The sequence below is a fragment of the Bifidobacterium sp. UTCIF-39 genome, assembly GCF_006408715.1.
Lineage (GTDB): Bacteria > Actinomycetota > Actinomycetes > Actinomycetales > Bifidobacteriaceae > Galliscardovia > Galliscardovia tissieri.
The window spans coordinates 1-57,671 of sequence record NZ_JEOG01000011.1; the positions used below are offsets into that span (position 1 = coordinate 1).

Annotated in this window: 36 protein-coding genes, 2 tRNA genes and 1 riboswitch (1 of these 39 running past the window's edge); of the genes, 24 read left to right on the forward strand and 14 right to left on the reverse strand. The window is 62.6% G+C overall.

All coding sequences use genetic code 11. The features are described 5' to 3' along the window. Positions 1-98 precede the first annotated feature (98 nt). Positions 99-1,193, forward strand: a complete 1,095-nt coding sequence (locus EP30_RS06155; RefSeq protein WP_140557044.1) for a LacI family DNA-binding transcriptional regulator — start codon at positions 99-101, stop codon at positions 1,191-1,193. A gap of 173 nt (positions 1,194-1,366) precedes the next feature. Here EP30_RS06155 and dcd read toward each other — a convergent pair whose 3' ends face one another. Beyond that, on the reverse strand, positions 1,367-1,969 hold the full coding sequence (gene dcd, locus EP30_RS06160) for a dCTP deaminase (RefSeq protein WP_094664175.1): 603 nt from the start codon (positions 1,967-1,969) through the stop codon (positions 1,367-1,369). A 216-nt stretch (positions 1,970-2,185) separates the two neighbouring features. Then, positions 2,186-2,626, reverse strand: coding sequence for a GntR family transcriptional regulator (locus tag EP30_RS06165; RefSeq protein WP_140557046.1), 441 nt, complete (start codon positions 2,624-2,626; stop codon positions 2,186-2,188). Between the two features lie 375 nt (positions 2,627-3,001). Between EP30_RS06165 and EP30_RS06170 the strand changes: the two genes are divergently transcribed. Then, positions 3,002-3,553: an NADPH-dependent FMN reductase gene (locus EP30_RS06170; RefSeq protein WP_140557049.1), complete on the forward strand. Its 552-nt coding sequence runs from the start codon at positions 3,002-3,004 to the stop codon at positions 3,551-3,553. Between the two features lie 232 nt (positions 3,554-3,785). Here EP30_RS06170 and msrA read toward each other — a convergent pair whose 3' ends face one another. After that, positions 3,786-4,790, reverse strand: a complete 1,005-nt coding sequence (gene msrA / locus EP30_RS06175; RefSeq protein WP_140557051.1) for a peptide-methionine (S)-S-oxide reductase MsrA — start codon at positions 4,788-4,790, stop codon at positions 3,786-3,788. Positions 4,791-4,953: 163 nt separating this feature from the next. On the opposite strand from msrA, the gene EP30_RS06180 reads away from it, so the two are divergent. Next, entirely contained in the window at positions 4,954-7,002 is a 2,049-nt protein-coding gene (locus EP30_RS06180) for a KUP/HAK/KT family potassium transporter (protein ID WP_181160822.1), read from the forward strand. Positions 7,003-7,620: 618 nt separating this feature from the next. Here EP30_RS06180 and EP30_RS06185 read toward each other — a convergent pair. The 3 genes from EP30_RS06185 to tgt form a co-directional block, all read right to left on the reverse strand. After that, positions 7,621-7,703, reverse strand: a tRNA-Leu gene (locus tag EP30_RS06185). Positions 7,704-7,794: 91 nt separating this feature from the next. Beyond that, positions 7,795-8,592: a nitroreductase family protein gene (locus EP30_RS06190; protein ID WP_181160823.1), complete on the reverse strand. Its 798-nt coding sequence runs from the start codon at positions 8,590-8,592 to the stop codon at positions 7,795-7,797. A 165-nt stretch (positions 8,593-8,757) separates the two neighbouring features. Next, on the reverse strand, positions 8,758-10,086 hold the full coding sequence (gene tgt, locus EP30_RS06195) for a tRNA guanosine(34) transglycosylase Tgt (RefSeq protein WP_140557059.1): 1,329 nt from the start codon (positions 10,084-10,086) through the stop codon (positions 8,758-8,760). Positions 10,087-10,263: 177 nt separating this feature from the next. Here tgt and EP30_RS06200 point away from each other — a divergent pair, with 177 nt between their 5' ends. Together EP30_RS06200 and EP30_RS11125 are read left to right on the forward strand one after the other, a co-directional pair. Further along, on the forward strand, positions 10,264-12,240 hold the full coding sequence (locus EP30_RS06200) for a S1C family serine protease (RefSeq protein WP_140557061.1): 1,977 nt from the start codon (positions 10,264-10,266) through the stop codon (positions 12,238-12,240). A 360-nt stretch (positions 12,241-12,600) separates the two neighbouring features. After that, the gene (locus EP30_RS11125; protein WP_258185395.1) at positions 12,601-15,411 is read left to right on the forward strand and encodes an HAD-IC family P-type ATPase; all 2,811 of its coding nucleotides are present in this window, start codon (positions 12,601-12,603) and stop codon (positions 15,409-15,411) included. A gap of 589 nt (positions 15,412-16,000) precedes the next feature. Here the strand turns inward: EP30_RS11125 and EP30_RS06215 are convergent. Together EP30_RS06215 and EP30_RS06220 are read right to left on the reverse strand one after the other, a co-directional pair. After that, entirely contained in the window at positions 16,001-16,996 is a 996-nt protein-coding gene (locus EP30_RS06215) for an asparaginase (RefSeq protein ID WP_094664151.1), read from the reverse strand. 9 nt (positions 16,997-17,005) lie between these two features. After that, positions 17,006-18,526 (reverse strand): amino acid permease, encoded by a 1,521-nt coding sequence (locus tag EP30_RS06220; RefSeq protein ID WP_140557063.1) that lies wholly within the window; start codon positions 18,524-18,526, stop codon positions 17,006-17,008. Between the two features lie 666 nt (positions 18,527-19,192). Here EP30_RS06220 and EP30_RS06225 point away from each other — a divergent pair. The 6 genes from EP30_RS06225 (at position 19,193) to EP30_RS06250 (ending at position 25,413) form a co-directional block, all read left to right on the forward strand. Beyond that, on the forward strand, positions 19,193-20,647 hold the full coding sequence (locus tag EP30_RS06225) for an FAD-dependent oxidoreductase (protein WP_140557065.1): 1,455 nt from the start codon (positions 19,193-19,195) through the stop codon (positions 20,645-20,647). A gap of 326 nt (positions 20,648-20,973) precedes the next feature. Beyond that, positions 20,974-22,050, forward strand: coding sequence for a LysR family transcriptional regulator (locus EP30_RS06230; protein WP_258185396.1), 1,077 nt, complete (start codon positions 20,974-20,976; stop codon positions 22,048-22,050). Positions 22,051-22,179: 129 nt separating this feature from the next. Beyond that, positions 22,180-23,109 (forward strand): zinc metalloprotease HtpX, encoded by a 930-nt coding sequence (gene htpX / locus EP30_RS06235; protein ID WP_094664145.1) that lies wholly within the window; start codon positions 22,180-22,182, stop codon positions 23,107-23,109. A gap of 101 nt (positions 23,110-23,210) precedes the next feature. Next, a tRNA-Gly gene (locus EP30_RS06240) sits at positions 23,211-23,284 on the forward strand. A 136-nt stretch (positions 23,285-23,420) separates the two neighbouring features. Next, complete coding sequence (locus EP30_RS06245) at positions 23,421-24,284, forward strand: cutinase family protein (protein ID WP_181160824.1); 864 nt, start codon at positions 23,421-23,423, stop codon at positions 24,282-24,284. A 358-nt stretch (positions 24,285-24,642) separates the two neighbouring features. Then, entirely contained in the window at positions 24,643-25,413 is a 771-nt protein-coding gene (locus tag EP30_RS06250) for an inositol monophosphatase (protein WP_181160825.1), read from the forward strand. Between the two features lie 102 nt (positions 25,414-25,515). Here EP30_RS06250 and EP30_RS06255 read toward each other — a convergent pair whose 3' ends face one another. Next, complete coding sequence (locus EP30_RS06255; RefSeq protein ID WP_140557073.1) at positions 25,516-27,267, reverse strand: polysaccharide deacetylase family protein; 1,752 nt, start codon at positions 27,265-27,267, stop codon at positions 25,516-25,518. Positions 27,268-27,563: 296 nt separating this feature from the next. Here EP30_RS06255 and EP30_RS06260 point away from each other — a divergent pair, with 296 nt between their 5' ends. From EP30_RS06260 to EP30_RS06270, 3 genes are all read left to right on the forward strand, one after another. After that, the gene (locus tag EP30_RS06260) at positions 27,564-28,865 is read left to right on the forward strand and encodes an adenylosuccinate synthase (protein ID WP_094664137.1); all 1,302 of its coding nucleotides are present in this window, start codon (positions 27,564-27,566) and stop codon (positions 28,863-28,865) included. A 158-nt stretch (positions 28,866-29,023) separates the two neighbouring features. After that, a riboswitch (Fluoride riboswitch) is annotated at positions 29,024-29,160 on the forward strand. Between the two features lie 370 nt (positions 29,161-29,530). Continuing rightward, on the forward strand, positions 29,531-30,190 hold the full coding sequence (locus EP30_RS06265; protein WP_094664135.1) for a CrcB family protein: 660 nt from the start codon (positions 29,531-29,533) through the stop codon (positions 30,188-30,190). Then, positions 30,187-30,579: a CrcB family protein gene (locus EP30_RS06270; RefSeq protein ID WP_258185397.1), complete on the forward strand. Its 393-nt coding sequence runs from the start codon at positions 30,187-30,189 to the stop codon at positions 30,577-30,579. Before EP30_RS06265 ends, EP30_RS06270 begins: the two co-directional genes overlap by 4 nt. Positions 30,580-30,685: 106 nt before the next feature. On the opposite strand, the gene EP30_RS06275 is transcribed toward EP30_RS06270, so the two are convergent. Continuing rightward, a complete protein-coding gene (locus EP30_RS06275) occupies positions 30,686-32,224 on the reverse strand; it encodes a ClC family H(+)/Cl(-) exchange transporter (protein WP_258185398.1) in 1,539 nt (512 codons plus the stop codon). 549 nt (positions 32,225-32,773) lie between these two features. Here EP30_RS06275 and pdxS point away from each other — a divergent pair. The 4 genes from pdxS (at position 32,774) to EP30_RS06295 (ending at position 38,777) form a co-directional block, all read left to right on the forward strand. Continuing rightward, positions 32,774-33,649, forward strand: a complete 876-nt coding sequence (gene pdxS / locus EP30_RS06280; RefSeq protein ID WP_094664131.1) for a pyridoxal 5'-phosphate synthase lyase subunit PdxS — start codon at positions 32,774-32,776, stop codon at positions 33,647-33,649. A 320-nt stretch (positions 33,650-33,969) separates the two neighbouring features. Continuing rightward, complete coding sequence (gene pdxT, locus EP30_RS06285; RefSeq protein ID WP_094664129.1) at positions 33,970-34,590, forward strand: pyridoxal 5'-phosphate synthase glutaminase subunit PdxT; 621 nt, start codon at positions 33,970-33,972, stop codon at positions 34,588-34,590. Between the two features lie 763 nt (positions 34,591-35,353). Then, on the forward strand, positions 35,354-37,489 hold the full coding sequence (locus EP30_RS06290) for a beta-galactosidase (RefSeq protein WP_140557113.1): 2,136 nt from the start codon (positions 35,354-35,356) through the stop codon (positions 37,487-37,489). Positions 37,490-37,700: 211 nt separating this feature from the next. After that, on the forward strand, positions 37,701-38,777 hold the full coding sequence (locus tag EP30_RS06295; RefSeq protein ID WP_140557075.1) for a LacI family DNA-binding transcriptional regulator: 1,077 nt from the start codon (positions 37,701-37,703) through the stop codon (positions 38,775-38,777). Between the two features lie 79 nt (positions 38,778-38,856). Here EP30_RS06295 and EP30_RS06300 read toward each other — a convergent pair whose 3' ends face one another. Next, positions 38,857-40,251, reverse strand: coding sequence for an NAD-dependent succinate-semialdehyde dehydrogenase (locus EP30_RS06300; protein ID WP_094664125.1), 1,395 nt, complete (start codon positions 40,249-40,251; stop codon positions 38,857-38,859). A gap of 552 nt (positions 40,252-40,803) precedes the next feature. On the opposite strand from EP30_RS06300, the gene EP30_RS06305 reads away from it, so the two are divergent. Then, positions 40,804-41,577, forward strand: a complete 774-nt coding sequence (locus tag EP30_RS06305; protein WP_338024204.1) for a sulfite exporter TauE/SafE family protein — start codon at positions 40,804-40,806, stop codon at positions 41,575-41,577. Between the two features lie 386 nt (positions 41,578-41,963). On the opposite strand, the gene EP30_RS06310 is transcribed toward EP30_RS06305, so the two are convergent. Next, entirely contained in the window at positions 41,964-43,631 is a 1,668-nt protein-coding gene (locus EP30_RS06310; RefSeq protein WP_140557077.1) for a hypothetical protein, read from the reverse strand. Between the two features lie 303 nt (positions 43,632-43,934). Here EP30_RS06310 and EP30_RS06315 point away from each other — a divergent pair, with 303 nt between their 5' ends. Together EP30_RS06315 and EP30_RS06320 are read left to right on the forward strand one after the other, a co-directional pair. After that, positions 43,935-45,812, forward strand: coding sequence for an alpha-glucosidase (locus EP30_RS06315; protein WP_140557079.1), 1,878 nt, complete (start codon positions 43,935-43,937; stop codon positions 45,810-45,812). Positions 45,813-45,972: 160 nt separating this feature from the next. Next, positions 45,973-47,169: a LacI family DNA-binding transcriptional regulator gene (locus EP30_RS06320; RefSeq protein WP_140557081.1), complete on the forward strand. Its 1,197-nt coding sequence runs from the start codon at positions 45,973-45,975 to the stop codon at positions 47,167-47,169. A 43-nt stretch (positions 47,170-47,212) separates the two neighbouring features. Here EP30_RS06320 and EP30_RS06325 read toward each other — a convergent pair whose 3' ends face one another. Beyond that, on the reverse strand, positions 47,213-47,407 hold the full coding sequence (locus tag EP30_RS06325) for a hypothetical protein (protein WP_140557084.1): 195 nt from the start codon (positions 47,405-47,407) through the stop codon (positions 47,213-47,215). A gap of 471 nt (positions 47,408-47,878) precedes the next feature. Between EP30_RS06325 and EP30_RS06330 the strand changes: the two genes are divergently transcribed. Then, a complete protein-coding gene (locus EP30_RS06330) occupies positions 47,879-49,474 on the forward strand; it encodes an MFS transporter (RefSeq protein ID WP_181160826.1) in 1,596 nt (531 codons plus the stop codon). Positions 49,475-49,504: 30 nt separating this feature from the next. Here the strand turns inward: EP30_RS06330 and EP30_RS06335 are convergent, their stop codons facing one another. After that, entirely contained in the window at positions 49,505-51,022 is a 1,518-nt protein-coding gene (locus EP30_RS06335) for a glycoside hydrolase family 88 protein (protein WP_219846798.1), read from the reverse strand. A 496-nt stretch (positions 51,023-51,518) separates the two neighbouring features. Between EP30_RS06335 and EP30_RS06340 the strand changes: the two genes are divergently transcribed. Both EP30_RS06340 and EP30_RS06345 read left to right on the forward strand, forming a co-directional pair. Next, positions 51,519-56,087, forward strand: a complete 4,569-nt coding sequence (locus EP30_RS06340) for a family 16 glycoside hydrolase (protein ID WP_140557089.1) — start codon at positions 51,519-51,521, stop codon at positions 56,085-56,087. 208 nt (positions 56,088-56,295) lie between these two features. Continuing rightward, on the forward strand, positions 56,296-57,671 hold the 5' portion of the coding sequence (locus EP30_RS06345; protein ID WP_140557091.1) for a SpaA isopeptide-forming pilin-related protein. The gene runs 268 nt beyond the window's last position; the window shows 1,376 of its 1,644 coding nt (coding positions 1-1,376); the start codon lies at positions 56,296-56,298; its stop codon lies off the right edge, out of view.

The following is a 57,671-nucleotide window of genomic DNA, read 5'->3' on the forward strand; positions in this document are numbered from 1 at the left end:
GCACGTCATGGCGACGTACCCGCCGTTCGCCACGTGAATGCCAAATGTGACGTTGATACAACACCCTCCGCAGTGGTGGGTGCAAAAGGGGTGCGGGAATGGTCAGTATTCGTGATGTGGCGCGCAAGGCGGGGGTGTCGCACCAGACGGTCTCCAACGCGATCAATTCGCCCGGCATTGTTTCACCGGCCACGCGCGAGAAGATCGCGCAGGCCATCAAGGAACTCGGATACAAGCCCAACGCATCGGCCAGACGTCTGCGCTCCGGTCGATCCGACGTGGTGGCGGTGGGCATCGCCGCGGGTGAGAACCGTGCGCCGTCGCCCATCTTCGACGAATTCCTGCACCTGCTTGCCGCCGAGGCGAACAACGACGGCAAGCAGATCATGCTGTATCCGCGCATCGATGAGCCGAGCGAGCTTCACCATATTCAGAGCCTGATGGAACAGTCCGACGTTGACGCGATCGTGCTCAACGAACTCGAGGTGAACGACGGCCGTCCACGCTGGCTCATCGATCATGATCAGCCGTTCGTGCTGTTCGGCCGTCCGTGGAATCTCAGCAAGGAGGATGCCGACCGCATTCCGTGGGTGGATGTGGACGGCTACAGCGCGATCAAGGAGATGGTCGGCCGACTGGTCGCCGCCGGACGTCGTCATATCGGCTACATCGGATGGAACACCGGAACCGGTACGGCGCTCAATCGCTATCAGGGCTGGTACGACGGATTGGAAGAGGCCGGGCTCCTCGTCGACGGCATGTATGACGGCCGTCCGATCGACACCTGGGCGATCGGCACGATCGAGGCCATGCGGGCAGGCGAAGCTGCGGCGGCGGACCTGTACCAGCGTCATCCGGATCTGGACGCCATCGTCTGCCCGTCCGACAATCTCGCCGTGGGCGCGCTCTCCAGCATCAGCCACATCGTGAAACATGCGGTGATCGACGGCGATCCGAACGTGAATATGCTATCCCGACCCGTGTGGGTGACCGGATTCGACGATTCCGCGCTCGCGCACGCGTTCTCGTTCCCGTCGATCCGTCAGCCGCTCGACGTGGTGGCGAAGGAACTGCTGCGCATGACGCGCGAGATGCTCGCCGGGAAGCCGATCACCGACGAGCCGCATTGGCATGAGCTGCTGCAGCCGGAGTTGGTGTGGCGTCAGTCGCCGTACGCTGACGTGGAGCGGTAGGCGAACGTCCGGCAGCGGGCAGCTGGCGGGCAACTGGGAATCACAACGGGTGGGTCCGGCTTAGCCGCGCCCACCCGTTCTCAGTATCTGCCAGTTTGTTTGACGGTTTGATGGTCTGACGGTCTGAGTGCCTGACAAACTGCCGGACGATCCGTCGTCCAACGGTTATTCGGTCACTCGGCGTCGATGCCGGTGTTGTCGTTCACGTCGGCGCAGTAGAAGTTCACGTAGGAGCGGCTCGGCGTCGGACCGCGCTGGCCCTGATAGTGCGAGCCGAGCTTGCCGGAACCGTACGGGTTGTCGGCGGGGGAGCTCAGCGAGAAGAAGCACATCTGACCGATCTTCATGCCCGGCCACAGCTTCACGGGCAGCGTGCTCACGTTCGACAGCTCCAGCGTGATGTGTCCCTCGAAGCCGGGGTCGATGAAGCCGGCGGTCGAATGCGTGAGAATGCCCAGACGGCCCAGGGAGCTCTTGCCCTCAAGGCGTGCGGCGATCGACGAATCCAGCTTCACGTACTCCCACGTGGAACCGAGGATGAACTCGCCCGGATGCAGGATCCACGGGTCGCCGGGGGCCACCTCGAACTGCTCGGTCAGATCGCCCTGATTCTCGGCCGGATCCACATACGTGTACTTGTGGCTGTTGAAGACGCGGAAGAAGCGGTCCAGTCGCACATCCACCGACGCCGGCTGCACCATCTCCGGGGTCCAGGGGGTGAGCGAGATGTTCCCGCTCGCCTGTGCGGCCAGAATATCGTGATCGCTGAGCAGCATGTGATGTTCTCCTTCGCATGGGTTGCGTCGTCTGCGCCGGGCCCCGCCGTCGTTCGTCGTGGTGATCATGATGATCGGTGATCATGATGATCGTCGCGGGGCGGCATTATACGTCTAACCTGTTCAGTCTAGCCGCGGGCATGGCCCTAGCACGGGCTCGGTCTGATGTCTGATGGACTGGCCCGACGTCTGACGGCCGGCTTGTGTGGCAGTCGTTCAGCGTTTCATCTGCCACATCGCGCCCAGCACGTTCTGGGTGTCGTGCAGATCCACGTTTTTCTGATGTGCGGCCACGGCCAGACACTCGATCGCGGCGAGCACGTCGCACGGCATCCGCTTGCCCTCGGCCACGCGGGCCGGCCGACCGGGTGAGGTGATGATCAGACCGCTGGCCTCTAATTCCTCGTAGGCGTGCTGCACGGTGCCGAGCGAGACACCGAACTGCTTAGCCAGTCCGCGCATCGGCGGCATGCTGGCCCCAGCCTCGAGCAGACCGACGCGGATCAGTCCGTCGAGCTGCGAACGGATCTGTTCGAACGCGGGCGTGGCGCTGTTCAGATCGATTGTGATCAGAAAATCATCATCATTGCCGATATCGTCGATGAGGGCATCATCAACGGCGATCGGCGCTTCCAGAATCTCGGCTTCGCTGCTCATAACGACGTAACAACCTTTCCGAACACTGATCCGTGCATATTTGTGCCATCCGTGCAATCCACGAACGTCGTATCGCCGGGTCTCGCAGGCCCGCGCGAATCCGCGCGTCCGGCATATGCCGTCCAGTGGATCTGATGTATATCGTCCAACTGTACTACTTGATTAGTACGCTGCCGATCTCCATTTTGTCGATATTGCAACGGTTTCCGAGCATGATTCTCTGCTGGCTAAGGATGTCGTCACTCCGGCGGGACAATAGAGCTGAGATGTGGGTTGCGTCGCGGCCGATTGACGGCGGTGGCGTAACGATGGAAACAACAACGAACGACGACAATGGTCGATTCCTTCGGATCATTGCCAGAGTGAGGAGGCAACATGGCCAAGATTCTGTTCATCGTGGGTTCCCTGCACAAGGACGGCTTCAACAAGCAGCTCGCCGACGAAGCCAAGGCCCTGATCGGCGACCGCGCCGAAGTGGAATTCCTCGACTACACCAACGTGCCGTTCTTCAGCCAGGACATCGAATACCCGGCTCCCGACGCCGTGTCCGCCGTGCGCCGTGACGTGGTGCTTGCCGATGGCGTGTGGATCTTCTCCCCGGAGTACAACTACAGCTACCCGGGCGTGCTGAAGAACCTGCTCGACTGGCTGTCCCGTCCGCTGGAGCCGTTCCCTGCCGAGTCCTCCTCCGTGCTGCCGGGCAAGAAGGTGGCCCTGAGCTCCGTGGCCGGCCAGTCCGCCGGTGCCGGCACCCGTGCCAAGCTCACCGAGGTGCTGAACTTCGGCAAGGTCGACCTGCTGGGCGACCAGCTGGGCGTGACCCTGGCCCCCGAGGCCTGGGGCACCGGCAAGCTCGGACTGAGCGAGGACGACCGCAAGGCTCTGGCGGCTCAGGTGGATGCCTTCCTCAAGTTCATCGCCGAGTGAATGGCTGAATGAATCGCCGGGCGGATGGCTGAGTAGCCGCCCACTGCTATCGTCATTGACGGCGGTGGCGTCGGTAGTGCACGGCCGGCCCGCCGCGAATCGTTAGGAGGCACGCTCCCATGACTCATGGTCATGCGGAACGCGCCTCTTGTCGTATACGTGTACGTGTCTTCTGTCGTATACGGCATTCGGAATCGCTGCAGGCGTTCGTTGTCTTCGTTTTCCCGTCTGCCTACTTCTGCAGCAGCGGAATGTAGTCGCCGTAGCCCTCCTCGGCCATACGGGCCAGTGGCACGAACCGCAATGATGCGGAGTTCATGCAGTAGCGATGCCCGCCCAGTTCCGCCGGGCCGTCGTCGAATACGTGTCCGAGGTGGATCTGCGTATCCGCGGTGCGAATCTCGATGCGCGGACGTCCGGGTACGCGATCGTCGTCGTGTTCGGTGACCAGATCGGCGCTGATCGGCTTCGAGAACGCCGGCCAGCCGCAGCCGGAATCGAACTTGTCGGTCGACAGGAACAGCGGCTGTCCGCTGACGATGTCGACATAGATACCGGGATCGAACGTCTCATCGTATTCATTGACGAACGGGCGTTCGGTGGCCGCGTGCTGTGTGACCGCGAACTGTTCGAGCGTCAGATCCCAGATACGATCGACGTACTTCTGACGATTGCGCACATTGTGGATCTTGGCGATGTCGATGTGGCAGTAGCCACCGGGATTCTTCTCCAGATAATCCTGATGATGCTCTTCGGCGGGGTAGAAGTTGTGCAGCGGCTCGATGAGCACGGCCGGTCGGCGTGGCTCGCGATCGATCAGCTGCTCGATCGCGGCGATGAACACGCTTTTCTGCGCATCGTCGGTGAAGAACATGCCGGTGCGGTACTGACGGCCGGAATCGTTGCCCTGGCGATCCACGGAGAACGGGTCGATGACCTCAAGGAACAGCAGACTCAGCGTACGCAACGTCACACGGTCTGGATCGAATTCGACGCGCACGGTCTCGGCGGCGTCGGTCGTGCCGGAACAGACCTGCTCGTAGGTGGGGTTCTCGGTGTTCGACTGTGCGTACCCGACCGTGGTGGTCGTCACGCCGTCCACGTTGCGGAAGTACTGCTCCAGTCCCCAGAAGCATCCGCCCGCGAAGTAGGCGGTCTGGGTCTGAGATGGGGGCTGGGCTGGGGTCTGAGTCGCGTTCGGGGATTCCTGCTGCGGTTCGCTGATCGTGTTTGTCATGCCGCCCAGTCTATGGCGGACATACGATGACGGCGCGTACTCGGTTCCAGCGGTGGCAAGTACAATGTGACGTGGTGCAGCGCGATCGTTGTGTGAGTTTGTCCGGTCGCGATGACGCATGACTGTTCGTGACTGTTTATGCGGCGGAGGGGGACCGTCAATCATGTCCGCATTGCTTCAGAAATTACGGCCGCAGAATGGCCGAACCAAGCGAAAACGTGACCGGGGATCGGCGTTGAATCGTGCCACGCCGGCCGGTATGCTCATCGCCGTCGGCATCGTGTACGGCGATCTGGGCACCAGCCCGATCTACGCACCCAAGGCGCTCATGCTCGCGCAGGGCGGGCAGATGAATCGATTCCAGACGCTGGGCTCGCTGTCACTCGTGTTCTGGTTCATGATGCTGGTGGTCACCATCAAATACGTCTGTACGGCCATGCGCGCCGACAACCAAGGCGAAGGCGGCGTGTTCGCACTGTTCGCCGCCGTGCGCAAGTATTGGAAACCGGCCGGGGTGATCGCCATGATCGGCGCCGCCGCGTTCCTGGCCGACAGCGTGTTCACGCCCGCGGTGAGCATCACATCGTCGGTGGAGGGTCTGGCATCGATCCCGTTCATCGGCGACAGCGGCTACTGGTCACAGGAACTGTCGATGATGATCGCCATCGCAATTATTCTGGGTCTGTTTCTGATACAGCATGCAGACACCAATCGTCTGGGATCGCTGTTCGGGCCGATCATGACGGTCTGGTTCACGTTCATCGCCGTGATCGGCGTCATGCAGATCACGCGCGACTGGAGTGTGCTGCAGGCGCTCGATCCGACGATCGGGCTGCGATTCCTGCTCTCCGACGAAAACAAGTCCGGCGTGGCGATCATGGGCAGCGTGTTCCTGGCGCTCACCGGTGCGGAGGCGCTGTATTCCGACATGGGCCATGTGGGCCGCGGTAACATCTGGGCCAGCTGGCCGCTGGTCAACATCGCATTGATGTGCTCGTACTTCGGGCAGGGCGTCTGGATGCTTGACGGGCATCTTATCAACGCCCACGGTGTGGCGCCGTTCTTCCAGATCATTCCCGAGCAGATTCGCCCGTTCGGCGTGGTCATGTCGCTGATGGCCGGTGTGATCGCCTCGCAGGCGTTGATTTCCGGTGCGTTCACGCTGACGGCCGCCGCCGACGGTCTGGGATGGCTGCCGAGACTAAATATGCGGTATCCGGGAGTGACCAAGGGACAGATCTACATTCCGTCCGTATGCGCCACGCTGGCCGTGCTGACGGTGCTGGTCGTGCTGTACTTCCAGTCGTCGGCGGCCATGGAGGCCGCCTACGGTCTTGCGCTGGTGATCGCCATGATCATGGACAGCGTACTGCTATTCGAGTTTCTGCGGAATGTGCGCGGCAAGCGGGCGAGCGCGGTGGTGATGTGCACGGTGTTCGTGCTGGTCGAGCTGCTGTTCCTGTCCGCCAGCGTCAGCAAGTTCCTGGAGGGCGGTTACATCACCGTCGTCATTTGGGGGCTGGTGTACGGGCTATTCCACATCTGCTCGCGTGGCAGCATGCTGGAGAATTCCGAACGCGGGCACGTGCACGCCGACGATCTGTCGCATATTCTCGCCGTGAGCATGGCGGAGAAGCGGCGTGATCTGGTGGCCGATCATCTGGTCTATCTGACGCCGGACCCGAACATGAGGGACGTGGAGAAGGATATTGCGGTGAGCATGATCCATCGCCGTGCGCACACCTACTGGGTGGTGACGGTGGTGCAGCTCGGGCGGCCGTACGGTCAGGATTGGAAGGTCACATCATACGGGCGGAATCTGCACCGGGTGACCATCAATCTTGGGTACAAGGTGCCGCAGTTCTATCTGCCGCAGTTCATGCAGGCCATCATGGAGGACATGCTGGCGAATGGTGAGATCAACCGTATTAATCCGCAGTGGCCCAAGCTGGCCACCAGAAGCGAGCGGCTTGGCATCGGCAGTGTGCGGTATGTGCTGATGCATCGCGTGATCAGTCCGGAGTCCGCGCTGCCGGATTCCGATCGCACGTTGCTGCGCACCTATCAGTGGGTCAAGCGGCTGATCAGCAAGCCGGTGGAATGGTTCGGTCTGGAGACCAACGATCCGATCATCGACACCGTGTCGGTGTGGAACGGCGAGGAGTGTCCGATGCAGATGCACCGCATCGGCGAAGTGAAGAAGAAGCCGTAGCCTAGATGGTCGATAGCCGGTTTTGCGCTGGTGAGGTTGCTATCTCCGAGTTCTGTGCGGTTTTTCCGTTGTTGCGGACATCAATCTTCGAGTTCTGTGCGTGCCCAGGCGAAAACACAAAGTATGAGCATTGGAATTCCAACGCCCATACTCGGGATCGGCCGTCGCACACGCACAGAACTCGGAGATAGGTGTCTGCACAGAGGCCGAATCCGCACAGAACTCGGAGATAGGTGCTTGCTCAGGTGGGCGTTGGGGATGGTTGCCCGCGCGATGGGATGCTCGGTGCCTCGGCCCGACCGCCCAGTGCCCTCGGTCCGACTGCTCGGTGCCTGTTCGCCGTATGTATGCGTCCGATAAGCATCGTGGTGCTGCTCCGGTGCTTGTTTGGCGCGCAAGTGCGTCCGATAAGCATCGTGGCTCCGGTTCTGTGCTTGTTGGTCGTATGCGTGCGTCATATGAGCACGGAGGCTGTTCCTCAGTGCTTGTCTGCCGTATGTATGCGTCCGATGAGCACGATAGGTATGGGACCGGCACCCGTTCGCCACATATGGGTCAGGAATGAATACGAGAAAACCTCGAACCGTTGGGATTCCAACAGTTCGGGGTTTTAAATCGTGCGAGCGGGGGGAGTTGAACCCCCACGAGCATACACTCACTGCCACCTGAAGACAGCGCGTCTACCATTCCGCCACGCTCGCAGACAAGTGATTAATTTAGCACTGCCTCCCCGGATTGTACAAATCGGCGTGTCGCGTGCGTGTCGAGGGTAACTGATGGGCGCTGTCGGCGTCAGATCCAGTCCACGGTGTGCCCGGACGCCGCCTCGAAGTGATGGACGGCGCAGCCCAGTCCCACGTGGGCGAACAGGCCTTCGGTCGCCTGTGCGCCAACCGTGCCGTCGGTCTTCAGTGTGAAATGGAACGGCTGCTGGCTGAGCGAGGTGGGGGCGAGCATTGCCGCCTTCATGCCCTTACGGAACCAGTCGGGCATATCCTCGCCCTCGGGAAGCGTGCACAACTCCTCGATCGGTTTGCTGCGATGCTTGCCGCCGGGGCGGGCTCCATGGCCGAATGCCAGCACCCACACGATCTTCTCGCCGGGGGCGAGAGTCCACCACGGGTCCGTGGCGTTCATCGCGCCATCAAGCACCGCCCACGAGGTGGCCAGACCGAGCTGCGTGGCCTTCAGCGCCAGGCGCTCGCCGTAGTAGCCCACGGTCTGCTGCAGCGCGATTTCGCCGGGGTCGGTGGCGGCGATGTCCTCCGCGCCCTCCTTGGTCCAACCGGAATCGGCAAGGGCGGTCGCCGTGGAATCCACGGATGAGGCGGCCTCGGAGCCCTTGGCGAGCACTGCGGCCGGGGATCCGATCAGCGCGATCGCATTGTGCACGCCCTTGAAGCGTCCATAATGCGTTTTCAGGCCCAGAAACGCGTCATCCAGTCCGGTGACCATCTGCGTATGCAGCCCGCTTTCGGCGTTGCATACGTCGATCTCCTGCCGGAGCGCGGCGATCGCGTCGTCGGCAACCGGTTCGTCGGTGTACATGCGAATGGCGTGGCGGGCCTCCATCGCTTCGATCAGATCCATGTCTTCCTCTTCGTGTTCGTATGGCTGTGCCAAGTAGTCGTCGCTGAGCATCGATTGATGATGCCCAGCGACGACTACTGCTACTGCGATTGTAGGTGTGCCCCGAGTCCGTTTTTCAACGATGACTCAACGGTGGACGATGATGCACGAGGGTTCGTCAACCGTTCACCCACGCGACCCGTTGGCGTAGAAGCGAGCGAGCGTTTCCTTTTTGTATTCGTCGAAATATCCGCCAGTGATCGACTCGCGGATCTCGTCGAGCAGTCGTACGAAGAAACGTTCGTTGTGGATGGTGGCGAGCGTGCATCCGCTCATTTCGCGGGCCTTGAGCAGGTGGCGCAGGTAGGCGCGCGAATAGTGTGCGCAGGTGTAGCAGTCGCAGCCTTCCTCAAGCGGACCGAAGTCGTGCTTGAGCGCGGTGCGCAGCACGTTCCAGCGGCCGTCGCGCGTGTAGATCGCGCCGTTGCGTGCGGTACGGGCGGGGGCGACGCAGTCGAACGTGTCGCCGCCGTTCTCCACACCGGCGAAGATGTCGTCCACCGCGGCGATGCCGAGCACGTGACGGGGGCGCAGTTCCGGCATTTCATCGCAGATCCACGCGCATGTGTTGCCGAGCAGGCGCTTTTCGATCGCGCCGCCGATGCCCACGCCGTCGAAGTCGAGCGAGGCGATCTGCTGGGCCGCGTGGCGGCGCAGATCCTCATAGTTCGCGCCCTGCACCACGCCGAACAGTGCCTGATACGGCTTGCCGAGACGGGTTTCCGTCAGTCGCTGGTGTTCGGCGACGCATCGCTGTGCCCAGCGGTATGTGCGCTCCACGGATTCCACCTGATAACGGCGGGTGTTCATCAGCGTGGTGAGCTCGTCGAACGAGAACATGATGTCGGCGCCGATCTTGTGCTGGATGCCCATCGAGATCTCGGCGGAGAAGCGGTGCTTGTCGCCGTTGAGCGGAGATTTGAACGTCACGCCGTCCTCGTCCACAAAGGCGAGTCGTTCCTTGCCTTCGGCGATCACGTCGTCGGATTTGAGTCCCTTGACGTCCATGGCGAGCGTCTTCTTGAAGCCGGCACCGAGTGAGAGGACCTGGAATCCGCCGGAGTCGGTGAAGGTGGGGCCATGCCAGTTCATGAATTTGGCGAGACCGCCGGCCTCGTCGAGGATGTCCTCGCCGGGGCGTTCGAACAGGTGGAATGCGTTGGCGAGCGTGCATTGTGCGCCAAGGGCCTTGAGCTGTTCGGGAAGCATGGCCTTCATGGTGGCCTGCGTGGCGACGGGCACGAATGCCGGGGTCTGGATGTCGCCGTGCGGTGTGTGAATGATGCCGCTACGTCCGTGCCGGAAGCCGTTGCGGCCGAGTCCGTCGGGCGTGGGATCGAGTCGTCGGGTGATCTCGAAGCTGAATTCGCTACGATCGCCGGGCTTGCCGGGTGCCGCTCCACGCGGGTGGTCCACAAGATCGATAGGGTTCTGGTTTACATCAACGTCTGTCATGACTACCACTCTAAACGAAGGGCGATGACCGGGAAAAAGCAGAGGATTCGATTACAGCTTTCAAATAACGTTCAGGAAATATCCAGACGTAACGCTTTAACTCTTAGGTAGTTCAAACGTATGCGCGGGGAAACATGACGCGCGCCCGCGCGAGACCTCGAATAGCAAGGAGCAGCAATGGCTGACACGAACAATGGTTCCACCCCTTGGGGGCAGCGTCCTGACAATGAGCCGTGGCCCTCGGTGAATGGCACTGACAACGATTCCAATTCCAACGATTCCCAGATCAACGAATCCGCATCCGAAGCACAGAACCCGACTTCCGGCACTGCCGCCGGTTCATCCGCGGATTCCAACGAACGCCCGACCGAGGCGATCAATCCGGTCGCCGCCCGCGACGCGCAGGCCACGCAGGTGCAGCGTCCCGCATCGTCGCCCGCTTCGGCTCAGACCCAGGCGCCCGCCCCGCAGCCGAACCAGTCCCAGCAGTCGCTACCGCTGTACGGTGCCTACGCTCCGCAGGGATCGTCGCAGCAGTACGGGCCCCAGCACAATCAGTACAACGCTCCGCAGTCTCCGGCTCAGCAGACGCCGAACGCTCCGCAGAATGCCCAGCCGCAGCCGAATCAGCCGAGCCGTCCGCAGCCGGAATACGGCCAGTACCGTCCGGCGCCGGAATTTGGTGCCTACGGCCCGGTGCCTCCGCAGAACCAGCCCGACAACAACGCGCAGCAGCCGGGTGCTGGTAATGGCAATTCCGGCAACGGTAACGGCAATGGCGGCAACGGACTCCCGCCGCGCAACGGCTCCCCGTTCAACCCGTTCCGCGGCCCGCAGAATCCGCAGGGTCCGGGCAATTCCGGCAACGGTGCTCCCGGACAGAATCCGAACGCGCAGGGCGGCAAGCCGAGCGGTGCCGTTTCCCACATCGTCACCGGTGCCGTGGCCGCAGTGGTTGCCGCCGCGCTGAGCCTGGGCGTCGGATTCGCCGCTATCTCCAACGGCTGGGTGTCCAGCCCCACCTCGTCGTCGCTGAGCTCGCTGAGCAACTCCTCCGGTTCCGGCACCGCCAAGGCGGAATCCGGTGACGCCGTCGATTGGACCGCCGTCGCCAAGAAGGTGTCCGGTTCCGTGGTGGCCATCCAGACCGAGATCCAGTCCGGCGGTCAGTCCGGCGTGGCCAAGGGCTCGGGCGCGATCATCTCCAAGGACGGTGCCATCGTCACCAACAACCACGTGGTCTCCGGTGCCAAGCAGATCCAGGTGACCTTGTCCGACGGTTCGCTGTACGAGGCCGACGTGGTCGGCACTGACGTGACCACCGATCTTGCGGTCATCAAGCTGAAGAACCCGCCGAGCGACCTGACCGTCGCCGAATTCGCCGACTCCGACAACCTCGCCGTGGGCGAGGACGTGATGGCCATCGGCAACCCGCTTGGCTATGAGAACACCGCCACCACGGGTATCGTGTCCGCCCTCAACCGTCCCGTCACGGTGATGGATGAGGAGAACAACGAGATCGTCACCAACGCCGTGCAGCTCGACGCCGCCATCAACCCCGGCAACTCCGGCGGCCCGACGTTCAACGCGGCCGGTCAGATCATCGGTATCAACTCGTCGATCGCCACGTCGTCGTCCAGCTCCAGCTCGTCCAGCTCCAGCGGCTCGATCGGCATCGGCTTCGCCATCCCGTCGAATCTGGTCAAGCGTGTGACCAGTGAGATTACCAGCAGCGGCTCGGTGAAGCACGTCGCGCTCGGCGTGACCGTGAAGACCGACACCGCCACGGCCGACGGCACCACCCGCGCCGGCAGCTCCGTGCAGAGCGTGGTCTCCGGCGGCCCCGCCGACAAGGCCGGTGTGAAGCAGGGCGACGTGATCGTGGGCTACAACGGCAAGACCGTCGGCTCCAACGCCTCGCTGCTCGGCTTCGTTCGCGCCACCGCGCTCAACGACACGGTGAAGCTCACCGTGGTGCGTGACGGCAAGACCATTGAGCTGAACGTCACCATGGATCAGGAGGAAAGCGCCGTGAACGGCTCCAACCGATCCGAATCCAGCAATGGCAGCAGCGGCAACAGCCAGAACAACGGCAATAACGGCAGCAACGGTGACAGCGGTAACAGCACCGATCCGTTCAACTTCGGCTGGTGATCGCCGACCGGTTGCGCTAATCCGCTGATCGCAGGGCCTCGAACCTTTTCCGGTTCGAGGCCCTTGTTCGTATGCGCAACCGATCGCGTCACCGATCGCTCCACGCGGGGACGGCGAACGACGAGGGGTGTTGTTATCGTCGATCACAGATAACTGAATATCCGTTTTCTTTACGCCGTGTATCACAGACGAAACAGAGACGCAAGAGACACAGATGACGGTCAGCCGGACACTGGTCGACGACCGTGCGATCCGTGCGATCCTGTCGATCCGCAGACGTCTGGGATGGGTTAACAAGGCGTGAAATCACGCCGATTATCGATACCGTGGTCGGCCCGTGCACAAGTGTAAGGAGAAACGATGAGTCACATCATCGCTTTATGCAGACGAGTCCCGTTATTGCCCGTCGTCATTCTGTCCGTCATTCCCGTGGCGTTGCTGTGGGACAGCCGTCCGTGGAGTCATCCGTTCCGGTTCGTCGACCCGAGCATCGGCCAGTGGATCGTCATCATTCTCGTTGTCTATGCCGTGATCGACACGTTGCGCGGCATGATCGACGACATCCGTCACGGTCATGTGGGCGTGGATGTGCTCGCCGTGGTCGCCATCCTCTCCACGCTTGCCGTACAGGAGTACTGGGCCAGCTGGGCCGTGGTGCTTATGATCGCGTCCGGCGAGGCCATCGAGGAATATGCGCAAGCCAAGGCGGAGAACAATCTCACCGCGTTGATGGATGCGGCACCGCAGACCGCGCATGTGATGAACCTGCCCGGTATGGGCAGTCGTCGGTCGACTGATACGGCTGACGCTGACACGACTGACACCAATACGGCTGACACGGCTGGTACTGATACGGTTGCCGATGATCGCGACTCCGGTCGCCATTGGAACACCGTCCCCGTCGATCGCGTACGACCCGGCGATGTTCTGCAGGTGCTGCCCGGCGAACCCGTGCCCGTTGACGGCGAACTGCTCAGCGGATCGGCCACGCTCGATCTGTCGAACATCAACGGCGAACCCGTACCGCGTGAGGTGTTCGCCGGCGCTCGCGTGATGTCCGGCGCGGTCAACGGTTCCACCACGCTCACCATGCGCGCCACCGAACTGTCGCGCGACTCGCAGTACCAGCGCATCCTCGAACTCGTGCGATCCGCGCAGAACTCGCGTGCCGCCGTGGTCAAAACCGCCGATCTCATGGCCGTGCCATTCACCGTGATCTCGTTCATCATCGCCTGCGCCGCGTGGATCGTGTCCGGCGTGCCCACCCGCTTCGCGCAGGTGCTCGTGCTCGCCACGCCATGCCCGCTGCTCATCGCCGCGCCCGTCGCGTACATGGCCGGCACGGGGCGGCTCGCCAAGGCCGGCATCCTGATCAAAGCGCAGGACGTGCTGGAAAATCTCGGCCATGTATCGCACATCTTCTTCGATAAGACAGGCACGCTTACTGTGAAGAAACCGCAGGTCGTTCGCGTGGACATGCCGATCGGCGTGGTGGGCACCGACGCCGTGCTCGGCGGTGCCGCAACTGCTGCAGTTGCCGTTGCGCAGGACGACGCTGTGCAAGATGACACCGTGCAGGACGCCGTTGCGCGCGATGGTGCTGTGCACAACCCCGACAAGTCTGGGGATAACTCGGGCGGAGTTGTAGCAGAGTCTGAGGAAAACTCACGTAAGTCTGGGGATAACGGCAATGCGGACGACGTGGGTCGTGTGAGCGACGCGCATCGTGCGGATAACTCTAGTGGTATGAACGATCCTGGCAATTCCAGCGTTTCCGGTGCCTTCCCCTCTGCTCTTCCCGCCGCGCGGCCGCCGCTTAACGAGGACCACATCCTCATGCTCGCCGGCGTGGTGGAAGGTTACTCCGTGCACATTCTCGCCAAGGGTATCGCCGCCGCCGGAAGCGAGGCCGTGGAACGACTCCATGCGCGCTACGATGCCGGGCAGCGTCTGTGCCCGGAGAACGGTCGTCCCGGTCACGGTCGTTCCTATCCGGTGGTGCGCAACATCAGCGAAGACGCGGGCAACGGCATCAGCGGTGAGGTCAACGGGCACAAGGTTCGCGTGGGTCGGTTCGCATACGCCACCGACGGCATGACCGCCATGGGGGCGATCGCGTCGCAGCTTGCCGATTTTGCGCACGGCGTTGGTGCATCCGGTGCATCCGACGCTGTTGCGGCATCCGGACGTGGAAGTGGGCGTGGGCATGATCTCGTCACGACGCCAGACGAGGACGGATTCCGTAGAATTGTCGTTCCGGCGGTGCGGCACACGGACGTGGATGGAGCGGTTGTGCCCGGTGGTGCGCTGGGTGCCCGCGCTGGTTCATCTGCCGAAAGTGTGCGCAATGGCACCCAACGCAACGCCGATTTTCAAGACGGCGGATTCCGCATGACGTCCGAGGCGCGCAATCGTCACGCCGCACGCATGACCCAGGCGTTGCGTGCCCGTCGTCATGCCGTGCGTGACCGTCTGTTCCCCGCCGATCATTTCGCCGCGCTCGCGCCCGACGAGATGGCCACCTATGTTGCGGTGGATGGACGACTCGTGGCACGCATCGTATTGCGCGACGTGCCGCGTGCCAACACGCGCGAATCGTTGGAACGACTGCGCGCGCTCGGTGTGAAACGCCTGTCGATGCTCACTGGCGACAAGATCGCGTCGGCGACGGCCATCGCGAACGAGGTCGGCATCGACGATGTGAAGGCGGAGCTGTTCCCCGAAGGCAAGGTGCAGGCGGTAAAGGACGCCGCGCACGAACTGCCGAACGCACAGCCGTGGTGGGATCGTTTGCTGCAGCGGTTCGTCGGCGAATCCACGACGAAATCGGTGACGATGATGGTGGGCGACGGCGTGAATGACGCGCCCGTGCTTGCCGCTGCCGACATCGGCATGGCGATCACCGACGGCACGAGCACCGCGGCGAGCGAATCGGCACAGGTGGTGATTATGAACGACGACATCGCCGCCGTGCCCGCCGCCATTGCGATCGCCCGTCGGACCAAGCGCGTGATGCTGCAGGCGGTGACGATCGGTCTGGGATTGGCGCTGGTGTGCATGATCGCCGCCGCGTTCAACCTGATTCCGGTGGTGATCGGCGCGTTCATGCAGGAGGCGATCGACGTGGTGAGCATCCTCTGGGCGCTCACCGCCCTCGTCGATCGCGAATAGGCGTGGGGCCGTTGGGTTGCTGGGGTCAGTTGGAATCATTAGAGACACAGTGCGGTGATTGCTGGGCATACTGGCGTACCGTGCGGTGATCGCTGCGGGTCTGCCATTCGTATGTATCGGCCCGCAGCGAAGCAGCATCTACCACTGCGGGTGGCGATGTGCGGATGTGCCCAACCCGCAGCGTAGACATGGCTTCACTGCGGGTCTAATGCACGGACTCATCGAACCCGCAGTGTGCCCTTTGCCTCGCTGCGGGTCCGATACACGCGTACGGCGAACCCGCAGTAGGGGTGCTCCGATGCTTCTTTGACGTATGCGCGTGACGGACAACCATCGTAGAAGTGGATGAGTGCTTGTCCGTCGTATGCGTACGTCAAACAGGCATCGACGATGCCATTACGGTGCTCGTCTGTCGCATGCTTACGTCGAATAAGCACTGTGTGGTTCCTCCGATGCTCATCCGCCGCACGGATGCGTCAAACAAGCACGGTAGGGACGATTACGGGGTGTGTCCGACGCACGCGTACGTCAAACACACCCCGTAATCATCGTAGTGACCAATGCCACTGGCGGATGGGACGATCCACACTCACACCGTGATCTCGCCGGCGATGGAGCGAGGAATCCACGAGGCCAGATCGCTGCCGGTCAGCCCCTGCGACAGCAGGAACACGATCTTGGCGTATGCGGCCTCGAGTGTCATATCGCCCGTACCGATCGCACCGGCGCGAGCGATCGCATCGCCGGCCTCGTAATGGCCGAGCAGCACGGTCGCCTGCTGACACTGCGACGCCACCACAACCGGCACGCCCTCGCCGAGCACGTCGGCCAGCACGTCGGTCAGCCCCGGTTCGGTGCACGGCACATTACCCACGCCGTACGCGCGGATCAGCACGGCTTCGGGACGCGGCGTGAGCATGGCCTCCAGACGCGCAGCCGTAATGCCCGGTGCCATGTCGATCACGGCGACATCGTGGCGCATGTACGGCAGCGGATCGTACCAACCCTCGCCGCGGCTCTCATACGATTCCCAATGCCAGGGCGCACCCGTCTGCGCGAGCAGTCCGGCCGACGGCGCATCGAATCCCTCGAACGCCCACGACGACACCTTGCTCACACGATTACCGGCGATCAGATGATGACCGAAAAACAGCGAAACGCCATGCGCGCGGCCGCTCAACACCGCGTTGAGCGCACCGGTCACGTTCGCCGTGGCGTCGGTCTCGACCATGCCGAGCGGATACTGCGATCCGGTGAACACGATCGGCTTGCCGAATCCGGTGAGCGCGTACGAGACCGCAGCCGACGAATAGCTCATCGTATCGGTGCCGTGCAGCACCACGAACGCGTCGGCATCGTTGCGATGCGCACGCAGATCGTCGATGATCGCCTGCCAGCTGTCCGGCGTGGCACACGACGAATCGATCAGCGGATCCAGTTCCGTGTACGACACCTGATCGGGACTGATCTGCGTGCCGTCGAGCAGCCCGTGCAGCCAGCCGAGCATATCGGCACCGGGGGCCAGACCGTGCGGCGAATCGATCATGCCGATCGTGCCGCCCGTATACGTGATATGAATACGCATGGCTGATCCTTACTTCGTGGTGGCGTTCTCGGTGGAATTGGTGGAATCGGCGGCATCCGCGGCGTCGGCGTCGAGCATCTCGTCCATCAGATTGCCGTCGATGCGACCACGCACGTAGAACCATCCGATGATCATGGCGATCACGACGACCACGAACAGGGCAAGCGTCCAACGACCGGACGCGCTCGTCAGATTCGAGATCACGACGATCGCGAAGAACAGCAGGGAAACGTAGTTCGTGTACGGCGCGCCGGGCATACGATAATCCGGTCGGGTCTCCTCGCCGGCCTTGACCTTCTTGAGGAACGCCAGATGCGTGACGAGGATCGATGCCCATGTGCCGGCGATGCCGATACCGGCCAGATTCATGATGATGTCGAACGCATCGGACGGCAGCACGGCGTTGAGCACCACGCCGATCAGACCCAGCGCGGACGTGATGATGATGCCGCCGTACGGAATGTGATGCTTGTTCATGCGTGCGGCGAACTTCGGGCCGGAACCGGCGATGGCCATCGAGCGCAGCGTGCGGCCCGTGGCGTACAGACCGACGTTCAGCGACGACAGCGCGGCCGTGAGCACGACCACCTGGATCACGTCGCCGGCGTGCGGAATGCCGATGCCGGAGAAGAACGTGACGAACGGCGACTCGTTCGAGGAGTACGCGGTGTACGGCAGCACAAGCGACATGAGGATCACGGAACCCACGTAGAACACGAAGATGCGGATGATCATCGAGTTGATGGCCTTGGGCAGCACCTCCTTGGCTTCCTTGGCCTCGCCGGCCGCCACGCCGACCATCTCGGTGCCGCCGAACGCGAACACCACGCCCAGCGTGAGGGCGAACACGGGCGCGATGCCCATCGGGAAGAAGCCACCATGCTCGGTGATGTTGGCCACGCCGGCGTGCGCATCGCCCACCGGAGCGCCGGTGATGATCGCCCAGATGGCGATAACCATGAACGCGATGATCGTGAACACCTTGATCGCAGCGAACCAGAACTCGGCCTCGCCGAACATCTTCACGCTCATCATGTTGAGCACGAACACGAGGGCCAGCGCGCCCAGCGCGAGCAGCCACTGCGGAACGTCGGAGAACGCCTTCCAGTAGTGGAAATACACGGCGACGGCGGTGATATCGGCCATCACGGTGGTGGACCAGTCGAGGAAGAACATCCAACCGGTCACGTACGCGCCCTTCTCACCCAGGAACTCACGGGCGTAGGAGACGAACGCGCCCGACGACGGACGACGGATCGCCAGCTCCCCCAATGCGCGCACCATCAGGAACGCGAAGATGCCGCAGATCGCATAGGCGATGGTGAGCCCGGCGCCGCCCTGTGCCAGACGGCCGCCGGCACCCAGGAACAGGCCGGTGCCGATCGAGCCGCCGATGGCGATCATCTGAATATGGCGGGGCTTGAGCTCCTTTGCGTAGCCGGCGTCGCTCTTGTCCTGCGTGACGGTGCGAGATGTCGTACTTCCGGAGGCGGTCCCGGCCGTCTCCGTCTTCTCTGTCTTCTCACTCATGGTTCTGTCCTTGTGGTTCTGTCCTTGTTGAGCGGATAGGAGTGCGGGTGCAGAACGTTGTCATCTGTGCCATCTGTCGATCGGTGTGCGCCGATCGTGCGCTAATCGGTGTGCCAATCGGCATGTGCCGATCAGTGTGTGCCAATGAACGAAACGTCTCGGCCCGCGTAAACGGTGAACATAATATGACGCTTGATGGTCAACTGAGTTAACGCTGAACATGGCAGTGCTGCACAGGGCGGGCGGTGTGTGCGACGCGCGGTGGACGGGGGACGACTGGGCGTGCGACGGTGTGTGGCGTGTGCGGAACGTGGCGTGAGTGGTGTGCGGTGTGTGATGCGGACGGAACGTGGGTGGCGGACGATCGACGTTTCCGATGCCCCCTCATCGCATCCTTGCTGCAGGTTTGCGATGGCTCGATGACGGACCCGCATCGTGGGCGCATCCATACTGCGGGTCTATGCGTGGGATGCGACCGACCCGCAGTGGGCGAGTACCTATGCTGCGGGTTCATCGGCGCGGTGTGATGGACCCGCAGTGTGCCAGCCGTCTCGGTGCGGTTTTGTGCCAAACGCATGACGGACCTGCACCGAAACCGTGGAGACCGCGGCGGAAAGCCGATTTTCCCTCTGTTCCGTAGGGCGGAAATGCGTTACCCTGTAATGCGTGACTGACACTACGAACACCAATGAACTTCGCATCGCCGTGATCGGATCCGGTCCGGCCGGCGTGTACTCCTCCGACATCCTGCTCAAGCAGCTCGCCAAGCGCAGCGAGGAACTGGGACTGCCGTCCACCGCGCGCATCGACCTGTTCGAGAAGCTCCCCGTGCCGTTCGGCCTGGTCCGTTACGGCGTGGCTCCCGACCATCCCTCCATCAAGTTCATCGCCGGCGCGCTTGAGAAGACGCTCGACAACCCGAACATCCACCTGTACTGCGACGTGGAGTTCGGCAAGGACGTGACGATCGACGAACTGCTCGAGCGCTACGACGCCGTGCTGTTCGCCACCGGTGCCGTCAAGGACAAGCCGCTGAACCTGCCCGGCGCGGATCTGGACGGCGTGTACGGTGCCGCCAAGTTCGTCGAATGGTACGACGGCTACCCCACGGGCGCTCGCGAATGGCCGCTCGAGGCCGAGAACGTGGCCGTGATCGGCGGCGGCAACGTGGCCATGGACGTGGCGCGCGAACTCATGCGCAACGCCGACGATCTCAAGGCCAAGACTGATATCCCCGACAACGTGTACGAGGGCATCCAGAAGAACAAGGCCAAGGTGCTGCACCTGTTCATCCGTCGTGGCGTGGCTCAGGCCAAGTTCAGCGTGCAGGAGCTGCGTGAGATGGAGAAGCTGCCCGGCGTGCAGCTGATCATCAACGAGGACGACTTCGATCTGGACGATGAGACCATCGAGGTGGCCGGTAAGGACAAGCTCGCCCGTCAGATGGTCGAGGAGCTGTTCACCGTACGTGAGATGGCCGAGGACATGGAAGACGACGGCGACGTGGATTACGAAGGCAACCCCGCCGACCGCAAGTACTATCTGCACTTCAACTCCGCGCCCACCGAGATCCTCGGCGAGGACGGCAAGGTGAAGGCCATCCGTGTGGAGAAGACCGAGACCAGCGCCGACGGCAAGATGACCCGACTCGGCGAGTTCGAGGACTACCCGGTGGAGGCCGTGTATCACGCCATCGGCTACAAGCCCGCCACCGCGCCCGGCATTGCGTACGACGAGAAGGGTGCCCACCTGGCCAACGCGAACGGCGACGGCCGCATCACAACCGAGGCCGACGGCGGCGAGGTGCGTCCGCGTCTGTACGCCACCGGTTGGGCCAAGCGCGGACCGGTCGGTCTGATCGGCTCCACCAAGTCCGACGCGCTGATGATCGTGAACCACATGCTCGAGGATTTTGCGGCCGCTCCGGAACGCGGTCTGTTCGCCGCCGATCGCAACCCCGAATCCATCGACGAGCTGCTCGCGTCCAAGGGCATTCGCCCGATCGACTTCGCCGGATGGAAGAAGATCGACGCATTCGAGCGTGCTGAGGGCGCGAAGGAAGGCCGTGAACACAAGAAGGTCATCGAGCCGGATCAGATGCGTGCGCTCGCGCTGGACTGATCACACTGGACTGATTGCGCTGGACTGATTGGCCGCGACTGATTGCACGGATCCGGTCGGCCGGGTTAGACGGTCTTGTCGGTTGGCTGGATTCGGGCAGTCTGTCTGAGTTCCTGAGTCAGTCAAACCTGACCGCCCTACCCGGCTATCTCATCCAACGATCACCGTCCCACTATATGACCACTACCGTTCCTTAGTGTGAGCTCACACTAAGGAACAACACCTCAAAAACGTTGAAATTCCAACAACAGCATTTTTTAGTGTGATCACACTAAGGAACACACTAAGGAATGGGGCAATCTCAGGGGTTGGATAGACTGGGCGGCATGGCTGAACTGAACCCGCAATCGCTCGTGACCTTATGGCAGATCGCACGTTGTGGGTCGTTTTCCGCTGCGGCGAAGGCGCTTGGCTGGAGTCAGCCTGCCATCAGCCAGCAGGTGAAGAAACTCGAATCCCAATGCGGCATGCAGCTCGTTACGCGTGCCGTTCGCGGTGTGGAACTCACGCCGGTGGGTGCCATGCTCGCCCGTCATGGCGAAGCGATCGCCGACTCGCTCGCTCAGGCGCAGTTGCAACTGAATGACTATCAGCGCGGCAATTTCGCACATCTGCGCATCGTCGCACCGCCGTCGATCTGTTCCACGATCGTGGCGAAAACCGTGGTCAAGATCAGCATGGCGAACGAGGCCGACGAAGCGGGAGAGACGAACCCGTCCGGCGCTGCGTTGGGTAATCCGACGGGCACTGCATCCGGGAGCGTTTCGTCCGGCAGTGCATCTCCCGACGATCATCGTCATCATCGACTCGAGGTCAATCTTGCGCAGATGGAACCGCCGCAGGCCGTGGAACAGGTGAGCAGCGGCGAGGCCGACGCGGCCATCATCTTCCGGTACGGTACGCTGCCGCATTTTCTGCAGATCGACGATTCCCTGCAATTCGAACCGTTGGGTGTCGACCCGTTGCGTCTGCTGGTGCGCAAGACCAGCGATATCGGCCGCGCCTATGAGAAGAATCATGAGCCGGTGGATTTGACTGCGGCGCGCGGTGAGCATTGGATCGCCGGGTGTGCCACCTGCCGTGCGAATCTGCTCAAGCTCGCCAGTCGTGCCGGTTTCAAGCCCGACATCCGTCATGCCACCGACGACTACTGGGCCACGCAGAATCTGGTGGAGATGGGCATGGGTGTTTCGCTGGTGCCTGCGCTCGACACCCGTCTGCATCTGCAGAGCGATCTTGTGGCATGCCCGATCGCCGATGCGGATGCCAGTCGTCAGATCGGCATTCTCACTCGAGTGAACGACACGCGCGACTCGCTGCAGTATCTGCGTGAGGAACTGACCCGTACCGCACGCGGCTATCTCAAGGATCATATGACCTACGAGCAGCCGGTCTTGGGCTAACGCGCGCCGATCCACAACGATCTGCGGCCAATCCGACGCGTGGCAATCCGGAGCCAATCACACACGTTTGCACCCGGTTTCCCCCTAATCTTCAGCAAATATCCAGTCTGCATAATTACGTTGAGTCCCATGGACCGTGAAATTCACGTGCGTGGTCACTTCAACGGCCTGAAAACCACGCTGTTATTCGCGCTGATGTGGGCCATCATCATGCTGATATGGTGGCTGACCGGCGGTAGCCGAGGCACGCTGGGCCTATTCATATGCATAGGCCTGGCCACTACGTTCGTGTCCTACTGGTTCTCCGACAAACTCGCCATCGCGTCGATGCGCGCCCAGTGGGTTTCCGAACAGCAGGCGCCGGGACTGTACCGCATCGTGCGGGAGCTGTCCGCGCGCGCGGGCAAGCCCATGCCGCGCATCTACATCGCGCCCACCATGAGCCCGAACGCGTTCGCCACCGGCCGTAACGAACGGCATGCGGCAGTCTGCTGCACGCAGGGCATTCTGCAGCTGCTCAATGAGCGCGAGATTCGCGGCGTGCTCGGCCACGAGCTCATGCACGTGTACAACCGTGATATTCTCACCGGCGCGATCGCGTCGGCCATGAGCACGGTGATCACGTATCTGGGCTACTCGCTCATGTATTTCGGCGGAAGCAGCAGCGACGATGAGCGTGAAGGCGGCGGCAACATCATCGGCCTGCTGATAAGCATGATCCTTGCGCCGATCGGCGCGTCCCTGATTCAGATGGCCATCAGCCGCACGCGTGAATTCGATGCGGACGAGGACGGCAGCCGTCTCACCGGTGACCCGGAGGCGCTGGCGTCGGCACTCAGCAAGATCGAGTCGGGCGTGCAGATGGCACCCATGGCGCAGACCGCCGGAACGCAGAGCGTGTCCGCGCTGATGATCGCCAATCCGTTTACCGCGGAGGGCCTGAGCCGTCTGTTCTCCACACATCCGCCGACCAGCGAGCGCATCGCGCGTCTGATGCAGATGAGTCGTGAGCTGCGTGCCGCGGGTGCCGTTCCCGGGCAGCGTATTTCACTGCGGTAGGCGGGGATCGCATCGCGCGGTCCATGAATTCGGACGGATTGCTTTGGGCCGCGGAGATTGCGTGCTAGACTGATTCCTCGCGTCCACAAGACGCACCTTTCGCGGATGTAGTTCATCGGTAGAACGAGAGCTTCCCAAGCTCTAAAGGCGGGTTCGACTCCCGTCATCCGCTCCATGAGAAACCGTTGGGAAACCAACGGTTTTCTGCTATTTCAGATGATGTCTAAGTGTCATGGCCGGCATGTCACTGTTCCGATGCCAAACGATCCGGTGGCGACAACCGGCGGCCGCGGTAAGGTCGAGGTATGCGAATGGGGAAAGTCTGCACACGGCTACGGGATATGACGCGTGTGGTGTCGGCGATGATTCTGGTGGCGTCGATCCTGCCGTTGGCCGCATGTGGAATGGGCGACGGGGGAGATGCTGCGAGTCCCGCTCCGACCGCGACTGCGACCGCGTCGACATCGCCGTCTCCGCAGCCGTCTTCCACTGGCGTACCAGGCAACAACACCGCAGACAACCGCAACTGGGGTGATTCCGGTTGCGATTCGACTAAGTCCGTTCGCGTCATCATCGCGCGTGGCACCGGCGAAAGCGTGGATGACGGACTGCTCAACCCGGTGGCCTCCGCCATCGCCGATGCGTTCCCCGGCAAGGTGCAGACCACATCGCTCGACTATCCGGCCACATTCGATCTGAACAGTGTGAACGATGGCGTGACCGCGCTCGTCGCCATGCTGGGTGGTGGCGCACAGCAGTGTCCCGCGCAGAAGACCGTGCTGCTTGGGTTCTCTCAGGGTGCCGCCGTAGTGGGCGATGCGTTGTCCGATCCACAATATCGGCTGAATACCAACGGAACCAGGGACCGGATTCCTGAGACGGCATCCCGGAATGTGCTCGCCGTGGTGATGTACGGTGATCCGCGGTTCAACGGCAAGGCATCCTATAACGCCGGCGGATTCGACCCTGCGAAGAACGGCATGCTCGCCCCGCGTGACGTCACGGCTCTGTCCGGTTATGCGCGCGACGAACGGATCGTGGACTACTGCGCGACGAACGATGTCATCTGTCAGCAGGGCGGTGTGGAGGAGGGCCATCGCAGTTATTTCTCCGACGGAACGCGCGAGCAGGGTGTCGACTTCGTGACCTCCCGGATTCATGCGTCCGGGCTGTGAGCCCATGACTGGCCTAGGGTGAACCCACGGCGGAGTTCATGGTGATCCCATTCCGTGCCTGGCTGATTCCCATGAATGTTCCCATGAACGAATAATTGGTGCAAACGCTTGCGGTACTTGACTTCCGCACACGTGAACGTGATCACGACGTTTGTTTGTGCACATTTTGTTCGTTATTGGCCTATTCGTAGGTTTCAATGTACAGGCATGGCATATTCGCTGGGTATAACGGATGGAAAATGGATGGGATTGTTCGTCCAAGCAAACGATGGCACGACGGCGCATGGCAGTGCATGGTCAGTCATGATGATGGAGACGACAACTGGAGGACTTAATGGCGAGTGCGCAACAAGTCGATATGACGATACTGGACGAGGTCGTCCGGGAGGCATCACGACGGTACATGTTCGATGCGGTGGCGGTACATCGTATTCGACTCAAAGGACCGGCGGATTACGTGACGGAGGTCGATTCCTCCGTTCAGGCCTACATCAAGGGCGAACTGGCGAAGCACTATCCGGAGATCCAATTCACCGGTGAGGAAGACGACGATCAGCATGCCGATTTCAACGGTCTGGTCTGGGCACTCGACCCGGTGGACGGCACCACGAATCTGATCCACCACATGCATCACAGCGCGATCGCGCTCGCACTGCTTGACGGCGGCACGGTGATCAAGGCGATGGTCTACCAGCCGTATCTGGACGAGATGTTCACCGCCGAACTCGGCAAGGGCGCGTTCCTCAACGGCAAGCCGATCCACGTGAGCATGGTGGCCGATCTTGGCACGGCGCTGATCGGTCTGGGAACCTCGCACAAGGGCATCAACCGCACGACGGCCGCCGCGCAATTCAACATGTTCGGCAAGGTGTTCGAGAACTGCGCCGATATTCGTCGCAGCGGTTCAGCATCCCTCGATCTGGCATGGGTGGCCGCCGGCCGTCTTGACGGATTCCTCGAACGCGATGTGAAGTTGTGGGACCACGCGGCCGGACGTCTGCTCGTCACTGAGGCCGGGGGCGTGGTGACCGACTGGCAGGGCGGTGATCTCGGTAGCGCCATGCACACCAGCATCGTTGCCGGCAACGCATATGTGGCCGAACATCTGCGTGAGGTGTTTCTGCAGTAGCGGGCAGTAGTGTTCCTGCAGTGTTCCTGCCGTGGGTTTGTGCGCGATGATCCCGTGACGGTTTGTCAGCCGCCACGGGATCATCGCACTACGTGGTCGTGATTACTTGGTCGTGGGCGAGGACGACGCATCGGTCGAGCCTGCTGCCGTCGAGTCCTTCGACGCATTCGCCGCGGCCGGAACCGGCTGATTGTCCATCACATGCTGCGGGAACGTGCCGTCGAGCTTGATCATCTCGGATACGGTCACGAACGTGAATCCCTCGTTCTTCAGATCGTCGATGATGCGGGGCAGGGCCTCGATATCCTGCGAACGGTCGCCACCGCCATCGTGCATGAGCACGATCGAACCGTTCCGTGCATGACCGAGCACGGCGTCATGGATCTTGTCGGGACCGGGACGGCGCCAATCCTCCGTATCGATGCTCCACAGCACGTTCATGCTGATCAAATCCGTCGAATCCACCCACTGTTGCGCCTCGAACGCGCCATACGGCGAGCGGAACATGCGCCCCGATCCGCCGGTGTTGGCCTCGATCGGCGCGAACGAATCGTTGATTTCCTTGCGCAGATCGTCGCGGGACAGCTTCGGCAGATACTTATGGCTCACGGAATGGCTTGCCACCTCGTTGCCGGCCGCCGCGACCGCCTTCTCCTGATCCGGAAACTCGGCACCCTGCTCGCTCAGGTTGAAGAACGTGGCGTGCACGCCCTTCTCGTTGAGGATGTTGAGGATGTCCTGCGTGTACTTGCTTGGGCCGTCGTCGAACGTGAGCGCGATGTACTTCTTGCCGTCCTGCGGGTTCGGGCTCTTGGTGGTCACCTTGAAGTTCACCGGCTCCTTGAGCACCTTCTTATCGACCGTCTCCTTGGACTGCTCGCCGACCCACTGCTCCTTGACACCGTCCACGCCCTGCTGTTCCACGTACTGGATCGTGCCGCCGCCCTTGAGATTGACATCGTTGCCGAACGGGATCGCCGCCTTGACCACCTTGTGGGGCTCGGTCGTATCCTTGCCGTTCTTCACGAACAGCACATCGCCGTCGTTGACGCGGGTCGACGCCAGATCGGATGACTTGACCTCGGTATTGCCGAGCGTGACGGCATAGCGGTCGCCGCCGTGCTCATCCAGCGTCTTGCCGCTGACTGACAGCAGCTTACCGGCCTGGGTGCCGAATCCATCGTTGCTGTTGAGTAGCGTGATAAGCGACGTGTTGACACGGGTCTTGACCGACGTGCCGTTCACGGTGACGGTGATCGGGCGCAGTCGGTTCTCCCACATCCAGAAGCTGGTGCAGCCCGCTGCGGCCACGACCACCATGACCATGATGATCGTCACGCACTTGCGGGCGACGGTCCAACCGTGGTTGACCGTCGCGGTGCCGTCGCCGGACTGTCCCGATACGGTCAGGGTCGTGGGGATTACGGGGGTTCGTGCCGGTGTGTCGGCCGGTTCCGGTTCGGGCTCCGACATGGCGATGCGACCTATCGCCGGTTCCTGATGTGGCGGCTCGGTCGGCGTCTGCGTGCAGGACTCGTGTTCCGGCTTCGGCTGGGATTCCATGGTATTTGCCACGGACGTCGTTCCTGCTGTGGTGCCTGCGGTGCCTGCGGCTCCGGCTTCGCGCCCGGTTTTGGCCTCAGCGGCGTTCTCGGCCTTGGCTGCACGGCTGAATCGCCAGAAGAATCCACGCTTTCGTGGTTTGCCGTCGTCGTCATAATACGCGCCGCGGGCGCTGCCGCCGAAATGCAGTTCTTCCACATGCTCCGGAGTCTGATGGCGGGTCGTGTTGTCGTCGTGCATACCGCGGCCGGCCATATCGTCGTCATTCATACGATCGTTCGGGGATGCCATGTCTATTGAACCTTTCGTGACTCCCACTGAATTGTTTCGTTGTTCTTTCGTTATTCCCTGGTATTCCTGTATCAGTGTAGGAGGGGATCACCCATGCCGATGCGGTGATCGTGGGGATACTGTGAAAAAGTTCGTCGATTGTTCGCCGTCGGTTTGGGAAAACACGGCGACGTTATGCCCACCGCGTCCCGGATGACCATATATGAAGATCGAAACATGCTCGGTTCATGGCTTACGGTAACCTGTTTGCGGCGTAAACGAGCGGTTTTGCAGGTCCGCAGGATTCGGAGGAGATCATGCCTGGAATTATTTTGATCGGTGCGCAGTGGGGCGACGAAGGCAAGGGCAAGGCCACGGACCTCATCGGCACCAAGGTGGACTATGTCGCGCGTTTCAACGGTGGCAACAACGCCGGCCACACCGTGGTTGTGGGCAATGAATCGTATGCGCTGCACCTGCTTCCGTCCGGCATCATCAGCCCGAACGTGACCCCCGTGATCGGCAACGGCGTGGTGGTGGACCCCGAAGTGCTGTTCCAGGAGATCGAAGGACTTGAATCGCGTGGCGTGGACTGCTCACGACTGCTGGTGAGCGAATCCGCGCACATCATCGCACCCTACCACCGCACGCTCGACAAGGTGACCGAGCGCTTCCTCGGCAAGCACAAGATCGGCACCACCGGCCGAGGCATCGGCCCGGCCTACGCCGACAAGATCAACCGCGTGGGCATCCGCGTGCACGACCTCTTCAACGCCGAACACCTGCACGACAAGGTCGAGGCCAGCCTGCACCAGAAGAACCAGATGCTCGTCAAGCTGTACAACCGCCGTCCGATCGACGTGGACCAGACCACCGACGAGCTGCTTGCACTTGGCGAGCGCCTGCATCCGTACGTGACCAACACGTCGCTGGTGCTCAACAAGGCGCTCGATGCCGGCAAGACCGTCCTGTTCGAGGGCGGTCAGGCCACCATGCTCGACGTGGATCACGGCACCTACCCGTTCGTCACCTCCTCCAACCCGACCGCCGGCGGTGCCTGCACTGGTACCGGCGTGGGCCCCACCAAGATCGATCGTGTGATCGCCGTGGCCAAGGCCTACACCACCCGCGTGGGCGAGGGTCCGTTCCCCACCGAGCTGTTCGATGAGCAGGGCGACTGGCTGCGCTCCCAGGGTCACGAATACGGTGTGACCACCGGACGTCCGCGTCGCTGCGGCTGGTTCGACGCCGTGGTGACCCGCTACGCCTCGCAGGTCAACGGTCTGACGGATCTGGTGCTCACCAAGCTCGACGTGCTCACCGGTCTCAAGTCCATTCCGGTGTGTGTGGCCTATGATGTGGAGAACGCCGACGGCACCCACACCCGCTACGACGATATGCCGTGCGATCAGGCCGCGTTCGCCGCCGCCAAGCCGATCTACGAGGAGCTCCCCGGCTGGGAGGAGGACATCTCGCAGGTGCACAGCTTCGAGGATCTGCCGGCCACCTGCCAGGCGTACGTGAAGCGCCTCGAGGAGATCTCCAACTGCCGTATCTCCGCCATCGGCACCGGCCCGCAGCGCGATCACATCATCTCGGTGCACTCGCTGATCGACTAGTTGGCGTCAGGCCGGCTGGTTGGTAAATCAACCGGCTAGCCGGTAAAACAGAAAGCGGTTCACAAACCGACGATACGGAAACCGCGCGTTGATATCCGCGCATCCGGACCTATCGCCGATTGTGAACCGCTTGCATTTGGGCGTGGATCGTCCTATCATTGCGCACTGGTGATGGAACTCACCTGAATGTCTGGCGTCGTTGGCAACCGCGAGCGAATGTATGCGAGGGCATACGCGGCCGGTTGCGCGGGTTGGGCATTCGAACCGCATTTCCGCTGATGGTTCCTACGATTCGACAGGCGATGGCCCGGATTCCCGAGGTCATATGCAGAGCGTCGGTGCGTTGGGCGCATGCGTGTGCAGACGCGCGCGACGACGATGCGTGCGACACGTGGAAGCGCGTTGCGATGCGTGGGATTGTCGAATTCAGCGGATGCGTTTCATACTTTTCCGCCGCACTCCCTTCTCTGCGGATCGGTGTCTCTTGTGATCATTCGGATCGGCATCCCCGTTGAAATCGGTGCTTCCGTTGGATTGATACTCGTTGAATCGGTAAATCGTGCATCTGGTTTTCCATCTGGTTTTCCACTTGGTTTTCCAGACGGAGTACGCTGGTGCTTATCGGCGTGTCGCCGTGGTGCGATGTTGCAGAGAGAAGGGTTGAGATGGGTAAAACCGTGCGGGGAGAGACGTTCGGGGACAGTCGTCCGCCGTTGGCCGATCCTGTGATCTATCTGGTGGTGTTTCTGGGCGGGTGCTTGGGAACGGGTATGCGATACGGACTGTCGTTGGCCAATTCGTCGGCGTCTGGCATGCCCGGTCCGTCCGTGTGGGACGCGATCCATCTGGGCACGTTCACCGCGAATATCGTGGCGTGTTTCGTGTACGCGGCGTTGAGCACGTACGTGTCGCGTGCCGCGTGGGTGCGCAAGCGCAGTCGTGATCTGGTATCGCGCGGATTCGGCATGGGCATGTGCGGCGGTTTGTCCACCATGTCCACGCTGGCGTTCGAGCAGCTAAGCGATCTGGGTGCCGGTAACGTGTTCGGCGTGCTGGTATATGTGCTGCTGAGCTTTGGCATCGGTACGTTGGCCGCATATGGTGGTGTGCGCGTGTCCTTGGCGATTACGCGCGTGCGTGCCGATCATATGGCGTCGAGCGTGTGGGATGGCGTGGCTGCGGCGAGAGCTTCGGAGGAGGCGGCGTCAGGTGCGATGCGTGCGAGTTCCGCTGGCTCTGCGGATTCTTCTGATTCCTTTGATTCCGCGGGATCATCCGTATCGGATGAATCCGATACGACGACTGTGACCGGAGGTGCCCGATGATGTTTTTCGCCTCGGTGCTGACGTTCCTCGGCGTCTGCGTATGCGGCGGTCTGGGCGCCACCGCACGATTCGTGCTTGATACGGCAGTCAAACTGGCGTGGAAGCACGCGTTTCCGCTGTCCACACTGATCATCAACATCATCGCGTCGCTGCTCGCGGGCATGGCCGGTGCCGCTGTGGCCGCGTCGGCGTTCCCAGATCCGTGGCATCTTATGGCGGTGACGGGATTCCTTGGTGGTCTATCCACGTTCTCCACCGCCATCAACGAGGTGGTGACGCTCGCCCGCGGCGAGCACAAGGCCATGGCCGGCTACTATCTGATCGCCTGCATTGTGGTCCCCGTGCTCTGCGCTGCGCTCGGTTGGCAGATGATGAGCGCGCTGGGGTAGCCGGGTTAGCTGGGACAGCTGGGGCAGTGCCGATGGCGGCGGGCTGACGTGATTCGTTATGGCCACTTCGCGGCGGCTGCCCGGTGCCGGGTTTCGGTGCTTGCTATCAGTTCGCATGGCAGAGGTCGGCGAGCGCCGATCGGGCGGTGTCTTCCGTCTTGCCGCTGAACAGTACGACCACATAGTCGCCGGCGAGCACCACGGAACCCGGATTTGGTACGAAATCATGACTGCCGCGACGGATCGTGATGATCATCATGCCGTCCGGCAGCGGTACGGTGCCGACCGTCGATCCGGCCATTGTGCTGCCGATCTCGACGGGGTATTCGATCACGCCGCTGCGGATGGCGGTCGGTTCGGCGTCGGTGGTGCCGGCGTTGTCCGGGTGCCCAGCGCGGTATCGGTCGAGGAGTACTTCGTAGATCGGTTTCGTATTGCACAGGTCGGCCACGAACAACGCGATCAATACGCATGCCGCGACGGGCAGCATATGCGTGATATTGCCCGACATCTCAACGATCAGCAGAATCGAGGTGATTGGCGCTTTCGTGGCTGCGGCGAGTGTGCCGGCCATGCCGATCGCGGCGAACACGGCCATGTATTGCGGATCGATTGCGAGATGCGCGGTCAGTCCGCCGAGTTCGCCGAAACCGTTCTGGCCGCCGAACATGAGTGAGCTGAGCGATCCGCCGAGCGCGGCTACCAGTCCGCCGGTGATCGCCCCGACGGCGAGAATAGGCATGAAGATGCCGCCGGGGGCTCCGCTGGCGAAACTCGTGGCGGTGAACAGCATCTTCACGATCAGCAGGGCGAACAGCAGTCCGATTCCCGCGCCGCCTTGTTCCACGAACTCGATCAGGTTTTCGCCGCCGCCGAGCGTGAGTGGCAGCAGCATGCCGCATGGCAATGCCACGGCGAGGGAGATGATCGGCCGGGCCATGGCCGGTACGTGGCTCATCAGCGTTTGCAGGCCAAGAAGCAGACGGTTGGTGAGCACGCCGACCACACCGGTGGCGATGCCCAGCGGCACCAGCCACCAGTATTGGGCGAGCGGCAGCTGCCGGATTGTGGCGAAGTTGAGCACCGGGCGGAGACCGAAACAGTATTTGGCCACGAAGTCGCTGGTCAGTGATGCGCTCATGGCGGTGAGCAGGATGGTGGGGGAGAAGCTGCGGTGGATCTCCTCCAGCGCGAACATGGCACCGGATAGCGGGGCGCAGAACGCTGCGGACAGACCGGCCGCCGCGCCCGATGTGATCAGCGCGTTGCGATCCACCTGACCGTGGGCGAGTCGGCCGCCTGTGGCCTGACTGGTGGCTGCGCCGATCTGCACGGACGGGCCCTCTCGTCCCATCGATAGGCCGAACAGTCCGCAGAGCAGTCCGCCGGCGTATCGTACGACGAGGATCGACCATGGACGCATGCGCATGCCGCGGGTCGCCACGCCTTCGGTCTGGGGGATGCCGCTGCCCGACGCCATCGGCTCCCAACGGATCAGCCATGCGACGAACAGTCCTGCGGCCACGGCGGCCATGGCCCATACCGCGATCCACAGCGGATTGTCTCGCAGCCATGCGTACGTTGCCGTGGCGAACTGTGTGCCGTAGCTGATGCCGAGTCGGTAGAGCACTACCAGCAGTCCCACGAAGAATCCGCTGATGATGCCCTTGGCTGCGATTCGCCATTTGATCCGGCTGAAGTCGGAAAGAAAACGATGTATCTGGGTTGGTCGACGTGTTGATTGACGCGCTGTCGACGTGGATTGGCGGTGTGAACGGGATGGTGTTTCACGTGAAACATTGCGTGAAACAGTGGAGGCGTCACGCGCTCCGTCGGATGTAGAATCATCTGGAGCGTTCCTCGAAACGCTGTGCGTGTCCGACTCGACCATGCCCATCTCCTTCATTGTCGCGTCCAGCATACCGCCATGCGGGATTCAGTCCACGCAGTGGCCCGGGAGTCGGTGAGGGGAAAGGGGCGTCGTTGCGCGCCGTGTCCGCTGTTTTGAACGCGTTATCGGTTTTGATTATCGCCGATCCTCATCGAAATATGGGCTGTTTCGCATGTCCGTAACGTGACGTTCATAGCATTGGACGTTACATATCCTATGATCCGCGTTCCACGTGAAACGCAGTGAGGGTGAATGACAATCGGCTGTACGGCCGACGACCACAACAGTACAAAGGGGAATAGCATGGCCGAGAACAGGTCTGAGCTGAACAAGAACCTTGCCCAGATGCTCAAGGGCGGTGTGATCATGGATGTGACCACGCCCGAGCAGGCGCGAATCGCCGAGGACGCCGGTGCATGCGCCGTGATGGCGCTGGAGCGCATCCCCGCCGACATTCGTGCCGCCGGTGGCGTCTCCCGCATGTCCGATCCCGCCATGATCAAGGGCATTCAGCAGGCGGTCTCCATCCCGGTGATGGCCAAGGTGCGTATCGGTCACATCGCCGAGGCCCGTATTCTGCAGGCCATCGAGATCGACTACATCGACGAGTCCGAGGTGCTGTCCCCGGCCGACGACGTCTATCACATCGACAAGACCCAGTTCGACGTGCCGTTCGTGTGCGGTGCCAAGAATCTGGGCGAGGCTCTGCGTCGTATCGCCGAGGGTGCCGCCATGATCCGTACCAAGGGTGAGCCCGGCACCGGTGACGTGATCCAGGCCGTGCGCCACATGCGTACCATGAACAAGCAGATCCGCGAGCTCGTCGGTCTGCGCGACGACGAGATCTTCGAGGCCGCCAAGCAGCTGGCCGTACCTTACGACCTGGCCAAGTACGTGCACGACAACGGCCGTCTGCCCGTCGTGAACTTCGCCGCCGGCGGTGTGGCCACCCCGGCCGATGCCGCGCTGATGATGGAGCTCGGTGCCGAAGGCGTGTTCGTGGGCTCCGGCATCTTCAAGTCCGGTGATCCGGCCAAGCGCGCCGCCGCCATCGTGCAGGCGACCGCCAACTGGCAGGACGCCGATCTGCTGGCCAAGCTCTCCGAGAACCTGGGCGAGGCCATGGTCGGTATCAACGAGGACGAGATCCAGACCATCATGGCCGCTCGTGGCGAGTGATGCGATCGAACGATTCGCATAATTCGTCGAACGAACGCTGACGGAACGCCGGCAGGATGACGTTGACACAGTGATGACGATATCGCGGTGTCGACTGTCAAGAAGACGGCCGACATGATGGTAGTCATCACGGCACATCGCTGTTGCGACATCATGTGTCACGACGTCATGCGTCACATGGGACACCATCCCAACGGTAGCGCGTCATGCGTTTTGCGAGACCATCGCTTCGGCTCCTCTCTTCGGAGGGGAGCCGTTGACTTTTCACCATCTGAAACTGAATATTTTGACCATCTGACTATGGAAAGACGGGAACGACATTGGTAGTAGCCGTTGAATACATTTCCAAGGAGGAGTCCGACCAGGCGGAATCCGCCAAGCACGGCGTGACGGGCATCCTCGCCGTGCAGGGAGCGTTCGCCGAACACGCGGCCATGCTCGATCGACTAGGTGCGCAGTGGAAGCTGCTGCGTGCCGCCGAGGACTTCGACGATTCGATCGATCGTGTGATTCTGCCGGGAGGCGAGTCGACCACGCAGGGCAAGCTGCTGCGCTCCACCGGACTGTTCGACAAGATCGCCGCGCATATCGCCGCGGGCAAGCCTGTGTTCGGTACCTGCGCCGGCATGATTCTGCTGGCGAAGAAGCTCGACAACGACGACAACGTCTACTTCGGCGCACTTGACGCCGTGGTGCGCCGTAACGCGTACGGCCGCCAGCTCGGATCGTTCGCCGCAAACGCCGACTTCGGTGATATCAAGGACTTCCCGCTGGTGTTCATCCGCGGGCCGTTTGTTGTGTCCGTGGGGGACGATGCCACCGTGGAGACCGAAGTGAACGGCAACGTGGTGGGCCTGCGTCAAGGCAACATCCTCGCCACCGCATTCCACCCCGAGCTCACCGACGACACCCGCATCCACGAGCTGTTCCTGAGTCTCTGAGCCGTTGCGCGGACGGTCTGGTGGGCCCTCGTTAGTGTGAGCTCACACTAAGCGTGCACCCCCGCAAAACGTTGCAATTCCAACATCCCTGTTTCTTAGTGTGATCACACTAAGGAATAGGGATGTTTGGTATGTGGGCAGATTTTGGTATGTGGGATTGTAAGGTGACGGCATGCCCCGTTCTGGGTATTGCCGGACTCTTGTTCTGGGTATAAGCGGACGTCTGGGTATAACCGGGTAGGTTAGGGGTGGAGATGGGGGTGCTGGTGACATGGTTTTACCCAGAGTCGGTGTTCATGACCCGGTTTGGCCCTGAGTCTTGTCCTGTGTTACCCAGACCTCTGTCCGGTTCGACCCAGAACGGGGTGGATTGGTTTTGATGTGTCCGGTGTGACCCAGATTCTTGTCCGGTTCGGCCCAGATCCCTGTCTTGAGTTACCCAGATCCCTGTCCGGTTTGACCCAGAACGAGGTGACGATCTTTCGGTGTATCTGGGTTTGGTTATGTACCGCGGCCCTATGGAGGGTCTGATGATTTTGATTTTCTGGTACAACGGTATACCATAGATCTCGGTACACAGTTGTACCACGTCCGACGGCACGACAGCAGCGTAAGGAGTTCCCCCATGTCCCAGCGTTTTCCTGAATCCTCCGAATCGTGTGACTCATCCGAGCCGCACGAATCCTCCGTATTCCCCACATCGTCTAGGGGCCTCAAATCTCCTGAATCTCCTGAATCCCACGAATCCCCCGAACCTACCACGATCCGCCCACGTCGCCCCTTTCGCTGGCCGAGCCTACTCACCGACAGCGGTCGCGGCATCGCATTCGGCGGCGACTACAACCCCGATCAGTGGCCCGAAGACGTCTGGGACGACGACATCCGTCTTATGACACAGGCCGGCGTGAACACGGTGGCGTTGGGCATCTTCAGCTGGGGTCGCATCCAGCCCGCTGAGGACGTGTGGGACTTCGACTGGCTCGACCGGATCATCGACAAACTCGGCCATGCCGGCATCGCCGTCGATCTGGCATCCGCCACGGCGACCGCACCGCAATGGCTGTACCAACGGCATCCCGAAGTGCTGCCGCGTGATCGATACGGTCATGTGATCAACCCCGGCTCGCGTCAGGCATGGCGTCCCACCAGTCCGGTGTTCAGGGAATACGCGCTCGCGATGTGTCGCAAACTCGCCGAACGATACGGCGACAATCCGTTCGTCACCGCCTGGCACATGGGCAACGAATACGGCTGGAACAACCGCTATGACTTCTCCGACGACTCGCAGCGAGCCTTCCGCACATGGTGCGAACGCAAATACGGCACCATCGAGGCGCTGAACGAGGCGTGGGGAACGGCGTTCTGGTCACAGCAGGTTCAGTCGTTTGACGAAGTGCTGCTGCCGTATCACATGGGCGGCGACTCCATGGTCAACCCGCCGCACTGGGCCGATTTCGAACGGTTCGGCAACGACGTGCTCAGAGACTTCTACTGCGCCGAACGCGACGCGATCGCCAAGATCTGCCCCGACAAGCCGTTCACCACGAACTTCATGGTATCCACCGACCAGTGCTGCATGGACTACGCCGACTGGGCGAACGACGTCGATTTCGTGTCCAACGACCACTACTTCCACGAAGGCGAATCACACCTCGACGAACTCGCCTGCTCCGACGCGCTCGTCGACGCGTTCGCGCTCGGCAAGCCGTGGTACGTGATGGAGCATTCCACGTCCGCCGTGCAGTGGAAACCGCTCAACATGCGCAAGCGCAACGGCGAACTCCTGCGCGACTCCCTCGCCCATGTGGCCATGGGTGCCGACGCGATCAGCTTCTTCCAGTGGCGGCAGTCGCGGTCCGGTGCCGAGGCGTTCCACTCGGGCATGGTGCCGCACGCCGGCGAGGATTCGGCCGTGTACCGCGGCGTGTGCGAACTGGGTGCCGCACTGCGCACGCTGTCCGACGCGGGTGTGCAGGGCACGGAACTCCGTCGTTCCGACACGGCGATCCTGTTCCACGCGGACTCCGAATGGGCCACGCGCAGCCAGACCCTGCCGAGTATGAAACTCAACCACTGGCATGACGTGCGCGACTGGTATCGCGGCTATCTCGACGCCGGTCGCCGCGCCGACATCGTGCCGCTTGACTACGACTGGAGCGGATATGCGACGATCGTGTTGCCGACCGTGATCATGCTGTCCGACGATCATGTGCGCAGGATCGCCGAATTCGTCAAGGCCGGCGGCCGCGTGATCGTCGGGTATGCGACCGGACTGATCGACGAGCATTTCCACGTCGGTCTTGGCGGATACCCCGGCGTGGGCGATGGTCTGCTGCGTGACGTACTTGGCGTGCGCAGCGAGGAGTTCAACATCCTCGGTGCCGAAGCGGACGGCGAGCCGAGCGAGATCACGCTGTCGAATGGCGCAACAACCCGACTGTGGCAGAACGACGTCACGTCGGTGGGGGAGCGCGCTCGCGTAATCGCCACATACCAAGGTGCCGCGGCCGCCGACTGGGAACTCGACGGCGTGCCCGCTATCGTGCGCAACGCGTACGGCGAGGGCGAGGCATGGTACGTGGGCTGTGACCTGGATCGTGCGGATATCGCGCGGCTCGTGCGCGAACAGCTGGGCGGCGGCGAACTGGCCGGTGACGTTGCCAACGGGCCGGACGGCGAGGTGATCCATACCGTGCGCGAAGGCGCGGATCAGGACACCGGCGCGTCCGTGCGATTCGACTTCATCATGCCGCGCGGCAGGAAGGACGTGGCCGTACACGGCGTGGCCGGCGAACCGATCGTCATGCATCGTTGCGAGAAGATCGACGATGGCAATGCGAACGTTCGTGATTACGTTCTTCATCGCAACGCCATCCTCATCACCCGCACTGTGGAATGATGTCGATGTCATAACGCCGATCTGTGTGGCCATGCAATCATTCCGCATCGTCCCGTATTGGTCATGCGGCTCCGTAGTATGGCAATGACCAGTATGGCAGTGACCGGGCGCGTCGCATTTCTGCTCCCGGCCGCGCCCAACCGCGCCCGACGTTGCCTGACCGCGCGCCCAACCACTGCCATGATCACCGTGATGAAGGAGCCTCATACTCATGCCACAGCACAGAAAACGCGTGACGTTGCGCGACGTGGCCGAGGCCGCCGGAGTCTCGCTCAAAACCGCATCCAACGTGGTCAACGGCAACGGGCGCATGACGGACGCCACGCGCGACAAGGTGCAGTACGTGATCGCCGAACTCGGCTATCGCGTGAATGTGTCGGCGCGCAATCTCAACCGTGGGATCACCGGTTCGATCATCCTCGCCGTGCCCATGCTGTCGGCGCCGTATCTCGCCAATCTGGCGAGCGCCGTCATCGAGGCCGCCCGGTCGCACGAGTACTCGGTGTTCGTCACCACGTATGCGGAAGGATCGGCCACGGGCGCACGCGCGCTGCTGCGATCGTTCAACAGCACGGTCAGCGATGGCGTCATTCTGTCGATGTCGGAGATGGAGCGGCTTGAGCCGGACGATCTGCGCGTGGATTTTCCGTTGGTGACGGTTGGGTCGCGCACGGCTTGGGATCTTGTCGATCGCGTGACGACCGACGAGATCGGCGACGCTACGCGGGCTGCCGGATATCTGATCGATCGCGGCAGCACGCGACTTGCGGTGATCGGCGCACATCGTCAGTACGATCACGATGCGCTGGCCGATGCTGCCGACGGCAACGCGGAACTGCGACTGCGCGGCATAATCGAGGAATGTGAACGGCGTGGAATGCTGCTGGACCCCCGATTGGTGGGTGTGACAGGGCATGATTGGACGATCGGCAACGGTCAGGCCACCATGCAGCGGCTGATCGATACCGGAACCGCTTTTGACGGCGTGGTCTGTCTCAACGATCAGCTGGCGATCGGCGCACTGACCGCGTTGCATCTGGCCGGCCGTGACGTCCCGGGCGATGTGCAGGTGATCGGATTCGACAACAACGAGGAATCGCAGTATCTGCTGCCGCCGCTGACCACCGTGGACTCGTCGCTCGACTGGATCGCGTCCACCGCGGTCGATCGTATGCTTGCGCGCATTGCCGCAACCGCGGGAAACACACGGGGGAATGGCGGTGAGGCCATTCCCCCGGAGACGTTGCGTACGCAATCACGGATCATCGAGCGTGCCACCACGCGATAGCGGTGACGGCACCGGCCGGTTGGCCCGGTGCACCCGGTGGGCTCGGTTGTCTCGGTGCACCCAGTGCACCCAGTGAACGCTACCCGTTGATTACCACTTTCTGGTTGACGAACTCCTTCAGTCCCAGATCGATCAATTCGCGACCGTAGCCGGAGTTCTTCACGCCGCCGAACGGAATATCCGGTCCGGACGCGCTCGACCGGTTGATCGTCACCATGCCGGTGTCGAGTCGCCGCGCGATCTCCTGCGCATGATGCACATCCGCGCTGAACACCGAACCACCCAGCCCGTACGGGGAATCGTTCGCAATGCGAATCGCATCCTCCTCGTCCTTGGCGTGGTACAACTGCGCCACCGGTCCGAAGATCTCCGTACGTGCGGCGGGCGTGCCCTCCGGAATATTCGTGATCAACGCCGGCGGGTAGAACGCGCCTTCGTTGGGCGTGCCGTCGGCGGACCATCCGGGCACTTCCGCTAGATATTCGATCGACGCGCCCTGCGCCACGATGTCGGCCACCTGACGCTCCACCTGAATACGCGCGTGCACGCTCGACAGCGGGGCCAACGTGGTCGTGGGATCCGCGGGGTCGCCGGCCACCAGCTTCGCGGCCTCGGCGCGGTAGCGGTCCACGAACTCGTCATAGACGTCATCCACCACGATGAACCGCTTCGACGCGACGCACACCTGACCCGCGTTGCGGCAACGACCGCGCACGGCCCATTCGGCGGCGGCCGCCACATCCGCGTCCTTCAGCACGATGAACGCGTCCATGCCGCCCAGCTCGAGCGTGCTCTTCTTCAGATGCTTGCCGGCCAGCGACGCGATCACCGCGCCCGCGTGCTCCGATCCGGTGAGCGCCACGCCGCGCACATACGGGCTGGCGATCACATGCTCGGTGAGCTCATGCGGCAGATACAGGTTCGTGAACACGCCGTCCGGCGCGCCGGCCCGGTGGAACAGTTCGGACATGAGCGCCGCGCACTGCGGCACGTTCGACGCATGCTTGAGCAGCACTACGTTGCCGGCCGCCAGCTGCGGCGCGGCCACGCGAATCACCTGATAGTACGGGAAATTCCACGGCTCCACCGCGAAGATGATGCCCAGCGGATCGTTCACCAGATGCACGTTGGTGTCGCCGAATCCTGCGGTCTGCAGCAGCTTCGGCGCGAGCAGCGACTCGGTATGCTTCACGTAGTACCGCAGAATCGCCACGCACACATTGACTTCGGCCACCGCCTCGCTGGTGACCTTGCCCATCTCCAGCGTGAGCATGGACGCGAACGCCTTGCTCTCGTGCTCGAGGATGTCCGCGGCGGCGGACAGCACCTTGGTGCGTTCGGTAAGCGGCTCGTCCCGCCACCATTCGTATGCGTGATGCGCCACGTCAAGTGCGGTGTCCACCTCTTCAAACGTGGCCATGGGGAAGGTTTTCAGCGTTTCCCCGGTGTACGGATTAGTCGTTGCATATGCCATTGCGGTCTCCTCTCTGAGGACCTGCGGTCGGCGGTGACGAGCGGCGTCGGTGCCGGTCATCCCCCCCACCGGACGAGTGCCAGTCGTTGCCGATATTGTTCCTGTCGTTGCCATGATTTCGGCTTCGACACAACGTCATTATCCCTCGAAAAGGGGGCTTTGCATAGATGCCTTGGCCGGGAGCGGTCGCTGTTCTTCCGGTATTCGTACAGTATTCGTTTGTTGTTCGTGCAATTATCCGGGGATTTGCTCTCGTGCAATCCACGATGGTGGTGTGCTGTGTTGTAGTGTGCTGCGCTGCGGCGAGGCACGGACGTGCGCCGATATCGTGTTGTTGCGTGTGCTGTTGCGTGGGTCGTTACGTGGGCCCCGATCGGCATGGTGTTGGGCATGAAATCCTCTCGTGCGGAGGGCGCGCCGCAGAGTAATGTGGCCGACGTGAGTGAGGCAAAGAACGTGACGAATGACAAGAACGTGAAGAATGACAAGCCCGTCGACAACGGTGAGGGATCGTCCACGCTCGGCGAGGGACGTCCCGCAAGCCACGTATGGATGATGCTGATCGGTGTGGGCATCCTGTCCGGATTCCTGTCCGGCCTGTTCGGCATCGGCGGCGGCACGGTGATCGTGCCGGCTCTGGTGTTTCTGGGGCTGTCGCAGCGTCACGCGGCGGCCACGTCGCTGGCGGCGATCATCCCCACATCCATCACCGGCGTGATCTCGTACGCCACGGGCAACGATGTGGACTGGATCGCGGCGCTGCTGCTGGCGTGCGGTCTGGTGGTCGGATCGCAGATCGGCAGTTGGCTGCTCGCACGACTGCCGGAGGTGGTGTTGCGCTGGGTGTTCGTGGTGTTCCTCGTGTTCGTGATCACCTCGCAGATCGTGTTCACGCCGTCGCGTGACCATACGATTCACATGACCGTGATCACCGGTGTGCTGCTCGCCCTGCTCGGCGTGGGCATCGGCACGCTTGCCGGTCTGCTGGGCATCGGCGGCGGTGCGGTGATGGTGCCGGCGCTGTCTGTGCTGTTCGGGGCCAGCGATCTGATCGCGCGCGGCACCTCGCTGCTGGCCATGTTCCCCAGCTCGATCGCCGGTACCATCGCCAACACCAAACGCAAGCTCGTGCATCTGCGCAACGGCCTGACTATCGGCATCACCGCGGCCATTATCGCGCCGCTCGGCACGCTGGCCGCCGGTGCCGTCTCGCCGCGTATGGGTGCTAACCTGTTCGCGCTGTATCTGTGCGTGCTGCTGGTCCGCAGTCTGTGGACCGCGGTGAAGATCACGCCCGGCCTGCGCGAGCGTTTTGTGCGCAAGTAGTTAGTGTCGGGTGCCGGTGCCGGTATGGCTTTTCTGCCCTGTCGTTGATGTCGGGTCTTTTGCTGCTGGGAGCTGGGCTGTCTGCATGCCGCTGATGGAATCAGGCCTGCCGCATGGACGCTTCAGGGTGCACGGCGTAGGTCTCCCCGTAATGTAGGTGCGGCGCAGGCGGAAGCCCTCTACTCCTACTGCTGGTCGGACTGCGTGGATGTGCTGTCCGACAGGGTACCCTGACCCTGACCTTGACCGTTGCCGGACGACTGCTGCCCGTTCGATCCTGCGCCGCTCTGCGGGCCTTGCTGGCCGTTGCTGCCGCCTTGGTTTGGAGTGGTCTGTTGCGGCTGGTCCTGCTGGCCGCCACCGGGTTGCTGTTGCGTGGTGTCGGGTTACTGCTGAGTACCGTTGCTGCTGTTGTTGCTCGAGTCGTCGGTGCTGTCGTTGCCTCCGGTGCTGTACTGGTTACGGTTGTAGCCGTTCCCTGAATAACGGTTGGTCGACTGGCCGCTGTTGCCTGAATTGCTGGAATTAGAACCGTTGGAGCTGCTATTCGACCGACGACGAGTGGAGCTGCCATTCGAGTTCGACGATCCGGAACCGCCGCCCACGCTCGACTCCTCACTCGGCATGGAATCCTTCACATTCGTCGTGGCGGTCTCCAACGCGGTCTTCGCTTTCTCCAGCTCGGCGGCAGTCGCATTGGTCTTCTTCTCCGCAGTCGTCGCGTTGTCGATCGCCGTCTTCAATGCGGATCTGGTCACATCGTCCACCACGCCGTCGCTCGTGTCATAGGCCGTCTGCGCGCTTGGCAGCAATGCCGTGATCTGCTGCTTCAGCGTGCCGATCGTTTGCGAATCCTTGCTGGTGTTCACCGCCTTGGCCGCCGCATTCACGTTTGCGATCGCCTTGTCGGTCTCCGAGACCAGCTTGCCGTTGGCGTCCGCGGCCGCCCGCAACTCCGCCGTGGGCATGGAGTTACGGCAGTCGCGCACATTGCCGGATACGTTCGCATCGTTGATGGCCTGCTTGAGTTTGCTGACCGTGGTGGCGTCGGACACGTCGGATGCCGCGGTGGCGGCCTCGTCCTGGGCGTCCGTGATCGCGGTCTTGAGCTTCTTGGTGGCGCTGTCGTAGTCGTTCGCCGCCGTCGCGCAATCCTGCATGGCCGTGGCATGCGCCCGATTGTCGCTCATGTTTTTCCAGATCAGTACGCCGGCGACCACCAGCACGACCGCCGCGATCGCTGCGATCACCAGACGTATCAGGCGGCGACGCTGCTTGGCGCCACGCTTGTTTCCGCCCTTCCCCGCGTTGCTACTTGCAGCGGTTGCGCTGGACGGTGACTCGTTCTGATCGTTGTGCGCCGGAACGTTGATCTTCGGCATGACAACAGTTTCGGACGATGCGTTACCCGAACCTGATTCCGGAACGGCATCGGTGACCGGGCCTGCGTTGGTCGCGGCCCTGGGAGCTGACGGCGTGAACGCCGGGGCGACCGGAGTCGTGGCACCTTCCGCCACATCGCCGGCGGCTGCGATCGGCGTACTGAAATCCTCCAGCGTCGCTTCCTTGGTGGTCGCATCCTGTGATATCGGAGCGATCACCGTGGTATCCGCCGCGAGATCCGGCATCATCGAATCGGGGATGTCGTGCTTGGCTGCCGGGGCGAATACAGGTTCCTCGGCTGCAGGCGACGGTTGAGCAACCGGACGCAGCACCTCCGTTGCGCCTGATTCGGCTACTGGGCTTGGCGTGGTTGTTGCGCCGGTCAAGTCGGGGGCGTCATCAATCGTATCGGTTGTCGGTGTTGCCGTGGCGGGTGCAGCCGGCGTATTCGTTGTCCCCAACACGGTTGTAGCGTCACTCGTGATGGTGCTGGCCGCGCTCGCGATATCAAACGGTTCCGGGAACGACAGATCGGGGATGTCCCAATTGGAAAGAGCATCGTATGAATCGTCGCTGGTGCCGGCGAATCCCTTGTTGTTGTCGTTGTCGTGCTTGTGCTTGTCGTCCCTCGTATCGTCTGTTTCAAAGTCAGTGTTGTTACTGCCGGTCATGTTGTCACTTCCCCACACGATCGGGCCGGCCGTTCCTCTCGCGGTCGCCCGTCCTGTCGAATTCCAACTGCATCTTAGACGTGATTTGTGGCTGTGGCGCGGTGTTTTGAGGAACTGCGGACGGCAGATAGGCCTCGTTCCCGGGTAGGGGAGGCACATGCGGATTTCCCATCATTGTTGAAACTTTGAATTTGAACGTTAAAATATCCATGGTGGTACGTTCGTCCATCAGACCGCTGGCGTTATATTTGGACGGACCGCAAACCGGCATGATGCTCGAACCCAGACAGGAGAATCAGGACAATGACGACTGAACAGCGCACGCCTCTACCCGATACGATCCGCACGAACGGAGCCGAGAAGAACCCGTGGTGGGCCAACGCGGTGGTCTATCAGGTCTACCCGCGCAGCTTCCAGGACACCAATGGCGACGGCTACGGCGATCTGCCCGGCATCACCAGCCGTCTCGACTATCTCGCCGATCTGGGCGTGGACGTGATCTGGCTGTCGCCCGTCTACAAGTCCCCGCAGGACGACAACGGCTACGACATCAGCGACTATCAGGACATCGACCCCATGTTCGGCACGCTCAACGACATGGATGAACTACTTGCCGAAGCGCACGACCGCGGACTCAAGGTGGTCATGGATCTGGTGGTCAACCACACGTCCGACGAACACGCCTGGTTCCAGGCCTCGCGCGACAAGAACGACCCGCACGCTGACTGGTACTGGTGGCGTCCCGCCAAGGAAGGCCACGAACCGGGCACTCCGGGTGCGGAGCCGAACCACTGGGGCTCCTACTTCGGCGGATCGGCGTGGGAATACGATCCCAAGCGCGGCGAATACTACCTGCACCAGTTCTCCAAGAAGCAGCCCGACCTCAACTGGGAGAACCCCGACGTGCGCGCCGCCGTATACAAGATGATGAACTGGTGGCTCGATCGCGGCGTGGACGGCTTCCGCATGGACGTGATCACGCTGATCTCCAAGCACGTGGACGCCAACGGCGAGCTGCCCGGCGTGGGTGCCAACACCGAATCCGACGGCCCGATCGGCCCGGACGGCTACTCCAGCCCGAACCCGTTCTGCGCCGACGGCCCGCGTCAGGACGAATTCCTCGCCGAAATGCACCGCGAGGTGTTCGATGGCCGCGAAGGCACGCTCACCGTGGGCGAGGCCCCCGGCATCACCGCCGAACGCAACCAGCACATCACCGATCCGGCCAACCGCGAACTCGACATGCTGTTCCTGTTCGACCATGTGGAGCCGGGCGGCGGCCAGTCCAAGTGGACCGCCGAACCTTGGAAACTCACGCATCTCAAGCACTGCCTCGCCGGTCATCAGCACGCCGTGAAGAAGACCGGCTGGACCAGCCTGTTCTTCAACAACCACGATCAGCCGCGCGTGGTCTCGCGCTGGGGCGACGACTCCACCGACGAGCTGCGCGTGCGCTCCGCCAAGGCCATCGCGCTGCTGCTGCACATGCACCGCGGCACCCCGTACGTGTATCAGGGCGAGGAGCTGGGCATGACCAACGCCTACTTCGACTCCCTCGACCAGTACCGCGACCTCGAATCGATCAACATGTACCATCAGCTCACCGAGTCGGGTGTGATGACCCCGGAAGCGATGATGGACGCGCTCAAGGCCATCAGCCGCGACAATTCGCGCACGCCCATGCAGTGGGACGCCACCAAGTACGCCGGATTCACCGCGCCGTACGCGCCCACCGAACCGTGGCTGCCGGTCAACGACAACCGTGACGTGGTGAACGCGAAGAAGGAGAAGCGCGACCCCGACTCCGTATACAACTTCTACAAGAAGCTCATTGCGCTGCGCCATGAGAACCCGGTGATCTCCGCCGGCGAGTGGGAGATGCTCGACGCCGACGATCCGCAGGTGTACGCATTCGTGCGCACGCTGCGCAACCCCAGCCTCGGCGGCGGTATCGACGGCTCCGGCGAGCGCAGGATCGTGGTGGTGGTGAACATGTCGAGCGAGTCGGCGAAGATCCCCGCCGAGGCGGCCGACCTGCTCGGCTTGGGACTGGCCGGCACCACGCTTGGCGGTGTGAGCGCCGACCGCATCCTGATCAGCACCTACCCGACCGAGGACACCGCGGCCGACCTGCTCTTCGGCAAACTCGCTCCTTGGGAGGCCTTCGCCTACGAGCTGTAGTCCGGCGGTCCCATAGAGTCCTACAGCCCGCGCCCAGTCCGCACCCCTCCGTCCGTTACAATGACGATGGCGGAGGGTGCGCGAATCATCGCGCCGGCCGATGCGTAGTGGTGCTCATTGTCTAGTGGTGCTAGTGGTGCGGACTGCAGGAGGTTGCGGAATGGTCGGAATGCGTGACGTGGCGCGCAAGGCCGGGGTGTCGCTGAGCACGGTGTCCCTGGCGGTGAACGGCACCGGATATGTGGCGGACGCCACGCGCGAACGCATCGAAGCGGCCATGGCCGAACTCAACTACGTGCCGAACGAACTGGCCCGCAACCTGTTCCGCGGCCGTACCAATCTGATCGGCGTGACCATCCCCACCGTCGCGCACCCGTTCTTCGCGCAGCTCACCGCCGCATTGCAGCGTCATCTACACGACGTCGGACTGCGTATGATGCTGTGTTCCACGGCCGATCAGGAGCGCGGCGAAAGTGAATACATCGACATGCTCAAGCGGCAGATGATGGACGGCATCATCATCGGTTCGCACACGAACCAGCGTCCCGAATACTGGCAGGGCATCGGCCGGCCGGTGGTGGCGTTCGACCGATTCCTGGGGGAGGGGATCTCGTCCGTCTGCTCGGATCATGTGCAGGGCGCGCATCTGGCCGCCCGACTGCTTATCGATTCCGGCGTGCGTCATGTGGTGGAGATCGGTGGTCCGCGCTCGCAGTTCCATGATCTTGCCGTGGCCTCGAATGCGGGCGATGTGGATGATGAGAGTTTCGCGTCGGTGCTGTCGGCCACGGTGGACGCCGACGACACCACATTCCCCACGGTTCGATACCACCTGACGTTCGAGCGTGATCTGGCCGAGGCCGGTGTGCGCTGCGATTATGTGGCGGTGGATCATGTGAGTGATCCGTCGCTGTTCGAGAAGGCCGCCGAGGAGGCGATTCGTCGATTCCCCGATGCGGATGCGATCATTGCGCCGGATCTGGCCGCCGCGCATTGCGTGCGGCTGGCGTTGCGTGAGGAGCGGGTTGCCGCCGCGGCCGCCGCCGGTTCGTCCGCGTCCGGCTCGGTTCGGCATATTCCCGACGATCTGCAGATCATCGCCTATGACGGTACGACGGCTGCGGAACTGGCCGGTATGACGTTGACCGTGATTCGTCAGGATCTTGACGCCATCGCGGCGAAGCTTGTCGAACGCATGCAGGAGGCCATCGCCGCGGAGAACGATGCCGATTCGCATGGTAAGCGTGAGCGTTCGTCCGCAGCCGGCTCCGGCTCCCTGTCCGAAGCGTCGTCGTCGGTCGCCGCATCCTGCGATCTGATCCCCGTCACGCTGGTCCGAGGCGAAACCACGCGCTGACGCTGTTTGACTGACACTGTTTGGTGGCAGGTATCCGTCCGCCTCAGTCGTGATCGTTGCGCCCGACGGGTGTGGACGTGGCGGAGAATCCGAGGAACATGGCACCCAGAACCAGCATGATCGACAGCCAATGCCAGTCGGTGGTGCAATATATGACGATGCCGGCGATCAGTGCGATCCAGATTGTGGCGACCTTGACCCATCCGCGTTTCTGATCGGGGCGACGTATTCGACTCATTGTGTCCTCACAATCTGCCGTTGCCGGCCGTACCCTCCGACGGAACGGCGTTCTGCGGCGCAGTCTGCCTGCTGCCGGTGACAATTCCCATTGTATCGAGCGCTGGCGCTGAGCAATTACGGGCTGAACAAGACGAAATCCGCGATTCGTAGTGGGTTACGGACGTTTCGGGGCCGAATTCCGTCCGCAAACCACTACGAATTCCGGATTTCGTCCATATGGGCCCGTGTTGTGCGGTGAATTGCATCGGTGGGCGAGCGCCAGACGACCGATCTGCTGTCCGAACCGCCGGTCGTCATCGTGTGATTGCCGCATCGCCTCTGTGCCGTCAGCGTTCATACGTTCATTTCCCGTTCCTATGCACGGTCTAATATGCGAATCGGAAGTAGGGAATCCGCATTCGCGAGCGATGTACGCGACTGTGTGGGCACACGTAATCGACTGACGTGTGGGAATGAGAAGGGACGATTCATGAACGAGGATTTCAAGCGTCCGGGCATCGATGACAAACCCGATCCGGACAAGGTGCTGACGCCGGAGGACAAGGCGGCGATCGCGCGTCTGGCTGTGCTGCCCGAGTCCGCCGAACCGGAGGCGAGCCGTACCGAGGCCGCCGTGCAATCCACCAAGCTGGCCGCCGAGGCCGCCGCCCCCATGGCTGCCGCCGCATCGGTCGCTTCGATCGACGCGGCTGTGCCCGACCCGAACTCCGCGTTCCTCGACATGCGCGACCCGATGGTCGCCGCCGACGGCACGCGTCCGGGCAAACTCGACATCACGCGTCTGACCATCGCGTTCACGCTCAGCGCCGTGCTCTGCGCCATCCCGTGGATGGCCCTGGGATCGGTCGTGGTCCCCGAAATGCTCGACCGCATCGATCCCGCCGGCCGCGAGTCCATGTTCGCCGCGATCAACGCGGTTGGCGCGATCGTCGCCCTGATCTCCAACGTGCTGTTCGGTGCGCTGTCCGATCTCACGCGCACGAAATTCGGCCGTCGCACTCCGTGGATCGTGGCTGGCGGCGTGCTCACCGCGCTGTTCGTGCTGTTGCTGGGGGCCGCGCACGCGTTCCCGGCGATGCTGTTCGCCTGGTGTGGCATGCAGCTCGGCTACAACATGATGCTCGCCCCATTCGTGGCGGCCATGGCGGACCGTCTGCCCGACAAGGTCCGCGGCCGCGTATCGCGCTGGTACGGTACGGGCATCGCCGTGGGCCAGATGCTGGGTCTGCTTGTCGGCGCGGGAATCCTCGCCGCATCCGGTGTCGATACGGACGTCTTCGGTGCCGGCGCGACCGATCTGTCCGCGCTGCGTACCGTCTTTGCCCCGTCCGCCATCCTGTTCGCGCTGATCGGCATCGTCGTCGTGCTGATCTGGCCGCGCGAACCCTCCAGCGTGGAACAGGCCAACGTGCGATTCGACATGCACGCCCTGCTCGCCGATTTCCGTCCGCCGCGGCATGCGCCCGACTACTACCGCCTGCTGGTGGCGCGCACGCTGATGATGGCCGGCTACGGCATCATCCCCATGTATGAGCTGTATGTGCTCAAGTACTATTCGTTGGCCAGCGTGATCGCCGGGCCGGGTGCGTTCGTCACGTCCGCGCCGGCGTCGTTGCCGGTCGCCATTGTCATCGCGACGATGGCCGTGATCGCATTGGCCGCATCGCTGGTCGCCGCGCTCGTGGTCGGTCCTCTGGTCGATCGGTTCGATGTGAGTCGCAATCTGGTGATGGTGTGCGGTCTGCTGTGCCTGATCGGCGTGATCCTTCCATGGATCCTGCCCAGTGCGCTTGGCATGTGGCTGTTCGCCGCGATCGCCGGTTTCGGCTACGGTCTGTACAACGCCGTCGATCATGCGATGAGCATGACGGTGCTGCCTGATCCGTCCGACGCCGGTCATGATCTCGCCGTGCTGAATCTGACGAATACGCTGAGCGTGGTGCTGTCCGCGATCGCCGGTGCCGTCGCGGTGGTGTTGGGCGGCTACTCGTGGCTGTTCTGCGTCGCCACGGTTATGATTGCCGCGGCTGTCGTGCTGTTTTCCATGATCAAAGCCGATCGCTGACGGGCTCCAGCCGGTCGTCAGCGATCGTCGTCACCACCATAGATCCGCCGCAATGCCTTTGAGTCGCAGCACCGTCTCAAGGAAGAAGTAGTCGGCGTACACGATCGGGATGTGAATGCGTTCGGGATCGTGATATTCGACCGAGCATAGCTGTACCAGACCGTCGCGGTCGGCGTCCCAGTCGCAGGCGCGGTCGTCCACGGCATGCAGCATGGTCAGCGAGTTGGCGAGGCACCAATCCGGGGTGAGCGCGGGCGCGGGTTCGTCGGTCGAAGTGTCATCGACTGCGGTCTCCTCGGACTGCCGTTCCGCGCATTCCTTGAGCGCGCGGGCCAGTTCGAGCAGTCCGTCGGCCGCCACGCAGGACGCGATGGCATCGTAGTAGAGCGGCTCGTCGGGCTGACGGAAATCCAATCGTGCCAGTCCGCCGGTCACCGTCACCTGTTCCACGAAATAGCGGGCCACGCGACATGCGGCGTCGAGATACCGTCGGTCGCCGGTGTGCCGGTACATGAGCGCGAATCCGTAGATCGCCCAGCTTTGGCCGCGGCTCCACGACGAGCCCTCCGCGTACCCCTGACCGGCGGGCGCGCCCACGAATTCGCCGGTTTCCGGATCGAACTGCACGATGTGGTTGCATGATCCGTCGGGTCGTACGATCGTGCGCAGCATGGTGTCGGCGTGCATGCGGGCGATGGCGGCGAATCGCGGATCGTTGGTCTCCCGGCTCGCCCAGAACATCAGCGGCATATTCATCAGCGAATCGACGATCGCCCAGCCTTCCCGTCCGGGCTCGTTCCACGCGCGGATGAACCGTCCCACGGGATTGAACCGCCCGGCGAGCATGGTGGCGGCGTGCAGGGCGTGGATGCGGGCGGTCGGACTGCCGGTGATGCGCCAGTCCGCCACGCCCGACAGCAGCCAGACGAATCCGAGATCGTGATCCACACGCTCGTAGTCGGCGAGCACCGGATAGAGCACGGTCTCCTCGATCTCACGTGCCGGTGCGGCGAACGCGAACGAGCATGACGGCAGATGCGCCAGACTGCCGGACTGTTCCGCATCGCGCAGATTAGCGAGAAGATCCTTCGGGTCGGCGGGGTGGTCGGAGACGTGGACGCGCTCGGACCGGCCGAACAGCATACCGGTCGCGGGTGTGGCGTTGGAGCCGTGCGGGATCGGTGCCGTGTTCGTGTCGGTGACGTTGGCGCCGGCGGACGGCGGGTCGGGCGCGGTGTTGGCGGCACGGCCGTGTGCGGCATGGTCCGTATGGTCTGCGTTGGCGGCCGACGTGCGGTCGAGGCATGCGGTGGCGACGGTCATCTGCCAGAGGATGCCGGGCCAGAATCCGTTCACCCACCAGCCGGGAAACACCTCGGCCATGTTCTCCTCGTAGCGGCCGTCGTGTGCGATATACGGAATCTGCGCGCCCACGCGTTCGCGTTCGGCGGCGAATTTCTCCACCAGTCGGTCGGTCGTCTCGTTGATCCATGTGGATTCGCCGTCGGTCAGTTGTGCACCGAACGTGCTGTGCACGTCGAACGTCATCGTCCCTCCTTTGGGCCGTCATGCATCGTCACATCGTTGCGCGCACTCCCGTTTCGGGTGGTCCGTTGTGCGCGCGAACATCCTGTCAGTAATTGTACAATTAAATGAGATCAAAGTTGATCATTTCTGATAATTGGTGAATTCGAGCGTATGGTTCCGGAACACAACGCGCGTTGCGTCGGTCTGTTCGGCAGAGTGGCACATCCTATTGTGATTGCGCAAATATGACTGTATTTGATTGGATCTGCATATCCGGTCGACTCGGCTTGCATCTCCATTCCCCTTGCAATGCGTGGGATTTTGAGCGCACAACGACATTGTTCGGTTTGCGCGGGCATGGATATTGCGGCTATTCTGAACGGTAACGATTATTGGCGATTAAGGTTGATCGGCTCTGATCGTAATGGAAGACGAAGGCACAATGAGGAGGCGCCTTCGCCCTACACGAGGAGGTGAAGTATATGCGTACGCATATCAAGCAGGGGAGGGGGATCGTATGAGCAATAAGCCCAAGCGTTTCTCCTCTCCCAAGAAACTCGCGGTGGCCATCGCATCCGTGGCGATGTTCGCACCGTTCGTGGCCGTGGGCACCGCATCGGCGGCACCCACCGACCCGGTCGAGGTGACGGTCAACGGCAGCGACGTCGCGGCCGCGGCCAAGAACCGCAACGGTCTGACCTTCAAGGGATTCGGTGTGCTGAGCGCCAATTCCACCAGCGCCCTGCTGATGGACTACAAGGCCCAGAACCCCGAAGCCTACTGGGATCTCATCAACACGCTGTTCGGCGGCGACAACCCGATCATGAACACCGTGAAGATCGAGATGGGCAACGACCGCAACACATCCACCGGTCCGAACGCGGCCACCATGCGCTCGTCCGACGAATACCCGAACGTGGCCCGCGAGCCCGGCTTCCAGCTGGCCGCCGACGCCATGAAGGTCAATCCGAACGTCAAGGTGAGCATCCTGCGCTGGCGCAGCCCCGCCTGGGTCAAGAGCAACGACGACGTCTACAAGTGGTACAAGAACACGATTCTCGCCGTGTACCGCCAGTACGGCTACATGGTCGACTCCGTGAACCCGCACATCAACGAATCCGGACCGAACTTCGCGTGGACCAAGGACTTCGCCAACCGCGTGAAGACCGACGAGGTCGGCTTCATCGGCGCCGGCACCACCAAGGACCTTGACGGCAACGACGTGCTCGCATGGAGCAGCGACGCCGAAAAGGAGGCCTTCCACAAGATCCGTACCATCATCTCCGACGAGGTTGGCACCGGATCGTTCGGCGACGACATGATCAACGACGAGGCGTTGCGCAACGCCGTCGACATCGCCGGCTACCACTACAACACCGCCGATCAGGGAAGCAACTTCAAGACCCTCGCCGACAAGTACGACAAGGAGATCTGGAACTCCGAGGCCCAGTCCACGTTCTCCGTCGGCGCCGACCGCCCGAACAACACCTTGAACCTCGATTCCGGTGAAGGCAACGGCACCAACAACGGCAAGTACGACGGCTCGTCCGGCACCGGCATCGGCGGCATCAACTCGCCGCTCGAAATGGCGAACACCTTCGTCAAGGGCTTCACCCAGTCCCGCCGCACCAACTTCGTCTACCAGCCCGCCATCGGCTCGTTCTACGACGGCTTCCAGTACTCCTCCAAGGAACTGGTCTCCGCCCGTGACCCGTGGAGCGGCTGGCTCTACTACGACACCGGCATGAGCGTGCTCGAACACGTCTCCGGATTCGCCAAGACCGGCTACGAAAGCAACGCCGACGACGTGGACGCCGACGGCATCTGGCGCGGCATCCCCGCCGCATCCCGCAGCGACATCACCGACGGCAACCCGCCGGGACGTGGAACCGGATCCAACGCGTCCCGTGGCGGTGCCACCAGCTACATGACGCTCGCCGCACCGGACAAGTCCGCCTTCTCCACGGTGATCGTCAACGACAGCCAGTACACCAAGACCTACAAGATCAAGGCCGTCGACATGAACGTCGGCGACACCATGGAACTGTGGGAGACCAAGGGCGCCGGAACCTCCGGCAGCTACGCCTCCAACTACATGAAGCCCGTGGCCGAGACCAAGGCCGACGCCGACGGCTACTACACGTTCACCGTCGCGCCGTGGTCCATCGCCACCGCCACCACGCTCGACAAGGCCACCAAGAACGCCGACGGCAGCCTCGCCGCCAAGGACGGACAGGGCAGCCGCGTCGCCGCGTCGAAGGAATACACCAACGGCGCCGATCAGGCCGTGCTCGACACCGATGAGAGCGGCGACCAGAACGGCGTGACCTGGGACAACACCCTGTACGCCGACGACTACGACTACAGCGGCAAGACCGTGGAATCCTACGATCCGAAGTCCGGCAAGACCATCACCGAGGACTTCCTCAAGTCCCGCGGTGGCGACACCGGCGCAACCCCGCTGTACACGAACGACACCAACGGCGCGTTCGAGGTCGTCAAGCAGTCCGACGGCAACTACGTACTGCGCCAGCAGCTGTCCGCAGGCATGCAGGACGGCGGCTGGAACGGCGGCGCGTGGAACGGCGGCGACCCGATCACCACGATCGGCGACAACCGCTGGGCCAACTACAAGGCCTCCGTCGACGTGCTGTTCGAACAGGACGGCTACGCCTGGATCGGTGCCCGCGAACAGGGTGGCACCAACGGTGGCAACAATGTCTCCGCGGCCCAGCTCCGCGTCAAGTCCGACGGCACCTGGGAGTTCTACCGCTTTGGTTCCAAGCTCGCCTCCGGCAATCTCTCCGACGTCGAAGGCGTCAACTGGAAGGCCGGCACCGGCGTGTGGAACAACATCGCCGTGCAGGTGGCCGGCAACGTGTACACCGCGTATGTCAACGGCGTGCAGGTGACCCAGGTCACCGACGACAAGCAGCAGGCCACCGGCCGCATCCAGCTCGGCAGCGGCTACACCAACGTGCAGTACGACAACCTCAAGGTCGAAACCCTTGACGGCTACACGCCCTACTACACCGACCTGATCGACAACATGCACATGCGCAGCTGGGACGACGTGGCCACCCCCGCGCTCCAGTACAATGACAAGTGGCAGCACCTCAACGGCCAGGGCATGTACGTCTACAAGCGCTCCATCTCCAACTCCACCGGCAAGGGCGCGCAGCTCACCTACACGTTCACCGGCACCGGTCTTGACATCAACGGCGCCAACAACGGCAAGGCCAAGCTCAACGTGACCGTGGACGGCAAGCAGATCGCCGCATCCGCCGCCACCATCGCGGCCGGCAGCATGTACACCACGTACATCCTGCGCGGTCTGCCCGACGGCGAGCACACGGTGACCATCGAGACCGCCGACGACAACGCGATCTCCGTCGACACCGTGGGCGTGGTGCAGTACACCGCCGCCGGCGACGTGGACACCACCGCCCTCAAGACCGCGGTCGACTCCTACGCCGACCTCAAGGCCGAGGACTGGAGCGCCAAGAGCTGGGCGATCTTCGCCAACAACCTGGAGAACGCCAAGGCCGCGCTCGCCGATCCGGTGGGCTACGGTCTCGACGTGGAAGGCATGAACGCGATCATCAGCCGTCTCGACACCGCCCGCCAGAACCTGACCGATGGTTCCATCGCCGAAGAGGTGCAGGAGCTCGGTTTCACCGGACTCGCCGTGGTCAAGACCGACGTGGCCAACCTGCCGACCAAGCTGGCCGTCAAGGACGGCAAGGAGACCGCGGTGACGTGGGACTCCGACGCCAAGTCCAAGCTGGCCTCTGCCGCCGACTACAGCAAGGTCAAGCTCTCCGGCGTGACCACCGACAAGCAGGTCGATGGCTCGAAGTACAAGTTCACCATCGAGGTCGAGGCGATTCCGGCCAACACCACCTACTTCATTGATTCCGGCACCAACGGCAAGGACTCCCCGGAGTACACGGCCGTGAAGTCCGCGGTGAAGGGTCTGCTCAACGACAAGGTGGACCAGACGTCCGACGGCTCCACCTGGGGCTATGACGCCAACGCCATCAAGGTGAAGAGCAACACCGACATCAACGACAAGCAGAACACGGGCCTCTACTCCGACGATGACGACGTGACCTACTACCTGCCGCTCAAGGCCGGCAAGTACAAGCTCACCGCCGGATTCCAGGAGTGGTGGGGCCAGGAGAACCGTGAGTCCGCGCAGGCCGTGATCGCGGCCGACGGCACCACGCTCGCCACCGGCGACAACCTGAAGCTGGGCAAGGCCAACCCGAACCTGACTGGCACCGTCGAATTCACCGTACCGACCGACCAGACCGTCAAGTACGTGGTCTCCAAGGTCGGCAACGCGCAGAAGCCTGTCATCAGCTGGCTCGGCGTGGCCGAGGTCGCCGACTACGGCTTCTCCACCGCCGTGGTCAAGGGCACTGACCTGCCCAAGCAGATCAGCGTGGACGGTCTGACCTTCGACGTGAAGTCCTGGGACAAGTCCGCCGCCTCCGCCGTGGCCGACGCAGCCGACTACAGCAGGGTCAAGGTCTCCGGCGTAAAGGCCGACGACACCGTGTTCTCCACCGAGGTCGAGGTCATCCCCGACGGCGTGCAGTACTTCATCGATTCCGGCACCAACGGCAAGGACTCCCCGGAGTACACGGCCGTGAAGTCCGCGGTGAAGGGTCTGCTCAACGACAAGGTGGACCAGACGTCCGACGGCTCCACCTGGGGCTACAACCCGGACGGCCAGAACACCTACGGCTCTGGCGACATCAACGACAAGTCCTCCACCGGCCTGTGGGCAGGCAAGGGCAAGTCCACGATCTACTACCTGCCGCTCAAGGCCGGTACGTACGACCTGTCCGCCGGATTCCACGAGTGGTGGGGCGTCAGCCGCAACATGAAGGTCGTCGTGACCGCCGCCGATGGCACCGAACTCGCCAACGGCAACGCCGATCTGTCCGGCGATGCGCCCGACGTGACCTCCACGAGCACCATCAAGGTCGACAAGGACCAGACCGTCACCCTCACGGTGAGCGGCGTGAGTGCCGACCCGGTCATCAGCTGGGTCGCCGTGGCCAACCACAAGGGCTGACATAACCGAACACGATAACTGAAGATCGCATAACTGAACCGCATACGCAACCAGATGAATCGTGTCCCGCACCCGGATCCCCGGGCCGGGGCACGATCCTCATCGTTGCCACACAGATTTTCGCGGGCGTCATGCCCGTTCCGACCGCAATCGGAACGGGCGGCCCGTGGGGGAACAGACATCTGACGGAATAGAGGAAAGGAATCAGATGAAGCGCAATATCGTCTCCCGCACCCTTGCGGGCGTGGCCGCCGCAGCGATCTCGCTCGGCTGCTTCGCGCTCGGCGCGGGCACCGCGCAGGCCGCGGACAATGACGCCACAATCACGTTGAGCGGCGAGGTGGCCGGCCACACGTTCAAGGCCTACCAGCTGGCCACCTTTGAAAAGGTCAAGTCCGACGGCACGAACATCACCTCCATGGAGCTCGCCACCGTCACCGACAAGGCCGACCTGATCAAGACCACCGCCGAGGCCGCGGCCAACGAAGCCGGCGGCGTGGGTGCCGACAAGGTCAAGACCCTGCCCGCCGCATACACCGGCAACCCGGCCGGATGGCTGTCCAGCTGGACCAGCACCGCCGAGGGCACGAACGACGCCACCGCAGTCCGTCTGTTCACCGAAAAGTACGTCGCCGCCGATGGCCTCGGCGATCCCGCCGCCACCGTAACCGGTGCGGACGGCGCCACCGAAGCCGTATTCAACTTCGGCAACGTCGCCAGCAACGCCGGCTGGTTCGTCATCACCGACACCGACGCCAACGGTGCTCAGCTCGGCTCCCCGATCCTCGTGGGCTCCACCTGGACCGGCAAGACCACGCTGAACAACGTGACGCTTGGTGTGGCAAAGGTCAAGCCGAGCGAAACCGACAAGGTGGCCGCCCCGACCAAGACCGCCGACAAGAAGTCCGTCTCCGTGGTGTCTAAGGCTCCGGGCAATGGCGATGCCAACTGGATCACCTACACGCTGACCGGCGTACTGCCCAAGCACGCCACCGCCGGCTACGTCTACAAGTTCGTCGACGTGCCGCAGGCCGGACTGACCACCACCCCGAACGGCTTCACCGCCCAGATTCAGTCCGTGGACGAGAACGGCCAGCTCAAGGTGGACGCCGACGGCAACCCCGTGTACGAGAACCTGCCGGCCGCCAACGTCACCGTTCCGCGCCGCCAGACCGTCGGAGACGGCACCAAGACCTTCGAGATCGCACTGAAGAACGTCGATAAGCTCACCCCCGGTGCCGCCGTCAAGGTGACCTACATGGGCTACGTGACCGCCGAACCCGAGTACAACGACGCCGGCGTGGGCACCGTGTCCAACACCGCGCATATCGAGTACGGTGCCGCCGACGCCGTGGCCTCCACCGAGTCCGCCAGCGCCTCCGTGAATGTGTTCAAGGGCTTCCAGTTCACCAAGATCGGAGCTGACACCAAGAAGGCCCTGGCCGGTGCCACCTTCACCCTGAAGCTCAAGGACTCCACCGACACCACCGCGCTGCGCACCGCAACCTCCGGCGAGGACGGCGTGATCAGCTTCTCCGGTCTGGGTGCCGGACGCTACGTGGTCTCCGAGACCGTGGTCCCGAA

What these genes read in the sequence shown, in the direction of transcription:
- msrA (WP_140557051.1), bottom strand. Translation starts at nt 4,790, where the DNA reads ATGACAAACACGATCAGCGAACCGCAGCAGGAATCCCCGAACGCGACT.
- EP30_RS06320 (WP_140557081.1), top strand. Translation starts at nt 45,973, where the DNA reads ATGGTCGGAATGCGTGACGTGGCGCGCAAGGCCGGGGTGTCGCTGAGC.
- EP30_RS06250 (WP_181160825.1), top strand. Translation starts at nt 24,643, where the DNA reads ATGACGATACTGGACGAGGTCGTCCGGGAGGCATCACGACGGTACATG.
- EP30_RS06155 (WP_140557044.1), top strand. Translation starts at nt 99, where the DNA reads ATGGTCAGTATTCGTGATGTGGCGCGCAAGGCGGGGGTGTCGCACCAG.
- EP30_RS06330 (WP_181160826.1), top strand. Translation starts at nt 47,879, where the DNA reads ATGAACGAGGATTTCAAGCGTCCGGGCATCGATGACAAACCCGATCCG.
- EP30_RS06190 (WP_181160823.1), bottom strand. Translation starts at nt 8,592, where the DNA reads ATGGATCTGATCGAAGCGATGGAGGCCCGCCACGCCATTCGCATGTAC.
- EP30_RS06220 (WP_140557063.1), bottom strand. Translation starts at nt 18,526, where the DNA reads ATGAGTGAGAAGACAGAGAAGACGGAGACGGCCGGGACCGCCTCCGGA.
- tgt (WP_140557059.1), bottom strand. Translation starts at nt 10,086, where the DNA reads ATGACAGACGTTGATGTAAACCAGAACCCTATCGATCTTGTGGACCAC.
- htpX (WP_094664145.1), top strand. Translation starts at nt 22,180, where the DNA reads ATGGACCGTGAAATTCACGTGCGTGGTCACTTCAACGGCCTGAAAACC.
- EP30_RS06200 (WP_140557061.1), top strand. Translation starts at nt 10,264, where the DNA reads ATGGCTGACACGAACAATGGTTCCACCCCTTGGGGGCAGCGTCCTGAC.
- EP30_RS06315 (WP_140557079.1), top strand. Translation starts at nt 43,935, where the DNA reads ATGACGACTGAACAGCGCACGCCTCTACCCGATACGATCCGCACGAAC.
- EP30_RS06180 (WP_181160822.1), top strand. Translation starts at nt 4,954, where the DNA reads ATGTCCGCATTGCTTCAGAAATTACGGCCGCAGAATGGCCGAACCAAG.
- EP30_RS06295 (WP_140557075.1), top strand. Translation starts at nt 37,701, where the DNA reads ATGCCACAGCACAGAAAACGCGTGACGTTGCGCGACGTGGCCGAGGCC.
- EP30_RS06300 (WP_094664125.1), bottom strand. Translation starts at nt 40,251, where the DNA reads ATGGCATATGCAACGACTAATCCGTACACCGGGGAAACGCTGAAAACC.
- EP30_RS11125 (WP_258185395.1), top strand. Translation starts at nt 12,601, where the DNA reads ATGAGTCACATCATCGCTTTATGCAGACGAGTCCCGTTATTGCCCGTC.
- EP30_RS06245 (WP_181160824.1), top strand. Translation starts at nt 23,421, where the DNA reads ATGGGGAAAGTCTGCACACGGCTACGGGATATGACGCGTGTGGTGTCG.
- EP30_RS06165 (WP_140557046.1), bottom strand. Translation starts at nt 2,626, where the DNA reads ATGAGCAGCGAAGCCGAGATTCTGGAAGCGCCGATCGCCGTTGATGAT.
- pdxS (WP_094664131.1), top strand. Translation starts at nt 32,774, where the DNA reads ATGGCCGAGAACAGGTCTGAGCTGAACAAGAACCTTGCCCAGATGCTC.
- EP30_RS06325 (WP_140557084.1), bottom strand. Translation starts at nt 47,407, where the DNA reads ATGAGTCGAATACGTCGCCCCGATCAGAAACGCGGATGGGTCAAGGTC.
- dcd (WP_094664175.1), bottom strand. Translation starts at nt 1,969, where the DNA reads ATGCTGCTCAGCGATCACGATATTCTGGCCGCACAGGCGAGCGGGAAC.
- EP30_RS06340 (WP_140557089.1), top strand. Translation starts at nt 51,519, where the DNA reads ATGAGCAATAAGCCCAAGCGTTTCTCCTCTCCCAAGAAACTCGCGGTG.
- EP30_RS06260 (WP_094664137.1), top strand. Translation starts at nt 27,564, where the DNA reads ATGCCTGGAATTATTTTGATCGGTGCGCAGTGGGGCGACGAAGGCAAG.
- EP30_RS06305 (WP_338024204.1), top strand. Translation starts at nt 40,804, where the DNA reads ATGATGCTGATCGGTGTGGGCATCCTGTCCGGATTCCTGTCCGGCCTG.
- EP30_RS06270 (WP_258185397.1), top strand. Translation starts at nt 30,187, where the DNA reads ATGATGTTTTTCGCCTCGGTGCTGACGTTCCTCGGCGTCTGCGTATGC.
- EP30_RS06255 (WP_140557073.1), bottom strand. Translation starts at nt 27,267, where the DNA reads ATGGCATCCCCGAACGATCGTATGAATGACGACGATATGGCCGGCCGC.
- EP30_RS06215 (WP_094664151.1), bottom strand. Translation starts at nt 16,996, where the DNA reads ATGCGTATTCATATCACGTATACGGGCGGCACGATCGGCATGATCGAT.
- EP30_RS06335 (WP_219846798.1), bottom strand. Translation starts at nt 51,022, where the DNA reads ATGACGTTCGACGTGCACAGCACGTTCGGTGCACAACTGACCGACGGC.
- EP30_RS06230 (WP_258185396.1), top strand. Translation starts at nt 20,974, where the DNA reads ATGGCTGAACTGAACCCGCAATCGCTCGTGACCTTATGGCAGATCGCA.
- EP30_RS06265 (WP_094664135.1), top strand. Translation starts at nt 29,531, where the DNA reads ATGGGTAAAACCGTGCGGGGAGAGACGTTCGGGGACAGTCGTCCGCCG.
- EP30_RS06170 (WP_140557049.1), top strand. Translation starts at nt 3,002, where the DNA reads ATGGCCAAGATTCTGTTCATCGTGGGTTCCCTGCACAAGGACGGCTTC.
- EP30_RS06310 (WP_140557077.1), bottom strand. Translation starts at nt 43,631, where the DNA reads ATGACCGGCAGTAACAACACTGACTTTGAAACAGACGATACGAGGGAC.